The following is a 56379-nucleotide window of genomic DNA, read 5'->3' as shown; positions in this document are numbered from 1 at the left end:
ATAGATCCGGTTGCCCGCGACGCGAATTTCCGCGCGGCCCTGCTTCCACATCTCCGGCGTATCGCCCGCGATGGTTGGATCAGCGCCGCCGTTCCAGCGGCTTGCCCAGATGCCTTCAAGCGGATCGGCGCGCGAAGAAATGTCTGCCCAATGCGCCGCATTGCCGTCGGCTGCATCGCCGGAAAGCGTGGCGGCCGCGGCGTAGCTCATGACGTCAGAATCGTCCGGGCCGGGGACGTCCATCGTGCCGAAGGGATTGCGGATGACGAGGTTCGTGTTGATCTGCTGCATGACGATCTCCCGGCGTGTGTTGGCTTGATCGGCCAGCTCTATCGCCGGGGGCAAGGTGCGGCCACCCGATTCCCGCTCTCTCCTCTCGTCGTTCCGGGGCGCGACAAAGTCGCGAACCCGGAATCCATCGCGCCACCATTTTCTGCGGCCCGATGGATTCCGGGCCTGCACCGCTTCGCGGCGCATCCCGGAATGACGGATGAGAGATGTGCGCCTTACGTCAAATGCTTCGCGAAGAATTCCATGCTGCGTGGCCAGGCGATGTCGGCACTCGCCTTGTCGTAGCTGGCGCGCTCGTCGCAATGAAAGCCGTGCTGGGCGCCGGGATAGATGAAGACCTCCACGTCCGGCCGTTTCGCCTTGACGGTCTCGACGTCGGTCAGGGGAATGCCGGCATCCTTCTCGCCGAAATGCAGTTGCGTCGGCACCTTCGGCGTCTCGTCGGCAAAGCGCACGACCGCGCCGCCGTAATAGCCGATCGCGGCCTTCAGGCCCGACAGCCGCGTCGCTGCGACGAAGGCGACGCTGCCGCCGAGGCAAAAGCCGATGATGCCGACCGGGCCTACGCCCTTCACCGCATCGATCGCGGCTTGGGTGTCGCGCAGCATCGCGGCCCAGTCGGGGCTGGCGACGAACTTGCGCGCTTCGGCGATCTCGTCGGGCGTATAGCCCGACTGGAAATTGGGCGAGGTGCGGTCGAAGATCGACGGCGCGATCGCGACATAGCCTTCGCTCGCCAGCCGATCGCAGACCGAGCGGATGTGATGATTGACCCCGAATATCTCCTGGATCACCACCACCGCGCCCTTCGGGTTGCCTGCGGGATCGGCGCGATAGCTGCCCAGCTGGAAATTGTCGGAGGCCGTCAGTTTGATGTCTTGTCCCACGCGGGTTGTCCTTCTTATTGCGAACTCAGCTCTCCCCCTCATCCTGAGGAGCGCGCCCTTCGCGCGCGTCTCGAAGGATAGAGGCCGAGCTGCGAGAGGCGGGCCTGCATGGTTCGAGACGCGCGTTCCGCGCTCCTCACCATGAGGGGTTGACAGTTATTCCCACATCCAGTTCTCGCCGTAGTCCTCCTTCCATCCCGCCAGCCGTCCGTGGCGGAATTGCAGGAACAGGCGGTGGCGGTAGGGGATCAAGCCGCTGCCGCCGATGTTGCGAAGCGCGAGGTAGATCTCGTTGCCGGGACGTCCCCGTACATATTGCAGCGGCTGCCCCAGGGCTCGCGCGCTCTGCTCGGCGTCCATGCCGAAGGCGAGCGGTGTGTTGTTCGACAAGGTCGCGACGAAGGGCCGGCGCGGCGGCATGGTGCCAAACGGCTCGGCCTGCACGGGCGCCGAGAAAAGTGTCGCCACGACGCCCGCAACCAACATCGCTCGCTTCATCGCCTCAAATCCTCGTCCGGCCGGCCTATTGCGGCAAGTTCTTCAGGAAAGGCACGACCGCGTCAACAAAAGCCTTGGGCTGATCGATGTTGACGGCGTGTCCGGCGGCGGGGATCACGACCTTTTGTGCGCCGGGGATCTTGGCCGCCATGTAGTCGGATGCGGCCAGGAACGGCGTGTCGTCGGCGCCGACCACGATCAGCGACGGCGCCTTGATATCGGGAAGCAGCTCGATCACCTTCGCATCGCGCTGGGTCAGCATGCCGCGTGCGGCGAGCGCCAGCCCGCTGGCGTTGCGATGACTAGCGGAGGCGCGCTCGCGCGTCGCCGCCTTCAGCACGTCGAGACCTTCGCGCTCGAGCCTGTCGGCGGTGGCAAGCGCCCGTGCGTTCCAGGCCTCGCGCGCATCGTCCTTCTTGAAGCCCGGGCCGGTGTCGATGATCAGCAGCGCGCGGACGCGTTGCGGATAAGCGCGCGTGAAGGCGAGCGACATGTAGCCGCCGAGCGACAGCCCGCCGATGACGGCGCGCTTCGAGCCGACGGCATCGAGGATCGCCGCCATGTCGCCGACGGTGAGCGCTTCGCTATAGGCCTTGGGATCGTCGGGGTAGTCGGACTGGCCGTGGCCGCGCATGTCCCACAAGACAAGCTTGTGGTCCTTCGCCAGCGCATCGACCTGTTCATGCCACATCGCCGAGGTCGATGAGTAGCCGTGCGTGAGCAACAGCGGCGGCCCGTCGCCATGGACCTCGTAATAGATTCCGACGCCGTCCCGATCGATCTTCGGCATGTCTCCCGCCTTTATTGTTTGTTTCGTCGCGGCCATCCTAGCCGCCGGGTTACCTCGAAGAAACCGCCTGAAGGCGATGGCATGCATGCTTGACGCGAGGTCTGCCGCTTTCCTTTGCATCATGCGCGCTGCGGCGGCTCCGTTGTCGCAACGCACAACATGCAAAGGCCGAGATGACTTCGATCAATTCCAGATTGCATTTGCCTCTGCGGCGGAACGCGATCATTCTTGCGATCAAGGTTGACGCCAGCCCGGTGGGCGTCCGCCAATACAAGTTGCCGCCGTAAGCGGCTTCATGCACCGGCAGGGGAAGACGCCTATGCCAACTCTCACCATCAACGGGCGGAGTCTGTCCGTGGATGCGGCGAACGACACGCCGCTCCTCTGGGCTATCCGCGAGCAATTGCAGATGACCGGCACCAAGTTCGGCTGCGGTGCCGGCCTGTGCGGTGCCTGCACCGTGCACGTCAACGGCGAAGCCGTGCGCTCGTGCCAGACCATGGTCGGCGATGTTGCCGGCAAGAAGATCACCACCATCGAAGGCCTCTCCGCCAAGGGCGATCATCCGCTCCAGAAGGCATGGATCGCCGAGCAGGTTCCGCAATGTGGCTACTGCCAGTCCGGGCAGATCATGCAGGCAGCCTCGCTGCTCGCGAAGAATGCCAATCCGACCAAGGAAGAGGTCGTCGCACACATGGACGGCAATCTCTGCCGCTGCATGACCTATTCGCGGATCCAGAAGGCGATCATGCGTGCCGCAACCGAGATGCGCACTGCATCCGCCTCCGGCAACGAGCGGAGGTCCACATGAACAAGCACGTGAACAACGTCGCCCCCGGGACGACCGATCTCAGCCGCCGCTCCTTCCTCGTCGGCACCGCCGCGTCCGGCCTCGTGCTCGGCTATGCCGGCGTGCCCGGCATCGATCCGGCGTCGGCCGCTGCGCCCGCCAATTTCGAGCCGAGCGTCTGGTATGCGATCTCGCCTGACGGTCTCGTCACCGTGACCTGCGGCAAGGCCGACATGGGCCAGCACATCGCCTCCACCATGGCGCAGATCGTCTGCGAGGAGCTGGGCGCGAAATGGAGCGACATGCGCGTGCAGCTCGCCTCCAACGATCCGAAGTTCAACGATCCCGTTCTGGGGGCGCAGATCACCGGCGGCAGCTGGTCAACCATGATGAATTTCGAGGCGATGAGCCGGGCGGGCGCTGCCGGCCGAATTGCGTTGACGGAAGCCGCCGCAGCAGCCATGGGCCTGCCGCCCTACTTCAAGGACCAGCTGGTGGTGCGCGACTCCATGGTCTCGCATCCGAAGTCGAAGAAGCAGATGTCGTTTGCCGACATCGTCAAGAGCGGCAAGGCGACCAAGACCTTCACGCCGGACGAGCTCAAGGCGATCAAGCTGAAGACGCCGGATCAATACACCATGATCGGCGTGTCGGTGCCGCAGCTCGACATCCCCTCCAAGACCAACGGCACCGCCAAGTACGGCATCGACGTGATGCTGCCGGGCATGGTCTACGGCAAGGTGGTGACCCCGCCGGTGCGTTTCGGCGCCACGGTGAAATCGGTCGACGACAGCGAAGCGAAGAAGGTGCCCGGCTTCATCAAGGCCATCATCCTCGACGACAAGACCGGAACCACCTCCGGCTGGGTGGTCGCAGTGGCCGGCACCTATGCCAACGCGCGCAAGGCGGCGGATGCGCTGAAGATCGCCTATGACGGCGGTCCGAACGCCAAGCTGTCGAGCCAGTCGCTGCTCGACGAGGCCAAGCGGCTCCAGGGCCTCGAGGATTCCGGCCAGTTCTTCGTCAAGGACGGCGATCCCAATGCGGCCTTCGGTTCGGCGGCCAAGGTGGTGGAGGCCGAGTACACCACCAGCATCAACATCCACGCGCCGCTGGAGCCGATGAACGCCACCGCGGAGTTCAAGGGCGACATCCTGCACATCTATTCCGGCAACCAGTTCGCGACGCGCTCCGGCGCGATCGCCGCGGGCGCGGCCGGGATCGATCCGAAGTTCGTGGTGATGCACCAGCATTGGCTGGGCGGCGGCTTCGGCCGGCGTCTCGATGCCGACATGATGATTCCGGCCGTGCAGGCGGCAAAGGCGGTCGGCAAGCCGGTGAAGGTGATCTATTCGCGCGAGAACGACATGACGATGGATTTCTCGCGTCCGCTCACCTACCAGAAGGTGAAGGCCGGCGTGGACGGCGACGGCAAGCTCATCGCGCTCAGCCACGACGTCGTCTCCGCCTGGCCGACCGCGCGCTGGGGAATCCCCGATTTCCTGACGCCATCGGTCGACAAGAAGGGGCCACTCGACAGCTTCACGGTGAACGGTGCCGACTTCTTCTACACCGTGCCCAACCATTATGTGCGCGCGATCAAGAACGAGCTCGCGCACAACGCGACGCCGTCCGGGCAGCTTCGCTCGGTGGCGCCCGGCTGGACCTTCTGGGCGGTCGAAAGCATGATCGATGAGATCGCGGCTGCGACCGGCAAGGATCCCGCGCAGTTCCGCATCTCGCTGCTCGAAGGTGCCGGCAAGAACGACGGCGGGGCGCAGCGGCTGCGCAACACGCTGCTCGCCGCAATGGGACTGTCCGGCTACGGCACCAGGCAACTGCCGAAAGGCGAGGGCATGGGCGTCGCCTGCGTCTCGTCGCAGGAGCGCGCGACCGCAAGCTGGACGGCGTGCGTCGCCCATGTCGCGGTGGCGCCGTCGGGCGAGGTGACCGTGAAGAAGCTCACGGTCGCAACCGATGTCGGCACGCAGGTGCATCCCGACAACATCCGCGCCCAGGTCGAGGGTGCGGCGCTGTGGGGCCTGTCGCTGGCGATGTACGAGAAGGCGACGCTCAAGGGCGGTGGCATCGAGCAGACCAATTTCGACAGCTACACGCCCTTGCGCATGAGCCAGATGCCCGAGGTCGCGGTCACCGTGATCGCCAATGGCGAGAAGGCCACCGGCGTCGGCGAGCCGGCGGTGACGGTGATCGCCCCCGCCATCGGCAACGCCATCTTCAACGCCAGCGGCGCCCGCGTGCGGGCGCTGCCGATCACGGCCGAGGCCGTGAAGGGCGCAATGAAGGCGTAAGCCGGTCGAAGGCTGCCAGAGATCATCCGCCGGAGGGCAACCTCCGGCGGATTTTTTGTTATGCGGAACGCCGCATCCACATATTCGCTGTCATGCCCCGCGCAGGCGGGGCATCCAGTACGCCGCGGCCTTTCCGTATCCTCACGCTGCCTCTGGAATACTGGATCACCCGCCTTCGCGGGTGATGACAGTGGGACCCAAATTCCCCTTTATCTTCAATGGCCGTTCTACTGTGCATGGGGTTGTTTTCACCGTTTTGCAGTTCCCTTGCCGGTAACCGAAATCCGTAAAATTGCGCGCAATTCCGGAAGGTTCCATTGAGCACGCCTCTTAAGGGCCGGAGAACCTGATCCGGCTTAGGCTTTCGCCCGAAACACTCCCGTTCTCTTGGGGAAGCCATGAACGCCTCAGTGAAACCCGCCGCCAAACGCCGGCTTCTGCTCGCCTCCGACCGGAGCGACGAGAGCACCGAGCTTGCCAGCATCCTGAAGGCGGTCGGCGACGTCTCGACGGTGACGACCCAGGACATCCCCGAGAAGCCCTCGCGCGATCTCTCCGGCCTCGTGGTCGACATCAATCTGCGCTCGCCCGAGAGCGTGCAGCGGGTGCGCAACAAGCTGCGCGGCGATGCCTATCGTTCGATGCCGCGGCTGTTCGTGCTCGCCGATGCCCTGCATCACGGCACCATGCAGGCCTGGGCGCTGGGCGCCACCGACACGATCTCGCGGCCGCTTCAGGCCGACGCGATCCTGCAGCGCATCCGCGCCGCGTTTCCCGACACCGCCACCTATGACGCGACCGATCGCGGCAAGACGCTCAACCGCGGCGTCGAGGCGGCGCACGCGGTGCTCGCCAAGATGTTCGAGAAGCTGCCGCTCGGCGTGCCCCTGACCTTCGACGACGTCATCGCCGCCGAGAGCAAGATCCTGAAGGCGATGAAGCACTCCTCGCTGCGCGAGTGGCTCACCACGGTCGGCTGCCACCATGTCGGCAGCTATCGCCACTGCCTGTTCGTCACCGGATTTGCGGTCGCCTTCGCGCAGCATCTCGGCATGCGCGAGGACGACCAGCGCCGCCTGACCCGCGCCGCGCTGCTGCACGACGTCGGCAAGGCCTTCGTTCCTTCCGCGCTGCTCGACAAGCCCGGCAAGCTGACCGACGAGGAGATGGACGAGGTCCGCCAGCATCCGCGCCGCGGCTATGACGCGCTCGCAGCCCAGGGCGGCTTCCCGCCGGAGATGCTCGACGTCGTGCTGCATCACCACGAATTCCTCGACGGCAGCGGTTATCCCAACGGCCTGTCGTCGAACCAGATCAGCGACATCGTGCGGCTGACGACGATCGTCGACATCTACGCCGCCCTGGTGGAGAAGCGCGCCTACCGCATGCCCTTCACCCACTCCCGCGCCTTCACGATGATGGAAGGCATGGGCGGCAAGCTCGACCAGCAGCTGCTGCAGGCGTTCAGGCCCGTGGCGCTGGGGTCGTTTTGACTTCTTGACGAGTCATTCCGGGGCGCGCGCAGCGCGAACTATGGTGCGCAGTTGCGCACCTGAGAATCTCGAGGTTCCGGGTTCGGTGCTTTGCACCGCCCCGGAACGACTGTGATCACCCCACCATCTTCCTCAGCTCCGCCTTCGCCACCTTCTCCAGCGTCGAGCGCGGCATGTCGTCGACCAGCCTGATCTCGCGCGGCACCTTGAAGTCGGCGAGGCCTTTGCGGCAGGCGGCCATCACGCTGTCATGCAGGTCCGGCGCTGCGCCCGCGACGCCGCCGTGCGGGATGATGAAGACGACCGGCACCTCGTCCAGCATCGGGTGCTTCTTCGCCACCACCGCCGCCTCGCGCACGCCGGGGACGAGCGCGATCACCTGCTCGATCTCGGAGGCCGCGACGTTCTCGCCGCCGACCTTCAGCATGTCCTTGGCGCGGTCGCCGAACCTGATGAAGCCGTTCGCCAGCCGCTCGACGCGGTCGCCGGTGAGGAAGAAGCCGTGCGCGTCGAAGCTCTCGCGCGTGGCTTTCTCGTTGTGGAGATATTCGGCGAACAGCGACAGGCCGCGGATGCCCTTGATCGAGAGATTGCCGGTGTCGCCGACCTCGGTCGGCCGTCCGTCATCGTCGGTGATCCGGATCTGGTACTCAGGCGCGGCGCGGCCGATCGACATCGGGATGTTGGGCTGATCGACCTCGCCGACGATGCCGTGGGTGATGGTCTCGGTCATGCCCCACCAGCCGATGATCTTGACGCCGAACGCGGCAAAGGCCGGCGGCTCGTTGACGGCGCTGCCCCACAGGCGGAATTTGTGGTCCTTCGGGATCTCCTGCTCGAGCAGCGCCTTCATGCAGAAGGGAATGGTCGAGGTCCAGGTCGAGCCGTGCTCGCGCGCGACACCCCAGAACCGGCTCGCGGAGAAGCGCGGCTGGATCACGCAGGAGCCGCCGACCCACAGCGTCGCCAGCATGGAGTAGGCCAGCGCGTTGGTGTGAAACAGCGGCAGATAGGCCTGGTGCACGTCGCCGGCGTGCAGGTCCTCATGCGCGGCGTTGACCTTGGCGCCCCACAGCGCGTTGGCGTGGGTCCACAGCACCGCCTTCGGCCGCGACGTCGTGCCGGAGGTGTATTGCACGCTGCACGGCGCGAGCGGATCGGCCATGCGCCCGGGACGGTCGGCGCTGTCGGCGAACAGCGCCTCGAAGCTGTCGCCGTGCGCGACGGGCTGTGCCGGCGCCGCGCCCGCATCGTGCGAGGTCACCGCGATCCAGCGCAGATTGCGGCAGTGCTTTGCAAGGATCTCGGCGTAGGACGGTTGCGTGATGGCGGCAACCGCGCCGCAATGATCCGCAAAATACTCCATCTCGGCCGGCGCCGAACGCGTGTTGGTGGTCACTGCGATGGCGCCCAGCTCGACGCAGGCAAACCAGGCCAGCAGCGCCTCGATGCAATTGTCCAGGTGAATGAGGACATACTCGCCCGGCCTGACGCCGCGCTTCGCCAGCCCCGCCGCGAGCGCGCCGACCCGCTCGTGAAACTCGCCATAGCTCCAGTGCCGCGCCGGCGCGTCGAACGGCGCCCAGATCAGGAACGGATGTGAGCTGCGCACCTCGGCGCGCATCTTCAGGAGCCAGGGCACATCCAGCCCGTCAAACGGGCCCACGATTCCGGCTGCGGTCTGTTGATTGGGCATGCGTCCTCCCGTGCAGCCTGCATCTTGATGGCGGCTGCCTTTTGATTATTGCGTCTTCCTGCCACCGGACGGCGCGGGGAGCAAATCGGGGGCGGTGTGCGCTGTGCAGTGGCCGCGCGCTCGTTCTCTCATTCGTCATTCCGGGATGGTCCGAAGGACCAGACCCGGAATCTCGAGATTCCGGGTTCGATGCTTCGCATCGCCCCGGAATGACGAGTCTAGTTTTCGTACGACGAGATCTCGATCAGGCTGCCGTCCGGATCCCTGCAATAGACCGAGCGCAGCGTGCCGCGGGCGCCCTGCTTGGGAACCGGGCCTTCCTCGATCGCGACGCCATGTGCCTGCAAATGCGCCACCACCTCGTCGGGCGCGGCGGAGGTGAGGAAGCACAGATCCTCGCTGCCGGCGGTCTGGTGATCGGCGGTGAACCACTCCACCTTGTCGGCATCGCGCGGCCGGACGTTGATCTTCTGGTTACCGAATTGAAGGGAAGTCCGCGGCGCTTTGCCGCCGCCGGGGTCGAACACCTTGACTTCCATGCCGAGAATCTTGCGGTACCACTCCGCGGTCACCGCGACGTCGGCGACGTTGATCACGAGGTGATCGAGGGCCTCGACCTTGACCGGCATGCCTTATCCTTTCGTCGCCATGTGCGTTGCGCACTTTCCGCGTGCTTCCGGCTTTGTTACAACGCCGCCGACGACGCTTTCAAGATATCTGGCTTTCAAGAACAACACGTTGGGAGAACCCTTGAAATGATCACTCGCCGTACCGCGCTGGGCCTGCTTGCCGCCACTCCTCTTGCAGCCAGCCCGCTGTCGAAGGCCCTTGCCGCCGGTTATCCGGCTCGCCCGGTGAAATGGGTGGTCGGCTATCCGCCGGGCGGCGCCACCGACATCCTGGCACGGCTGATCGGCCAGCGGCTGTCGGAAAAGTTCGGCCAGCAATTCGTGATCGAGAACAAGCCGGGCGCCGGCAACAATATCGCCACCGAATCCGTGATCAATGCCGAGCCCGACGGCTACACGCTGCAGCTGGTCAATCCGGCCAACTACATCAACGCCTCGCTCTACACCAACCTGAAGTTCAACTTCGTGCGCGACATCGCGCCGGTCGCCTCGTTCCAGCGCGTGCCGAACGTGATGACCGTGAACAAGGACGTGCCGGCCAAGACCGTCGCCGAGTTCATCGAATACGTGAAGGCCAATCCCGGCAAGGTCAACATGGCCTCGTCAGGCAACGGCACCTCGGTGCACCTGTCCGGCGAGATGTTCATGGCGATGACCGGCTGCAAGATGCAGCACGTGCCCTATCGCGGCGCGGCGCCCGCGATCACCGACATGCTCGGCGGTCAGGTGCAGGTGATCTTCGACAACATGCCCTCGATCATCCAGCACATCCGTTCGGGCAGCCTGCGTGCGATCGGCGTCACCACCGCGCAGCGCTCGCCGCAACTGCCCGACGTGCCGGCGATCGGCGAGACCGTGAAGGACTACGAGGCGAGCGCGCTGTTCGGCATGGGGGCGCCGAAGAACACGCCGAAGGAGATCATCGCCAAGCTCAACGATGAGATCAACACGCTGATGAAGGAGCCCGACATGACCAAGCGTCTGGTCGAGCTCGGCGGCGAGCCGCGGGTGCAGACCCCCGAGGCGTTCGGCGAGGAGATCAAGGCCGAGACCGAGAAGTGGAAGAAGGTCGTCGAGTTCGCCGGCCTGAAGGTCGAGTAGCGATCTTGTGATGATCGGAATTGGAGCCCTGCCGTTCGGCAGGGCTTTTTTTCTTGCGCGCGTTGTCTCGTTGATCTGGAATGAAGCGGCCCGGCGAAACCTGATGATGTATGGCGCCGTATCTGGCGCCGTGAAGAGAGGAGTTGGGACATGCGCAAGACGCAACTGGTCCTGCTGACATTGGGTGCGACGGTCCTTGCCGGTGTCGTCACCGTCACGCCCGCCGCGGCGCGCGACTATCCCTGGTGCGCCCAGGGCGGCGAATATGATTATCCCGGCGAATGCGCCTACAGCACCTACGAGCAGTGTCTGGCCAGCGTGTCCGGCCGGCTATTGTACTGCGGCCCCAATCCGCTCATGGCCTATGGCCAGGTGCCGCAGCGCCAACCGCAGCCGCGCCGGCGCACGCGGCCCGTCGCGCCGTACTAGCCGCACGAAGTCATCTCGAACCCCGCAGCGGCGCATTTTCGCGTGATCGCTCCGGAATAAACTGGCTCTGCGAGCCTTTCTCTCTGTGAGGTCGCATGTCGCGCGGCGAACATGGGAGATCGGTCATGCGCAAGGCGCAATTCGTGCTGGGCACCATGGTCCTTGTGTGGCTCGCCGGCGGCAGCCCGGCGCGGGCGGACTATGCGTGGTGCATTCAGGATTCGGAATATGGCTATCCCGGCGACTGCTCCTATCAAACCCGGGAGCAGTGTCTGCTGAGCGCCTCAGGCCGCAAGGGCTTTTGCGGTCAGAATCCCGCCTTGGTCACGCGAGCGCCACCTCAGCCGGCTCCACGAGCCCGGCACGCTCCGCCATACTAGCGGCGCCTCTCATTGACGTCTGCCTGATCACCTGATCGTGCGGATCCGGGCGCGCGGGTTCCTGCTTGACGCCTTCTCGTTCACGTCTATACTAAACCACATGGTTAAGTATCAGGACGAGACGCTGGACCGGACCTTTGCGGCGCTATCCGACCCGACGCGGCGTGCGCTTCTCGCCCGCCTCGGCGAGCAGGACAGCCTGTCGGTGAGCGAGCTGGCCGCGCCGTTTCCGGTCTCGCTGCCGGCGATCATGAAGCATCTCGACGTGCTCACGGACGCAGGCCTGATCGTGCGCGAGAAAACCGGTCGCACGGTCTCGTGCCGGCTCACCGCGCAGCCGATGGAGCAGGCGATGAACTGGCTCAATCGTTACGCGCAGTTCTGGTCCGACAATCTAGATCGTCTTGCCGCCTTCGTGGAGGAAGAGACATGGCCAACACAGCCGTCAACGCCGATTCCCGCAGCGCCGAGCGCCCGGCAGAACGTCCAAGCGAACGTCCAAGCGAACGTCCAAGCCTCACGCTCACGCGCCGGCTCCGCGCGCGGCCGGAAAAAGTCTACGCCGCCTGGACGCAGGCCGCGCAGCTAGCGCAATGGTTCGGGCCGCCGAACATGAAACCGGCGACGCTGACCGCCGAGCTCGACGTTCGCACCGGCGGTCGCTACCGCATCAGCTTCGTCAGCGACGACGGCGAATATTTCGAGGCCGGCGGCACCTATCGCGAGGTCGTGCCGAACGAGCTTTTGGTCTTCACCTGGGCCTGGCACTCGACGCCCGAGCGCGAATCGCTGGTCACGATCTCGTTCAAGCCGGATAGCGCCGGCACGCTGATGATCTTTCATCACGCCCAGTTCTTCGACGAGGCCGCACGCGACAACCATCGGCGGGGCTGGAGCTCGTTCCTCGACAAGCTCGATGCCTTCGTCGCCTGATTTCTGTCAGAGGAGACCGTCATGCAACCCCATCAGATCGTATCGCGCGAGCAATGGATCGCGGCTCGCAAGACCCTTATGGCGCATGAGAAGGAGCTTACAGCGGCGCGCGAGCGCCTCGCCGAGGAGCGCCGCGCGCTGCCCTGGGTCAAGGTCGACAAGGACTACGTGTTCGACGGACCGAGCGGCAAGGTGACGCTCGGCGATCTCTTCAAGGGGCGTCCGCAGCTCGTCGTCCAGCACGTGATGTTCGCGCCCGACTGGGACGCGGCCTGCAAGAGCTGCTCGTTCTGGGCCGACGGTCTTGATCGCATGGTGCCGCATTTGGCCGCGCGCGATACCGCGACGGTCGCAATCTCGCTGGCGCCGATCGCAAAGCTCGAGGACTTCAAGACGCGGATGGGCTGGACCTTCGACTGGGTCTCGTCGGGAAGCAACGACTTCAACCGGGATTACGGCGTGACGTTCTCGCCGGACCAGATCGCCACGGGCAAGCCGATGTACAATTTCGGCACCACGAAGATCTACGGGCCGGAGCTGCCGGGCATCAGCGTGTTCTACCGCAACGAGGCCGGTGAGATCTTCCACACCTATTCCTGCTTCGCCCGCGGCCTCGACATGATGAACGCCGCTTATCAGTACCTCGACCTCACCCCGCTCGGCCGTCACGAGGAGGGGCTGCCCTATCCGATGGACTGGGTGCGCCTGCGCGACCAGTACGAGCCGCAGGCGACGAAGGGTGCGTGCTGCCACGGGTGAGGGGGCGGGTACGCCCTGCCCACATCAAAGGTGTCATCGCCCGGCTTGACCGGGCGATCCAGTACTCCGAGAGGGGAGTGATAGAGACGAGAGGCCGCAGCGTACTGGGTTCCCCGCCTTCGCGGGGAATGACAGCAGTGGTCGGCGCGGCAGCTTGCCTTGCTCGTGAGGGCTACCGCTTCGCGTCGGCCTGCTCCGTCGCGTTGCACGAGATCAGCATCGTATAGGGCCGCGCGTTGCCGGCGATGTCGGTGGTCTTGAGCTCGGCCTTAGGCTCGGCGGTCTGATAGGGCACCACGGAATTGTCGAGGAAGTCGCGCAGCACGCCGGTCTTGATGGCGAAGTTGATGTTCTCGGGAATGTTGCCGGTCGCTACGGCGATGCGGAGCGCGTCGACCTTTCCGGTAACGACGCCCACGATCTGCCCGGTGGCGTCGAACAGCGGGCCCCCGCTGTTGCCGGGCTGCACTGGCGCACTGATCTGCAGGAAGCGCGTGTCGTTGCGCATGCCGCTGAGTGAGCTCACGATGCCGGTCGTCACGGTGAAGTCCGAGGTCAGCATTCCATGGTAAGGAAAGCCGATCGCGATGACGGAATCGCCGGAGCGGATCGAGCGGTCGCGGATACGGGCAAAGTCCTTGAAAGCCGCCGTCGACGGCGCCTGCAACAAAGCGAGATCGTTGTTCGCATCGCTGGACACAACGCGCAGCGCCATCGAGGCCTCGCCGGTGAGGTTGCCCTTGATGTCGCCGACGCAGCCGTCGATCACATGGTTGTTGGTGACGACGTGGCCGTTGGCGCTGACCACGAAGCCGGTGCCGCTCTTGGTTCGAGCAGATTTGCCGCCGGTTGCCGGTGATGCCTGCTTGTCCGGCGCGGTCTGCGGCTTGGCGGCAATCTTTGTAAAATCGCCGGCCTTATCCAGGCCGTCGGTTTTGACTCTGGTCACACAATTGGTAATCGCAGCCACCAAAGGCGCAGTTGACGTCAGGCTGAACTGAAAGGGCGTACCTCTCGCCACCGCCACCATCAGGCTCGCCTTCTGGAGCGCGCGGGCGACGTTGGTGGGCAGAACCGCCGAGACCATGACCTCGGAAAACGCGGTCGCGAAGAGTCTTACCTCGGCCTGACCGTCGAAGGTTACGTCGATCGTCAGGTTCTCACCCTTTTTGAAGCGAAATGCCGGATTGGCAAAGCCGAGCAGCCAAGAGCTGTTTGCATCCTGGCCAACAAGCAAGGTGACTCCGTTGGCGTAAGGTGTGCTTGCGGCGCAGTGAGAGAACGCGCCGGTCGAATCATTGGAATAGGCGCCACCGTTCCAGTTGCCGACGCGGATCGTGCCGAAAGGCCCCGCCGCATGGGCCACCCCGGCCAGGATCATCTGTAGCACGCACGCAACAACAGTCGTCTTGAACATCTCCACGCCCCCGGAACGCTATTGGCTCATCTTATCCGGCCGGTCCCCATTGGTGCAACCGGCAGTTGTTCGGTTGGGGCGTGTTTCCTCGGGGCAGCCTTCGGGCTTGCGCTTACTTTGCAATGCTATATACTTTGCAGTACAAAGTAACGGATCCCGACAAGCGGGGTCGAGCGAGGTTCTGGCGTTGCCGATGCGCGATCTCGACAAGGCACTGGCCGACATCGTGGCGATCCGCAGCCAGATTGCGGCCGGCACGGCGTTCCGCGGCTACGGCCCGGCAACCATGGTCGCGACCGGCGGTGTCGCGCTGGTTACGGCAATCCTGCAATTCTGGCTGCTCGGCGACCCCACCGGAGAGCCGCTCGGCTTTTTCTTCGGCTGGTTCATCGCCGCCGTGGTCTCCGGCCTGACGATCGGGATCGAGATGCGCGCGCGTTCGCGCCGCCATCATTCCGGCCTTGCCGACGCCATGATCCACCAGGCGGTCGAGCAGTTCCTTCCGGCAGGCGTCGCCGGCGTGCTGCTTGCGGTGGTGATGTGGAAGTTCGCGAGTGAGACACTGTGGCTGTTGCCGGGTCTGTGGCAGATCCTGGTGTCGCTCGGCATCTTCGCCTCCATTCGCTCGCTGCCGCGCACCGTCGCGCTCGCCGGCGCCTGGTATTTCGTTTCGGGTTTCGCGGTCGTGGTGCTCGCGAGCCGAACCCACACGCTGTCGCCGTGGACCATGGGCCTGCCTTTCGTGATCGGCCAGTCGGTGATGGCGGGCATTCTGTATTTTGCGTCCGGAGATCATGATGTCGAAGACTGACAGCGCGCCTTTTTCCTATGAAGGGCTCGACCGCGTCATCCACGAGAAGGCGAGGCTCGGGCTTCTGACCTCGCTGATGGCGCATCCGAAGGGGCTGGCGTTCGCCGACCTCAAGCAGCTCTGCGGCCTTACCGACGGCAATCTCAGCCGGCATCTCGCCGTGCTGCAGGAGGCCGGCCTCGTCGAGGTAACCAAGGGCTATGAGGGCAATCGCCCGCACACCACATGCCGGCTGACCAGGGCAGGCCGCCGCCGCTTCCTCGACTATCTGGCCGTGCTCGAGCGCCTGGTGCGCGACGCCGCCAAGGCCGCCGGTCGCGAAGCGCCGCCGCTCGGCCGTCTCGGTATCATCTCGACCTGATCCTCCCCTTTGTTTGACCGGAGACTTTGCAATGCAAAGTGACATGACCTCTCGCAGCGAGAAGCTTCACGTCGGCATCATCATGGACGGCAACGGCAGATGGGCGACGCGGCGCGGCCTGTCGCGGCTGCGCGGCCACGAGGCCGGCGTCGAGACGATCCGCCGCATCGTCGAGGCGGCGCCCAAGCAGGGCATCGGCACGCTGACGCTCTATGCGTTCTCGACCGACAATTGGCGAAGGCCGAAGGCCGAGGTCGCAGCGCTGATGACCCTGCTGCGCTTCTATCTCGCCAACGAGGTGCAGAGCCTGGTGAAGAACGGGGTGCGTCTCACCGTGATCGGCCGCCGCGACCGGCTGCCTGACGGCATCGCGAATGCGATCGCGCGGGCCGAAGCGGCCACCGCCCACGGCAGCACGCTTCACCTGCGCATCGCCGTCGATTATTCCGCGCGCGATGCCATCCTCAACGCGGCGGCGAAGGCGGCGGCGCTGACCAGCCTCACCCGCGAAGCGTTCTCGCAGCTCGTCACCGGCGAGGCCGGTTTGCGCGACGTCGATCTCATCATCCGCACCTCGGGCGAGAAGCGGCTGTCGGACTTCCTGCTGTGGGAAGGCGCCTATGCCGAGCTGCACTTCACCGAGCGGATGTGGCCGGAATTCGATGCGGGCGATCTCGCCGAGGCGCTCGCCGCGTTCCACGGCCGTGAGCGGCGCTTCGGCGGCCTCCAGGCCATCATGCCCGAGGAGGTGCCGTCACTCTCGCGGGTGTGACGCCAAGGCGGGGCAGAGCAAGGGTCTCCGCAGCAGTCACGCACGAATGTCTTCGGGTTCAGTCGGGGGATTGGGCTTCTTCATAGAAGTGGGACGGACGATCACGCCAACCAAAGCGGGAGCGAAAGTCCATGCGTGTTCTTCTTGTCAACGTGCCTCATCCCTCGATCGGAAGCCGAATTCCCGATGATCATCTTCCGCCGCTGGGTCTGCTCGCGATCGGCGGACCGCTGATCGACGACGGCCATGCGGTGCGGCTGATCGACGCCGAATTCGGCCCCATGTCGATCGCCGAGGTCGTCAGCGAAGCGACGGGCTTCGCCCCGGATGCCGTGCTGTTCGGCCATTCCGGCTCGACTTCCGGACATCCCGTGATCGCGGCGGTTGCCTGTGCCCTGGTGAAGGCCATGCCGCGCGTGCTGATCGTCTATGGCGGCGTCTTCCCGACCTACCATTGGCGCGAAATCCTGCACGATGAACCCTATGTCAGCGCGATCGTGCGCGGCGAAGGTGAAGAGACCGCGCGGCGCCTGATGCGCGCGCTGGAATACGGTCGCGATCTCGCCGACATAGCCGGCATCGCGTTCCGCGATGTCTCAGGTCCCCGCGCGACGCAGCCGGCGCCGGTGATCGCAAACCTCGACGCCTGTCGCATCGGCTGGGAATTGATCGATCATGCGCGCTACAGCTATTGGGGCGGCCTGCGCGCCGTGGTCGTCCAGTTCTCGCGCGGCTGTCCGCATCTGTGCAACTATTGCGGCCAGCGCGGGTTCTGGACGCGCTGGCGTCACCGCGATCCGGTCCACTTCGCCAAGGAGCTTGCGCGCCTGCATCGCGAGCACGGGGTCAAGGTCATAAACTTCGCCGACGAAAACCCGACCGTCTCGAAGAAAGTTTGGCGCGCCTTCCTCGAAGCGCTGATCGCTGAGAACGTCGACCTCATCCTGGTTGGCTCGACTCGCGCCGACGACATCGTGCGCGACGCCGACATCCTGCATCTCTACAAGAAGGCCGGCTGGCAGCGCTTCCTGCTCGGGCTTGAAAATACCGACGAAAGGACCCTGGAGTTGATCCGCAAGGGCGCGACGACGGCCGTCGACCGTGAGGCCATCCGCCTGCTGCGGCAGCACGGCATTCTGTCGATGGCGACCTGGGTGGTCGGGTTCGAGGAGGAGACCGATCGCGATCACTGGCGCGGCTTGAAGCAGCTGCTTGCCTACGATCCCGATCAGGTTCAGCTGCTCTACGTCACGCCGCATCGCTGGACGCCTTACTTCCGTCTCGCGGCCGAGCGCCGCGTGATCCAGCCCGATCGCCGGCGATGGGACTACAAGCATCAGGTGCTCGCCACGCGCCATATGGCGCCGTGGCGCGTGCTGGCCTGGTTCAAGTTCACGGAAATGGTGTTGCAGTGTCGCCCAAAGGCGATCTGGCGGGTGCTGTTCCAGCGCGACGCAGGCCTGCGCCACGCCATGCGCTGGTACACGCAGATGGGCCGCAGGGTCTGGCCGCACGAGATTCTGGAATTCTTGCGTGCACGTCGATTGAAATGGGGGCCTTCGGTCAGGGAGTTCTGGGGTGCTCCGCAGGACGACGAGGAGCAGTCGATGACGGCCACGCGGCCGGAGCGCCGCGTCGGGAGGCGAGAGGCCGCGTGACCGCGGCCTGAAGACGATCGCGCCCGCTTCGACGCTTTCACCCTCCCGTGTGTGACGCGGGGCACAGGGAGACGAGCTGTTCGTTTTTAGCCGCATGATTGGCAGCGATGTCCAAGCGCTGCGTGCACGGCCTCGGCTAGGTGTGCGGTCCACGCAACCTGCCCAGAGCGTCACGCATGCTACAGCTGTTTCCGGGGGCCGTCGTCGCGCCGGTTGAACTGGCCGAAGCGAAGGGGACGGTCTGCATCAGGGCCGCCAGTGCGTCCGATGTGGAGGACCTGTCGGTCTATTTCACCGGCCTGTCCACGTCATCGCGCAACAAGCGTTTCATGGGGGCGCGCGCCGACCTCGCCGTGGTCGCGGCCGAATGCGTGGCGAAGGCCGACCGTCCCGGTCACTTCACCTTGCTGGCCGAGTTCAGGCAGGAGGGGCAGCGCAACATCATCGGCGAAACGCACTACGCCTACGATGCGGCCGCACGGCACGGCGAGTTTGCCATCTCGGTCGCCGACGCCTTCCAGCGCCTGGGCCTTGGCCTCCAGATGATGACGGCGATGGAGACGCGCGCGATCGATCTCGGCCACGAGATGATCGCCGGCGAGACCGCGCGAACGAATGCTGAAATGCGCGGCCTGGCGAAGAAGGCCGGGTTCAGGGATACCGGGCTCGGCGACTGGCAGTCGGTTCACCTCGCAAAGCACCTGTCGCGATAGCTCTACGCAGGTCGAATTGCCGCGTGGCACGGATCGTGCTCTAGTAATCCCGGCAATGGGTATCCCCAGCGATGGGAGCTTTCGGCGATGCGCGCAGTCCTGGATTATTGCACCGGCGGAACGGAGCGGCAGGTTGCGGCCGGTACGGTCGTCGTCACCGAGGGCGGCACCAGCGGCCATCTCTATGTGCTGATGCAGGGCAAGCTCGAGGTGCTCAAGGGTGAGATGGTGGTCGCCACCGTCACCGAGCCGGGCGCGGTGCTGGGCGAAATGTCGGTGCTGCTGGGCCAGCCGCACACCGCGACGGTCAGGGCCTGCTCCGATGCAATCGTCTACGAGTTCGAGGATGCCGCCTCGTTCCTGAAGCAGGAGCCGGGGGTGGCGCTGCTGATCGCGAAGATGCTGGCGCAGCGGCTCAACGTCGCCAACACCTATCTTGCCGATCTCAAGCGGCAATATGCCGGCCACGGCACGCATCTGGCCATGGTCGGCGAAGTGCTTCAGAGCATGATCAACCTGCCGCCGCTTGAGGTCTCGCCAGGCTCGGATCGGCAATCCGATCCAAGAATGTAAGCCAGTCCGGCGGTGCCTCGACCAAGGCCGCCGGCCGCTTCAGCGGCGCGTCGAGATCGATCCATTGCGCCTCGCCCGCCGCCAGCCAGAACGCCTTGTTGGCATCGAGATCCAGCACGATATGCGTCGGCGGCCGGCCCGGTTGCAGGCCCGCGTTGAAGACCCAGGTCTGGCCCAGCCGGTCGAACCACGAGCCATCGGTGATGAAGGGCGACTGATGCACATGTCCCGAGATCACCATCGACGGCTGATACTGCATGATCCACTGCACCACCTCGACATCGCCGAAGAAGCGCTTGCCGCCCCAGCTCGTCGGCGAATTCGCCGGCGGCGCATGATGCGCCCAGATCCAGCGCTGCGGCCGGCTCGCCGCGGCATCGCGGAGCTGTTCGGCGATGCGCTGCTTGACCAGCGGTCCATCCCACCACGGGCACACCGTGAACAGGGTGTCGCCGATGGTGAGGCTGTCGCCGTCGCAGGCGATCCCCAGCTCGCGCACCTCCGAGATCCAGCGCGAGATCTTCTCGCCTTCCGCGTTGCGCTCGTCGAGGTCGTGATTGCCGGAGCAGATGATCACGCGGGTCTTCCCGGCAAGCAGCGCGAGGTATTTCTTCACCACCACGATCTGCGCGCGAAAATCCACCATCGAGCCGATATCGAGCGCATCGCCGGCGAAGATCACCAGGTCGAATTGCGGCGCCGCGCTGACCAGCCAGTCGAACTGCGGCAGCGCGTAGTGCAGGTCAGCCACGACCAGGCAGCGCATTTGAAATCCGTTCGCGATTGAAATTGTCTGGGAATTCCAAAACGGCAAAAAGCAAGAAGCAGACCAGCACGGCCGCCCCCTCGCGTCAATCCAATGAGCCGGAGCATGCCGCGGCGTATCGCGGCATGCAGGGCATCGGGCGTCGCAGGTCTGGACCGGACCATCGAATTCTGCTGTCGTGGCATATCCTCAATCGCTCGTGTCCGCATGACCCCCTTCAAGACCATTCGTGCCCGCGCCGAGAAGCGCAAGGGCGGCCCCAAGGCGCTGGACAGGCTGATGCCCGACAAGCCCGACCTCAAGCGTCTGGCCAAGCTCGGCGACGACCGCATCCTCGCCGAGATGACCCGGCGGGTGTTTTGCGCAGGGTTTGCCTGGAGCGTGATCGATTCGAAATGGGACGGCTTTGAAGCGGCCTTCCTGCATTTCCAGCCGGCCAAGCTCACCTTCCAGCCGGAAGACTATTGGGAAGGTCTGCTGCGCGATGCGCGGATCGTGCGCAACGGCGCCAAGATCATGTCGGTGCGCGACAACGCCGCCTTCGTCCAGGCGATCGCAAAGGAGCACGGCAGCTTCGGCAAGTTTCTGGCGAAGTGGCCGTCGTCCGACGAAATCGGCCTGCTCGATCTCCTCACCAAGCGCGGCAGCCGGCTCGGCGGCAATACCGGCCAGATGCTGCTGCGCTTCGTCGGCTGGGACGGTTTCGTCACCTCCAGGGACGTCGTGGCCTGCCTGCGCGGCGCCGGCCTCGATATCGGCGAAGTGGTGAAGTCGAAGGGCGATCTCGCAAAAGTGCAGGCGCAGTTCAACGCCTGGGCCGGGGAGACCGGTCTGCCCTACACATATCTGTCACGCATCTGCGCGCTCTCGGTCGGCGAGGTCAGGAGCGAGTAACGGATCAAAAGGCATCAGGAGAAGCCTATCAGGCTGCCCATGATTTGCTCGGCGACGGCGCGGACCGCGACATCCGGATCGTCGAAGCTGCCGATTAGAGCCGCTCACAGGCAGATCGTGGACATCGTGTGGCGAACCCGTGCCGTGAGCGCGGCGGATGAAACTCGCGATCACGAAATACATTTCACCGGAACATTTGTGCGCAGCACCCGTTCGGGAATTTGAGCCAGGCGACACAGGCGCAGGGAACGCCCGTCCTAGCTCAACTCAATGAAACCCGGCACGACAGAAACGGAGCAGCTCATGAAGCTCACATCCGAACAGGTGAAGCAGACCGTCAACCAACTCGGCGCCCAGGTGCTGCCCGACGAGCATCCCGCCATGCCGCAGCTCAACAGCATGTTCGGCGAGCACACCTTCTTCGTCGACGAGACGGGCCTGAAGGTCCTCGAGCCGACCCCGTCGCTCGGCGCCGAGCGCCAGACCGGCGAAGTCGTCAGCCTCGCCGACTGGAGCGATGCCGACCTCACGCGCCTGATGGCCCACGAGCCGGAGCCGACGGGTGTGATCGTCGTGTTCGAGCATGTGAGGCATTGACCATTGCTGGTCGTGAAGGAAGATCAGATCGGCGGGGGAGACCCCCGCCGTGAAGGTGTGACGCCGTCAATTGATACGGCCGCCTTCAAGCAGCCCCGAGCTTGAGATTTTCGCGATAGCGTGGGCGCTTTTCGCCCCAGGTCGCATCAATAAACGCCGCAGCGTCTGGCAAGGGCTTTTACTGGCGGTATGGCCGACGCGTCGCCGATATAATTCGCCTCCATCCATCCATGGAGGTCGAGATGCATCGTGCCGTTCCGATGCTGGCATTGCTTGCCACATTTTTATCCGTTGTATTCTCGGGGCCGGCCCAGGCCGCCGAGGCGGATCGTTACTGCCTGCGTGGTCGCAACTGGGGCTTTCCGGGCAATTGCCAGTTCGCCACACGCCCGCAATGTCTGGCTGCCGCTTCCGGCACGAACGCATATTGCGGCATCAATCCACGCTATGCCGCTCCGCGGCGGCGCTGATCACCCTCAGAGATAAACCGTTCTGCGGTTATCTGCGCGGCAGACGCGTCCAATCAGGAAAGGCACGCTCAGATGCGAAAGCTTGCACTGTTCGTCATCCTGCTCGCGTTCGCGGGAATGTTCCCTTCCAGCGAATCGTATCCTCAGAGCGCGCTTCGGGGTGCGGTCATCGGCGGTGCCGTCGGCGGTCGTCGCGGCGCTGCGATAGGAGCTACGGCCGGAGCGATCGCCGGCGCCCACCGGCGGCATCGGCATTGGCATAGATATTATTGGCGGAACGGCAGCTGCTGGTATCGCTCGAGCAGCGGAAGGTCGCACCGCGTGTCGCATCGGTACTGCCGTTAAGTGGAGCGACGGATCGAGAACGGTAATTCAACGAGGGGATGGCAATGTTCTTCGTTCAAGAGGGGTTCACGTACCGAAATTTCCTGATGGACATGATTGCGATATTCGCATTCGTCGTCTGGTTCTGGCTGCTCATCGTCATCTATGGCGACCTGTTCAGGCGCCACGACATCTCCGGGTGGGGCAAGGCACTATGGGTGCTCGTGCTGGTTCTGACCTCCTACCTCGGCATCTTTGCATACCTCATTACGCAAGGGCGAAGCATGGCCGAACGTAACGCCGAGCAAGCTCAACGGGCGCGCGAGGAGTTGCGGCACATCGTCGGCTTCAGCGTTGCAGACGAGCTTACCAAGCTTGATCAGCTCAGAAAGGCGGGATCCGTAACGGATGACGAGTACAGGCGGCTTCGCACCAGGCTGGTTTCCTAGCCGTCGTTGCGCGCGGCACATTCGGAAGCGATGTTTGAAAAATCCCGTCACCGTCCATCCGGTTCAAATGCCGAAAGTCAGCTGCGGCTCCGGATCATCCCCGTCCTGGAGGGCAGACAGCGATACGCCCAACAGCCTGACACGCTTGGGCAGTGGCATCTCGACTTCGAGCAGGCCGCAGGTCAGCCGCTCCAGATCGTCCCGGCCTGCAACCGGTGTTGGTGCGGACCTGCTGCGTGTGATGATCTCGAAGTCAGCAAATTTGATCTTCAAGGTGACTGTGCGGCCGCGATTGCCGGTCGCCTCGCAATGGCGCCAGACCTTGTCGACGAGAGGCTTGAGCGCGGCGACCAGCGCGTCGAATTCGTCGAGGTCGGCCTGGAACGTGGTCTCCGCGCCGATCGACTTGCGGATCCGGTTGGCCCGCACCGGACGTTCGTCGACACCGCGTGAGATCCAATAGTAATAGGCACCCGCCTTGCCGAAATTCGCGTTCATGAACTCCAGCGTCTGGTTACGCATGTCGCGACCGGTAAATATGCCGAGCGCATTCATCTTTGCGCTGGTCGCCGGGCCAATCCCGTGGAATTTGCCGACAGGCAGCGCCTCGACGAAGGCGGGTCCCATCTCCGGGGAGATCACGAACTGACCGTTGGGCTTGCGATGATCGGAGGCGAGCTTGGCCAGAAACTTGTTGTAGGAGATGCCCGCCGAAGCGTTGAGCCCCGTCTCGGCCTTGATCTTCTCGCGGATCCGCAGCGCGACGTCGCGCGCCAGCGGAATGCCCTGCAGGTTTTCCGTGACGTCGAGATAGGCCTCGTCGAGCGACAACGGTTCGATGATCGGCGTGTGCTCGGCAAAGATGTCGCGGATCTGCCTGGAGATCGCCTTGTAGACCTCGAAGCGCGGCCTGACGAAGATCAGGTCGGGACATTGCCGCTTCGCAGTCACCGACGGCATGGCAGAGCGAACGCCGAACTTGCGGGCCTCGTAGCTGGCGGCCGCGACGACGCCGCGTTCGGCGGAGCCTCCGACCGCGACCGGCTTTCCGCGCAGGTCCGGATTGTCGCGCTGCTCCACGGACGCATAGAACGCATCCATGTCGATATGGATGATCTTGCGGACGGGCGAGGTTTCGCCCGTCACCGTGCCGGAATCGCTCATGGAGAGATGATACAATCGGGCAAGGAGAAGCGCGAGGCGATCGATGCTTTTCGCGCCTTACGCAGCCTGGGTCGCGTTGGCCGGCCTGCTCAATGCGGCCATCTGGCGTTTGAATTGAGGCGTTCAGTCTCGACCAGGTTCAAAGAACAGTCTCAGGCTTGTGAGTGGCAAGCAGGGGCACGCGATCTAATATGAGGGCGCGGAGGACAATCCATGCAATACAGCTCCGAGCTCATTCGCACGATGCGTCAAGCGCTGGAGACCGTGATGGCGAGCGTACCGGCCCATCAATCGGTGTTCGGTCTGAAAGCGGCTGTGGCCGAATGCATCCTGAAGGCCGCCGCACACGGCCAGACGTCCTACGACGGACTGGTCGCGTCCGCCTCGGACCAGATCCAGGCGATGATCTCGATGCTCAGCTAGGCGCTGGCGTGAAGACGGCGATAAGAATGGCGCACCCGACACGATTCGAACGTGTGACCTTTGCCTTCGGAGGGCAACGCTCTATCCAGCTGAGCTACGGGTGCAGTGGGCCTCATTTAGCCGATTGGCGAGGGGTGGGCAACCGCTTCCGCCGTGTTCGGCCACGTTGATTTGCGGGCAATGCGGCCAGGAACCGGCAGGCTGTCGCAGCCAAGCCGTATTGCCGCATAAAGCGCCTGGTCGGCCAGGCCCAGCAGCCGGTCGGGGGTGCCGTCGGCCTCGCCGGGAATGTCGCTGGCGACGCCGACGCTGAGTGTGACGTGGCCGCCGGCTTCCTGGCGCCATGGGCGATCCGCAAGGCCATGACGGCGATGCGGATCTCGCCATCTCAGGCCACCGCCGCCACCGGAACGGCGTGGCTCGGGCCGAACAGCTTTCGCACCTCGCTGGCGGGCTTCGGCGCGCTGAACAGATAGCCCTGCATCTCGGTGCAGCCGAGCGCGCGCAGCAGCTCGCGCTGGGCCTCGGTCTCGACGCCCTCGGCGACCGTGGTCATGTGGCTCGCGGCGGCGATGTTCACCACCGCCTGGACGATCACGGGCGCGCCGCTCGTCTCCGCGATGTCGGCGACGAAGCAGCGGTCGATCTTGATCTTGTCGAACGGGAAGCGCTTCAGATAGCTCAGCGACGAGTAGCCCGTGCCGAAATCGTCGAGCGCGATCCGCACGCCGATCGCGCGAAGCTGGTGCAGGATCGCGAGCGCCGCCTCGTCGTCGCGGATCAGCACGGCCTCGGTGATTTCGAGCTCGAGCCGGCGCGGATCGAGTCCGGAGGCGGCGAGCGCGCCGGCGATCCTGAGCGCCAGCGTGTCGCATTTGAGCTGCACCGGCGAGACGTTGACCGCAACCCGCACATGCGCCGGCCAGGTCGCGGCTTCGTTGCAGGCCATGCGCAGCACCCAGTCGCCGAGCTCGTTGATCAGGCCGGTATCCTCGGCGATCGGAATGAACTCCGCCGGCGAGATTCCGCCGCGTTCGGGATGGCGCCAGCGCAGCAGCGCCTCGCAGCCGGAGACCTCGCCCGAGCGCAGATCGACCAGCGGCTGATAGTGGATCTCGAAGCCGCCGTTCACCAGGGCCTGACGCAGATCCTGCTCCATGGTCAGGCGCGCCTTGGCGCACGCGTCCATTTCCGGCTCGAAGAAGCGGTGGGTGCGGCGTCCCTCGGCCTTGGCGCCGTACATCGCGAGGTCGGCGTTCTTGATGAGTTGGTCGAGATCGTTGCCGTCCTGCGGCGCCAGCGCGATGCCGATGCTGGCGTCGGTGGAGAGCTGGTGGCCGAGACAGTGATAGGGCTGCCGGATCGCCTCGTAGATCCGCGTCACGAAGGACAGCACGTCGGCACGGGACTGGATTCCGGTCTGGATCACCGCGAACTCGTCGCCGCCGAGCCGCGCGATCAGGTCGCTCTTCTTGAGGCAGCCACGGAGGCGGGTGGCGATCGCCTTCAACAGCTCGTCGCCGACGTGATGGCCGAGCGAATCGTTGATGCCCTTGAATTCGTCGACGTCGATGTAGAGCAGCGCGAACTGCCCGCCGTCGGCGACCTTCGCCAGCTCGCGTTCGATCTGCTCGCGGAACAACGTACGATTCGGCAGGTCGGTCAACGCATCGTAGTGCGCCATATGCGCGATCTTCTCGTGGGCGCGCCGCCGCTCGGTGACGTCCTCGACGACATTGATGATGTAGCGCGGCTCGCCTGACTTGTCGCGAATGCCGATCCGGGTCGAGGTGATGTAGCGCCGTCCGATGGTCGGGGTGCTCCAGATGTGCTCATCCAGAAATAGTCCGTCCGGCGATTGCAGCAGCTTGTCGTCGTCCCGGGTGATGATCTCGGCGGCGTCCGTCGGATAAAGGTCGAACGCGGTCTTGCCGACGATCGTCTCGGGGGCGGTGACGAGTTGTTCCTCGGCCACCTGGTTGGCCAGGAGGTAGCGCCGCGTGTGGGCGTCCTTCACGGTGATGCGCGAGGGAATATGGTCGATGATCTCGCGCAGGAAGGTGTGGTTGCGATCGCGCTCCTGTTCCAGGTTGCGGCGCTCGGTGATGTCTTCGATCGTGGCGACCCATCCGCCCTGCGCGAGCGGGGTGTTGATGACCTGGAAGGCGCGGCCGTTGGCGATCTGATGGGTTCTCGTGGAGACCGTGCCTTCGGCGACGGTCCTCATGACGTCGTCGCAAAATTCCTCGACGTCGCCGTCGAACGCGTCACGTTCCTTGCGATGGTACATCGCCTCGCGGATGTGACAGCCGGGCTTGATGACGTCGTGGGAGAGGCCGAACATGTCGGCGTACCGGCGGTTGTAGGTGACGATGTATCCGGCGGCGTCGTACAGGATCAGCCCTTGCGACATGTTGTTCAAGGCCGTGTCGAGCCGCAGCCGCTCCGCTTCGATTCCCTCCTGGGCTTCGCGGTTCTGCCGGTTGATCTGGCGGATGATCAGGAAGAGGATCAGCGCGATCACGACGGCCGAAAGCGCGGCCGTCGTGACCATGAAGCCGGTCTGCTGCCGCCAGTCGGCAAGCGCCGCCGCCGTGGTGTTGGTGGCAACGATGACCAGCGGGAAATGGTTCAGCGACGCGGCTGAGCCAAGCCGCTCCTCGCCGTCGACCGGGCTCCTGACGCGAAGCGTTTGATGGCCGCCCTCGGTCAGCACCTTGTGCATCAGCGGCGCGGTCTTGAAGCTCCTGCCGATCAGCTCCTCGACATGCGGATAGCGCGCCAGCATCTTGCCTTCGCGATCGAACAGCGAGATCGCCGTGCCTTCGGCGAGCGCCACGGATGCGAAATAGTTCTGGTAGCTGTCCGGATCGATCCGCCGGACCATCGCACCGACGAAGGTGCCGTCCGGCAGGCTCAGCCGGCGTGCGACGACCGTGGTCCATTTGCCGATGATGAAGCTGCGGACGGACTCCAGCAGCACCGGTTCGGCCATCGGGTCCGATTTGAAGGTCTGGAAGTAGGCGCGCGAGGAGATGTTGATCTTCGGCAACGGCTGGGCCCGCGACCAGTTGATCAGTTCGCCGTCGGCATCGTAGATCGCGATGTCTCCGAGATAGGAGACCGAGCTGACCTTGCTGCGCAGCATCTGGTTTGTGGCAGGTCCGTACATGCGCTCGCGGAACATCCCGGGCGAGGCGATGCCCGGCAGGTTCATCTGCCCGATCAGATCGGCGGCGACGACGTCGGAATCCTCGAATTGCTGATCGAAATGCCGCGCGATCAGCTGCACCGTGTTTTCCAGCTCGCGCTCGCGGTTGGTGAGGGTTCGCTCGCGGAATTCGCCGACGGCCATGGCGGTCACGGCGAAGATCCCCGCGACCAGCAACACGCCGCACAGGGTCAGCCACAGGACAGGACCACGCCGCGCCAAGGCCGCCCAGCCGTTCTTTGCGGCTAAGGACATTCCGGCTGCCACCGTGGAAAAGACCTGGCGCATTCCCCCTCCCTGGAGGAACATGAATACACCGCACAAATGGCCCAAACCTTAGGAAAGCCGGTTACCTGAGCATTAATGCGGTTGCACGGCCCGGCCGCATGCAGCTGGGCGGGAATCGCTCCGCGGTTGCGCGATGCGCGTAACAATCGCTGCGCTGCATCACTAACGGCAGCTTAATGCGAGGCGCCCGCGCTCTTGTCACCGCCGCCACTCCGCAGCCGTCCGACCACGCCGGTCGGGAAGAAATAGACGCTGGCAATGAACAGCAGCCCGAGCCACAGCAGCCAGCGGTCGGGATGCAGAAGTCCCGGCAGCAGCGGCAAGCCGGCTTCCGACGCCGCCTTGGAGGCGACGCCCATCAGCGACTGGAGATAGTTCTGCGCGAGGATGAAGATGGTGGCGCCGATGATCGCGCCGTAGATCGTGCCCATGCCGCCGATCACCACCATCAGCAGGATGTCGAGCATGATCGAGAAGCTGAGCGAGGTGTCGGGGCCGGCGTAGCGCAGCCACAATGCGTTCAGGATGCCGGCGCTGGCGGCGACGAGGGCCGCGAGGCAGTTGGCGTAGGTCAGGTGGAACACGGTGCGGAAGCCGAGCGCCTCGGCGCGAAAACGGTTCTCGCGGATCGCCTGCAGCACACGGCCGAACGGCGAGTTCACCACGCGCAGCAATGCGAGGATCATCAGGGCCGAGATGGCGAGCACGAGGTAATAGGTGAGAATGCGGCCGTTGACCTCGAAGCCGAACAGGTTTCTGGAGATCAGCACCGTGCCGGGGCGCAGCAGTTCGGGCAGCTGGAAGCTGCGGCCATCCTCGCCGCCGGTCAGCCAGGACAGCTGCGAGGCCAGCACCTGGAAGGCGGAGGCGACCGCCAGCGTGATCATGGCAAAGAAGATCGCTGCGACCCGCAGCGAAAACAGTCCGATCGCGAGCGCGAGCAGGGCCGCCAGCGGCAGGCCGACGACGATGCCGGTTGCGACCGCGGCCCAGTTCGGACCCATCCCGTACAGCGCGATCGCGATCGCGTAGCTGCCGATGCCGTAGAACATGGTGTGGGCGAACGACACCGAGCCGGTATAGCCGAGCAGCAGGTCGTAGGAGGCGACCAGCGCGGCGAAGACGCAGATCTTGGCCGCAACGTTCAGCGCCTTGGCACCGGGAAACAGGAACGGCGTCGCCGCAAGCGCCAGGATGATGAGGACGAGGACGAGCGTGAGAACGCGGCTGCGCGGCGGATCGCCTGAGAGGATCATCATCGGCTGGTCACCGCATAGAGGCCGCGCGGCCGCCACATCAGAATGGCGACCATCAGCAGGATGTTGGAGACGAGGGCGAGTTTCGGCACCAGGAAGCCGCCGTAATTGGCGACCATCGCCACCAGGATCGCGCCGATGAAGCAGCCGCCGATCGACCCGAGCCCGCCGATGATGACGACGATGAAGATCAGCACGGTGAGGTCGTCGCTCATGGAGGCGTGGACCTGCTCGCGATAGAGCGCCCACATCACTCCGCCGAGGCCTGCGAGCGCGGAGCCCGTCATGAACACGCCGAGGAACAGGCGGCGGATGCGATAGCCGAGCGCCTCGACCATCTCGCGGTTCTCGACCCCGGCGCGGATCAGCAGGCCGAGCTTGGTGCGGTTGAGCACGAGCTGGATCGCGATGAAGACGGCAAGGCCGATCAGCGTCGCCAGCACGCGGTACTTGGCGATCGCGACGTCGCCGAGGATGAAGGAGCCGCCGCAGCGAGGTGGGCAGCGGCATCGGGATGATCTGCGGCCCCCACAGCGCATAGAGCGTCTGCTCGGCGACGATCAGGCCGCCGGTCGTCATCAGGATCTGCTTCAGATGCTGGCCGTAGACCGGCAGGATCAGCACGCGCTCGACGACCAGGCCGAGCGCGCCGGACACCGCCATCGACAGCAGCGCAGCCGGCGCCAGCACCGCGAGGTTCATCCAGAGCGAATCGGCCTGAATGGACGCCGCAAACGGTGCCAGCACCAGGGTTGCGACATAGGCGCCGACGGCGATGAAGGCGCCATGACCGAAATTGAGCACGTCCATCAGGCCGAACACCAGCGTCAGCCCGGAGGCCATGATGAAGATCATCATGCCCATGGCGAGGCTCGCGGCGGTCAGCGTCAGCCAGGTGCTGGGCGAGCCGACCAGCGGGATCACCAGGAGGGCGAGCGCGATCGGCAGCAGGATCGGCGCGATGTCGCGCTTCGGCTTCGGCAGCGGATCGTTTGCGGCAAGTTCTGTCACTGATGCGCCTCCAGGCTCAGGCCGAGCAGCCGCTCCTGCAGCGGCACGTCGGCGGCGAGCGCCGCCATCTCGCCGCGATGAACGATGGTGCCGTTGTCCATGACCAGCACGTTGTCGCCGAGCTCGCGCGCGGCAAAGAAGTTCTGCTCGACCAGGAGAATGGTGGCGCCCTTGCGCTTGATCTCCTTCAGGCACTCGATCAGCGCCATGACGATGGCGGGCGCCAGCCCCTTGGTCGGCTCGTCGATCAGCAGCAGCTTGCGCGGCTCGATGATGGCGCGCGCGATCGACAACATCTGCTTCTGTCCGCCCGAGAGGCTTCCCGCGCGCGACAGCCAGAATCGGCGCAACGCCGGGAAGAAGCCGAAGATCCAGTCGAGCTGGGCGTCGTCGAGCGGCCCGTCGCGGGCCGCCAGCACGAGGTTCTCCTTCACCGTGAGATCGGAGAACACCGCCATGCTCTCGGGTACGTAGCCGACGCCGAGCCGGGCGATGTCGGGCGTGGCGCGGCTCTCGATGCGCATCCCGGCGAGGCTGATCTCGCCCTTCGAGGCCTGCCACAGGCCCATGATGGTGCGCAGCGTCGTGGTCTTGCCGGCGCCGTTGCGGCCGAGCAGCATCGTGGTCTGTCCTTGCGGGACGATGAGATCGATGCCCTGGAGGATGTGATAGCGGCCGATATGGGTGTGCACGCCGGAGAGTTTCAACAGCTCGGTCATGCGGCGCTCTTCGGTGCGATGCCGAGATAGGCCTCCTGCACGATCGGCGAGGCGATCACTTCGGCAGGTACGCCGTCGGCGACGAGCTGGCCGTTATGCAGCACGATGATGCGGTCGGCCAGCGAGCGCACCACGTCCATCTTGTGCTCGACCAGGAGAATGATCTTGCTCCTGTCCTGCTTGAGCTGCGCGATCAGGTTGAGCACGACAGGCACCTCGTCGATGCTCATGCCGGCGGTCGGCTCGTCGAACATGAACACCTTCGGCTCCAGCGCGATCATCAGCGCCACCTCCAGCTTGCGCTGGTCGCCATGCGACAGCGCGGTCGCGGCGACGCCGCGGCGGCCACCGAGCGCGACCTGGTCCAGGATGGCGTCGGCGCGCGCGATCAGGTCGCGGCGGACCATCCACGGCCGCAGCATGTCGTAATGGGTGCCGTTCGCCGCCTGTACCGCGAGGCGGACGTTCTCTTCCACGGTGAGGTTCGGAAACAGGTTGGTGAGCTGGAAGGCGCGTCCGAGGCCCGCGCGGGTGCGCAGCGGCGCGGAATGCTGGGTGATGTCGGTGCCGTCGAACAGGATGCTGCCACTCGATGCGCGTAGCTGGCCCGAGATCAGGTTGAAATAGGTGGTCTTGCCGGCGCCGTTCGGCCCGACGATGGCGGTGAGCTCGCCGGGGCGGAACGTACAGGAGACGTTGTTGACCGCGACGTGGCCGCCGAAGCGGATGGTGAGGTCGCGGGTTTCGAGAGAGAGCGTCATTCGATGTTTCGACCGAGTTTGGCGAATAAAATGGAGATGTATCCGCGATCACGCTGCGCTCCCTCCCCCGCTTGCGGGGGAGGGTTGGGGAGAGGGTGTCTCAGCAATCGAGAACCCCCGAGCGAGAAGAGCCCCCACCCGGCCTCCCCCGCAAGCGGGGGAGGTGAAGCAAGAAAGCTCAGCGCTTGTTGCGGACGGGAACGTCCATGTCCTCGATCTTCAGCTCGCGCACCGGCTCGAGCACGGCCCAGGCGACGTTCGGATCGACCTTGACCTTGAAGTGATACATGCTCTGGAGCGCCTGATGGTCGTCTTTCCGGAACACCATCTTGCCCTTCGGCGTGTCGAACTCCAGGCCTTCCATCGCGGTGATCAGCTTCTCGGTGTCGGTCGACTTCGCCTTGGTGATGGCGGCGACGACTGACATCGCGGCGGCGAAGCCGCCCGCGGTGAAGAAGTCCGGCGGCGCGTTGAAGCGCTTCTGGTGCTCGGCGACCAGCCAGTCGTTCACCGGGTTCTTCGGGATCTCGTAGAAGTAGTAGGTGGCGCCTTCCATGCCGGGCAGGCCCTTGTAGGCGGCGAGTGCCGGCAGGATGTTGCCGCCGGTGGAGAGCTCGATGCCGTAGCGCTTCGGATCCATGTCCTGGAGCTTGGCCAGCGGATTGCCGGCGCCGGCCCAGATCACCCAGATCACCTTGCGGCCCGGCTTGTCCTTCAGCGCGTCGAACAGGCGCTGGCCGACCGCGGTGAAGTCGGTGGTCGAGGTCGGGGCATATTCTTCGGCGGCGAGCGTCGCGCCGGTCTTGGCGAGTGCCTCCTTGAAGGCGGCGACGCCGTCGCGGCCGAAGGCATAGTCCTGCGCCAGCGTTGCAACGGTGACGCCCTGCTTGCCGATCGCGACCGCATTCGAGATGGCGTCCTGCGAGGAGTTGCGCGCGGTGCGGAAGATGTAGCGATTCCACTTCTCGCCGGTAATCTGGTCCGCGACCGCCGGCTCGACGATCAAGATCTTCTTGTTCTCCTCGGCGACTGGGAGAATGGCAAGCGCTGCGGCCGACGATGTCGTGCCGATCGCGATATCGGCCTTGTCGTCCTGATAGGCTTCCGCGAGCGCGGCCTTGGAGAGATCGGGCTTGCCTTGGTCGTCCTTGGTGATGACGACGATCTTGCGGCCGTCGAGCGTCATGGTGCCCTTGGTGGCGTATTCAAAACCCATCTGCAGGCCGGTCTCGGTCTGCTTGGCATAGGCTTCCAGCGGACCGGTCTTGCCGTAGATCAGCGCGACCTTGAGATCGTCGGCCCGTGCGGAGGTGCCCCCGGCGAGGGCGAGGATAGTTGTTGTTATGATGAGTGATCGACGCACGATGGTCCCTCCTGATTCAAAGTTTCTCGGTAACAGCGAGTTGCACAACGTTACGAACATTGCAATTCATCCTTCCGGCGGACTGCGCCGGCACATGAGCATGCATCATTTTTAGGCCTGCCGTGTCACGCGCGTGTCGCCTGATGCGGCGGGGCTGCCGGCAGACTCGATCTGCCGCCAGTCCGACTGCGCCTCTTCCGCGCTCTCGAAGATGTGCGGCGCGACGCCGCGCTTCTCCAGGGCTTCGCCGAGCTTGATGCGCAGGAAGCCGGACGTGGTGTAGCGCGACACGCCGGAATAGAAGCGGTCGACGAGGCTGCGCACCATGGCCGAATAGTCGTCCATCAGCTCCGGCAGGATCGAGAAGTTGTCGTAGTTGACGATGGCGTAGACCCGGCGGCCGAGCGGGGCGAGCTTCGCCTCGACGAGGGCCGCGATCGCATCGATCTCGGCCTTGCTGCGCAGCGGATAGCGTTCCAGGTTGACGAAGAACAGGTTCTGCTGCTCGTCGAGCGTGAAGCGCTGGTCGAGCGGGATGGTCAGCAGTCGCTCGCGCAGATCCATGGGGCCGTCGCGGAAGATGCGGGTGTCCATCAGGATAGGGTCGCGCGGGATCAATGGCTTGAAATCCATCAGGCGCAGGATGTCGCGCTCGATGTCGATGCCGGGCGCTATTTCCATGAGCTCGAGCCCGTCGGGCCGCAACGCGAAGACGCAGCGTTCGGTGACATAGAGCACGCGCTGCCCCCGTGTCGCGGCGAAGGGGCCGCTGAAGGTGACGTGCTCGACGCTGTTGACGAATTTGCGCGACCTCGCCTCGTCGAGGATGGCGAGCTTCCCGTCGTTCACCGCAATGCGCTGCTTGCCGGCGCCGAACGTGCCGACGAAGACGACCTCCTTGGCGTTCTGGCTGATGTTGATGAAGCCGCCGGCGCCCGCGAGCTTCGGCCCGAACTTGCTGACATTGAGGTTGCCGGCGCGGTCGACCTGGGCGAGCCCGAGGAAGGCGGCATCCAGGCCGCCGCCGTCGTAGAAGTCGAATTGATAAGGCTGGTCGATCACCGCCTGGGTGTTGATCGCCGCGCCGAAATCGATCCCGCTCGCCGGAATGCCGCCGATCACGCCGGGCTCCGCCGTCAGCGTGATGAGATCGATGATCCGCTCTTCATTTGCGACCGAAGCGATCCCTTCGGGCATGCCGATGCCGAGATTGACCACGCTGTTGGCCTTGAGCTCGAGCGCGGCGCGCCGGGCGATGATCTTGCGCTCGCTGACCGGCATCACGGGCAGGGAGGCGGCGCGGACCCGGATCTCGCTGGAGAAGGCCGCATTGTATTGCGTGCCGAAGGTCTGCCAGTGGTTCTCAGGTCTCGCCACGACGACGCAGTCGACGAGGATGCCGGGAATCTTGACCTGGCGCGGATTGAGGCTGCCGCTCTCGGCGACGCGCTCGACCTGGGCGATGACGATCCCGCCGGAATTATGCGCCGCCATGGCGATGGCGAGCGCCTCCAGCGTCAGCGCCTCCTTCTCCATGGTGAGATTGCCGTCGGGATCGCCCGTCGTGGCGCGGATGATCCCGACATCGATCGGGAACGTCTTGTAGAGCAGGCATTCTTCGCCGCCGATCTTGATCAGCTCCACCATGTCCTCGGTGGTGCGCGCATTCAGTTTGCCGCCGCCATTGCGGGGGTCGACGAACGTGCCCATGCCGACGCGGGTGATGTGGCCGGGCCGGCGCGCGGCGATGTCGCGGAACAGATGCGTGATGACGCCCTGCGGCAGGTTATAGGCCTCGATCTGATTGGCGATCGCAAGCTGCTGGAGCTTCGGGGCAAGGCCCCAATGCCCGCCGATCACGCGCCGAACCAGGCCTTCATGCGCGAAATGATTGAGGCCGCGATGCTTGCCGTCGCCCTGGCCGGCCGCATAGACGAGCGTCAGATTGCGCGGCTTACCCTGCGTGTAGGGCGCATCGCCCTCGTGTGAGAGATAGAGCTCCTCCAGTGCGATCGCGATCTCCTCGGCAAAGCCGATGCCGACGAAGCCGCCGGTCGCGACGGTGTCGCCGTCGCGGATCAGCATGACCGCTTCGGCCGCCGTGACGACCTTGCCTTTCTCGGAATTGCGCAGATAGGGCAGAGCTGGATGATGGCTCACGGCGTTCCTCCCGATCCCTGGACGGTATGCCGTCGTTGCTGTGCGTCGATCCTAGCGCGGGGAGCAGGCCCGGAACAGGCTGCTCCTCGCGACAAGAGGTATCGTCAGGACGTTCAGGACTGCACTATCTTGCGTGTTTCGGTGGCGAAATAGACCGACACGACGGTGATGATCGCCAGCGCGATCATGTAGAGCGAGATCGGCCAGGTCGCCGGCGCGTACGCCGTCATCAATCCCGTCGCGATCAGCGGCGACAATGCGCCGGCGAAGATCGAGGCGAGGTTGTAGCCGAGCGAGACGCCGCTATAGCGCACCTTGGTGCCGAACAGCTCCGACAGGAAGCTCGCCTGCGGGCCGTACATCGCGGCGTGACCGACGGCGAGGCCGAGCACGATCGCGATCCAGGCATATTGCGGGTTCTTGGTCGAAAGCAGCATGAACAGCGGGAACGACATCAGCGCCGAGAACACCGCGCCGAAGATGTAGATCGGCCGCCGCCCGAGCCGGTCGGAGAGCGCGCCGAAGGCGGGAATGGTGAAGGTCTCGATCGCCGCGCCGATCAGCACGCCGTTGAGCATGTCCTGCTTGTTCATGCCGAGCGATTGCGTCGCATAGGCGAGCACGAAGGTCGCGTAGATGTAGAAGAAGCCGTTTTCGGCGAAGCGCGCGCCCATCGCGAGCAGGATGTTCTTGGGATACATGCGGATCGCCTCGAGGATCGGCATCTTGACCTCTTGCTTGGTGTCCTTGACCTTCTGGAACTCCGGCGATTCCGCGATGGTGAAGCGAATCCACAGGCCCACGAGTACCAGCGCGATCGAGAACAGGAACGGGATGCGCCAGCCCCAGGAAAGAAGCTGTGCGTCGGTCAGCATCGCGGACACCACCGAGAACACCAGCGTGCCGAGCACGAGACCGAGCGGCGCCCCGAGTTGCGGCCAGCTGCCGTAGAATCCCTTCTTGTCCGCGGGCGCATGCTCGACCGCCATCAGCACCGCGCCGCCCCATTCGCCGCCGAGGCCAAAGCCCTGGATCAGCCGGCAGGTCACCAGCAGGACCGCGGCCCAGATGCCGGCGGTCTCGTAGGTCGGCAGGAAGCCGATCGCTGCGGTCGCCGCGCCCATGATCAGCAGGGTCAGATAGAGCATGGTCTTGCGGCCGATCTTGTCGCCGTAGTGACCGAACACGACGCCGCCGAGCGGACGCGCGATGAAGCCGAGCGCGTAGGTCGCGAACGCCAGCAGCGTTCCCATCATGGGGTCGAAGGTCGGGAAGAACAGCTTGTTGAAGATCAGCGCCGCGGCGGTGCCGTAAAGGAAGAAGTCGTACCACTCGATGGCCGTGCCGATCAGGCTCGCGGTGGCGACGGTCACGTGCGAGGGCTGTCTCGCCTCAAGCTGATGGACTGAGATCGCTTCACTCATCTTGCGTCCTCCCTGGTTGCGAATGCGCATGTGCAGCACGCGTCATTGTGCAGAGCGAAGAGCAAGCTCCGCGCCAGATGCCGCAGGTTTGCGCAAAATGGCTGAAAACCCAGCAGTTTCAGTGCCTGATCCGGGATAGAGCGGCAGCACGCCGTGTCAGGAGTCCGAGACTCCGGACACGCGATGTCTCGCAACTCAGACGGATGCGGCTCCCGAGGCGAGGCCGAACTTGGCGAGCTTCTTGTAGAAGGTCGCGCGCGAGATCTGGAGCATCTTGGCGGCCTCCGAGATCTGGCCGTTGCTGGCGGCGAGCGCCTGTTCCAGCGTGTGCTTCTCGAACTCGGCCTCGGCTTCCGCATAGGGCAGGACGAGGCCGGCCGGCCGCGATGGTGCCGTGGGCACCGTCTCCGCGCCAACGGGGAGAATGCGATCGAAGTCGTCGCTGGTGAGGCGTCCCGAATCGCTCAGGATCAGCGCGCGTTCCAGGATGTTGCGCAGTTCGCGGACGTTGCCGGGCCAGCCATAACGCGCAAGCGCAGCCAGACCGCTCGGCGTGATCCTGGCATTGAGGTAGTCGCCGGATGCGCTGATGTCTTCGAGCAGCCGTCCGCAGATCTCGGGCAGGTCGTCCAGGCAGTGGCGCAGGGGCGGCAGCTCGATCGAGAGCACGTTCAGCCGGTAGTAGAGATCCGCCCGGAATGTCCCCTCGCTGACCCGCTTGTGCAGGTCGACATTGGTGGCCGCAATCACGCGCACGTCGACCCTGGTGACCTTGTCGGAGCCGAGTGGCTCGATCTCGCGCTCCTGCAGCACGCGCAGCAGCTTGGCCTGCAATTGCAGCGGCATCTCGCCGATCTCGTCGAGAAACAGCGTGCCCCCGTCGGCGATCCGGAATTTTCCGTCGCGACCCTTGCGGTCCGCGCCGGTATAGGCGCCCGGCGCGGCGCCGAAGAACTCCGATTCGATCAGCGTATCCGGGATCGCCGCGACGTTGACGCTGACGAACGGCTTTTCGGCGCGGGCGGAGGCGTTGTGGATGGCCTGCGCCAGCATCTCCTTGCCGGTGCCGGTCTCTCCGGTGAGCAGAACGGTGACGCTCTGGCGCGCGGCGCGCGCTGCAAGCTCCTTGGCCTGTGCGATGCCGGCGGTTGCACCGACATAGTCGTCGAAAGTGAACCGGGCGGCGCGCGCATGCGACAATTGCCGCCGCGCCAGCCGCAGATCGTTTTCGAGCTGGGCGACGCGACCGAGCAGCGGCTTCAAGCCCTCGAGGCGGTCGTAAAGCACGAAGCCGATCGCGCCGATGATATTCCCCTTCTCGTCCTCGATCGGCATGCGGGTTACGACGAGTTGCTCGCCGCCGAGCTCCATGATGTCGAGGATGATCGGTTCACCCGTTTCCACGACCCTGCGCATCAGGCTGTTGGGGATGACCTCCTCGATCGGGCGGCCGAGCGCCTCGGATTCGTGCGAGAGGCCCATCGCAGTGACGTATTTTTCGTTGACATACACCACGCGTCCGCTGCGATCGATCGCGATGGCGCCCTCGCACAGATGCTCCAGCCGCTCGAACAGCGTCTCCATGGCGCGTGCGCGGATATAGGCGGGATCGCTGACGACGGAAGAGGGACCGGACATGGCGTGCCTCGCGGGAAGCCCGCCTGTTTATTACCAAAAGGGCAGCAATTTCAAAGGGGAGAATTGGCGCTGGCTTCGCGACCCATTCTCGGTCGTCGTCCTGGACAAGCGAGCAAAGCGAGCGCCGATCCAGGACCCATTACCCCAGGAAGCTGTTTGGCGAAGACTCGTGGTCACCATCCCGCGCCACGGCACCTGCCTGGGGTAATGGGTCCTGGCTTTCGCCAGGACGACGGCGGTGTTTGTTGCGCCGCTGTCGCCCTACCGCCGATACCCGCCCGCCCGCGAATAGCCGTGTCGGTTCTGCTGCATCGGGCGGCTGGCCACGCTGGCGCGGGACTCGCTGGCGACGGGTGTTGCGAGCTTCAGCTCCTCCAGGAAGATCGGCCGCGAGAAATAATAGCCCTGCGCGTAGCGGATCTTGGTCGCGGCCTGCAGGTAGGCGAGCTCCTCGTAGGATTCGAGGCCCTCGGCGATCACGGTCATGCCGAGCGCTTCGCTCAAGGATTCGATCGCGCGCAGGATGCCCTGGCTGCGCGGCCGCTTATGGATGTCGGTGATGAAGGAGCGGTCGATCTTGATCTCGTCGGCCGTGATGTCGGCGAGCGCCGAGAGCGAGGAATAACCGGTGCCGAAATCGTCGATCGAGATGCCGACGCCGAGCTTGCGGAACATCGGCAGGATTTCCGACTGGAAATGGCTTTTGGCGACGAAGGCCTCTTCCGTCAGCTCGATCATGAAGCGTTGGGGAAAGCCGGTGTTGTCCAGCGCCTGCGCGAAGCTGCGCATGAACTCGGGATTGCCGGCCTGCCTGGCGGCGACGTTGATGCTGATGGAGGCGTCCGCGCCGAACGTGTCGTTGATCAGGTCGATCGACTTGACGATCTCGGCGAGCACGAGATGGGTCAGCTCGTCGATCAGTCCGAGCTCGCCGGCAAGGTTGATGAACGAGCCCGGCGCCTGGATCACGCCTTCGTCGTCGCGCAGTCGCACCAGGGCCTCGATGCCCTTCACGGCCTGCGTGCGGATGTCGACCTTGGACTGGAACGCGCAGCAGAAGCGCTTCTCCAGGATGGCGAGCCGCAGCGACTGCTCGATCTTGGTGCGCGCCAGCGCCTCGCGCTCCATGCTGGCGTCGAAGAAGGCGGCCGATCCCTTGCCGTCGTTCTTGATGCGGTACATCGCGATGTCGGCGTTCTGACGCAGCATCTCGAAGCTGCTTCCGTGATCGGGATAGATGCTGATGCCGACCGAGGTCGAGGCGAAGACCTCCGAATGGTCGATGAAGAACGGCGCGGTCAGCCGCTCCAGCGTCGCTTGCATGAATTCGGCGACTTCCTCCTGGCCCTGGATCGGGGAGAGCAGCAGCAGGAATTCGTCGCCCGAGATGCGCGACAGCATGTCGGAATCGCGCAGGTCGCGCCCGAGCCGCTTCGCCAGCTCGATGAGCAGCGCATCGCCGACGGCGTGGCCGTAATAGTCGTTGATGTGCTTGAAATTGTCGACGTCGAGAAAGGCGAGCGCGAAGCGCTCGCCGCCGCCATCGCGCGCGAGCAGGTTGTTGGCGCGGTGCTCGATCACGCGCCGCGAGGGCAGGCCGGTCAGCTCGTCGAAATAGGCCGAGCGGAACAGCTGGTCCTCGAAATTCTTCTGCTCGGTGATGTCGGAGGAGGCGGAGATCAGGAGCTCTCGTCCGGCGAGGCGAACGGGGCGATGGGTCGTGAGCAGCACCTGGCGCGCCGCGCCGTCGTGCAGGGCTTCCTCGGTGACGACCGCCTGGCCGGCGCTCAGCGCCCGGCGGCAGGCTTCCCGGCGCGGCGTCAGATCGGGCGAGGGACGGCTGCCGTCCATGCCGAGCTGCGCCGCTGCGGCATCGTTAACCAGCAGAAGCTCGCCATGGGCGTCCTGAACGGTCAGGCCGGCCGGCAGCATTCTAACGATTTCCTTGAGGAATCCGAGTTCGGCTTCGCTCGCGCCGGAATATCTGTTGTCGTTCATAGAAGTCATGAATCTTGTTGTTTCAGCGCGCCTTTGCAATGGGCGCGATCTTGCGTGGTTCCCTCTTAAGTTCGGTTAAGGGGTCCGGAGAAATACGGTGGTGTCTTGCGGCGATGCGGCACGCGCGCCGATCGTCATTAACAGAGGGTCAATGCGCCCAGCGAAACCGCGAGCGGAGCGCGCGGGCCTGCTTCCGCTTTAGCGGCTTTCGCCTTGGGGGATGCGGCATTGCATGATGCAATGCAGCCCGGTCTTCAGATACGAGATCTCGGTCCTGCCATCGAAGGCGGAAAGCGCCGATTTCAGCAGCTTGGTGCCGAAGCCAGGCTCGGACACCTTGTCCACGGTCGGCCCCTCGGTCTCGTCCCAGGTGATGGTCAGGCGATCGTCGCTGACGGTCCACGACACCTGCAGCAGACCGCGCGGCGCAGAGAATGCGCCGTATTTGCCTGCATTGGTGGCGAGCTCGTGAAACATCAATGACAGCGTGACCGCGAGCTTCGCCGGCAGGAACAGCCGGTCGCCGTTGAGGGTGAAGCGGACGTGGCCGTAGGGGCCGAGCTCCGAGATCAGGAGATCGCGGATGTCGCAGCCGGCCTTGTCGATTCGCGAGATCAGATCGTCGGTTGCGGCCAGCGATCGCAGCCGCGGATCGACCCGGGCCCAGACCTGCGGCTGGTCATGCAGCACCTGGTGAATCACGGCGTGCACTGTCGAGAGCTTGTTCTTCAGCCGGTGCTGGAGCTCGTCGACCAGCAGCTTGCGATAGTCTTCTTCCTCGATCAGGCGCTTGGAGATCCGGCGCTGCTCCGCCAGCATGGTGCGATAGTGCTCGACGCCCCAGATGGTCAGCGCGCTCACGGCCCAGTAGAGCGCCAGCAGGGCAAAACGCGCGCGATCGGCAAGCGCATCGCTGAAATTCACGACGACGCCGAGCACGCCGCCGACGATCGCCGTCACGATGCCGATCCGGAAGCCTCCGAACGCGGCGGCAAAGAACACGGCCGGAAAGTACGGGGTGAAGTAGACGTCGGGCCGCACTTGCGCAAGGCCCCAGCGTGCCAGCGTCGCAACGAGCAGGCAGGCCACCGCAAAGGCAATGCTCAAGCCGAGCGACGGAGGTGCCGCGCCCTGCCAGCCCTTGCGGAATTCGTCGATCAGCTTCTCCATGCGCCGCCCGGTTGCGAGGTGCGTTCGTTGCGAATGTTACGCATCTCGCCAGCGCAAGCAAAGCTTGCCTTGTCGGGAGCCGGCAGGAATAGTGACCGTCGCGGTGCCGACTGTCGCGGCGCCGTCGTCGATCGGTATCCGCCATTTGGCGTCAAGAGGTTCGAAAACAGGGACATTCCATGGGCAGGCTGGACGGAAAGGTCGCGGTGATTACGGGTGCGACGAGCGGGATCGGATTACGGACCGCTGAAGTCTTCGTTGCCGAAGGTGCCAAAATTGTGATCGCGGGGCGGCGCATACCGGAAGGCGAGGCGCTGGCGAAGCAGCTCGGGTCCAATTGCATCTTCCGCCAGACCGATGTGACGGTCGAAGCGCAGATGCAGGCGCTGATCGCGCTCGCGGTAGACAAATTCGGCCGGATCGATTGCCTGTTCAACAATGCCGGCGGGCCGGCGCAGACCGGCGGCATTGAGGGCCTCGAGGTCGAGCGCTTCGACGAGGCGATGGCGACGCTGGTGCGCAGCGTCATGCTCGGCATGAAGCACGCCGCGCCCTACATGAAGAAGCAGGGGTCCGGCAGCATCATCAACAATGGCAGCATCGCTGGCCGGCTCGCCGGCTTCTCCTCGTCGGTGGTTTACGGCGCGGCCAAGGCGGCGGTGATCCATCTCACCAAATGCGTGGCGATGGAGCTCGGCGAATCCAACGTCCGCGTCAACTCGATCTCGCCCGGCGCGATCGCGACCGGCATTTTCGGCAAGGCGCTTGGGCTGGCGACCGACGCCGCGGAGAAGACGCCGGCGGTGATGCGCGAAGTCTACAAGACCGCCCAGCCGATCCCGCGCGCCGGCATTCCCGACGACATCGCCCATGCCGCGGTGTTCCTGGCGAGCGACGAATCCAGCTTCATCAACGGCCACGACCTCGTCATCGACGGCGCCATCACCGGCGGCCGCAACTGGAGCCAGCAGCAGCAGGGCTACGTGGCGCTGCGCAAGGCGTTCGATCAGGGGGCGTAAGGCGGCCCAGCTATTTGCTGTCATTCCGGGGCGCACGAAGTGCGAACCCGGAATCTCGAGATTCCGGGTTCGCACTTCGTGCGCCCCGGAATGACGGTGTTTGTCATCACACCGCCTTCACTCGCACCCGCAACCCATCCCGCGGCTTCGGGATCGGCCACATCTGCCAGTCCGGCTTGTAGCCCGGCTCCAGCGACACCTCGATGTTCTGCAGGAAGTGCCGGGCAAAGCATTTGGCCTGCATGTAGGCGAAGTGCAGGCCGAGGCACATATGCGCGCCGCCGCCGAACGGCACCCAGGCGAAGCGGTGGCGGTTGCGCTGGGCCTCCTCGGTGAAGCGCAGCGGATCGAAGCGGTCCGGCTCCGGCCAGATGTCCTTCATGTGATGCGTATAGAGCGGATTGACGCCGACGGCTGTGCCGGCGGGAATCCTGAAACCCTTGAAGGTGAAGTCGCGCATCGCGCGGCGCGGCATCGACGGCACCGGCGGCTTGATCCGCAGCGCTTCCTTGAATGCCATTTCGGACAGCGGCATCTTCTCGAGATCGTCGAAGCTGCTGGGTGCATCAGGAGCGAGCCCGAGTGCCAGAACCTCGGCGCGCAGCCTGTCCTGCCAGTCCGGGTTTGCGGCGAGCTCGCCGATGAAGGAGGTGAGCGACGAGGTCAGCGTGTCGTGCGCCGCCATCATCAAAAAGCTCATGTGGTCGATGATGTCCTGCTCCGACAGCAGCGCACCGTCCTCATGGGTGGCGCGGCAGAGCTGCGAGAACAGATCATCGCCGCCGTGATTGCCGCGGCGGAGCGGAATCTGCTGGCGGAAATAGGCGACGATGCGCTTGCGGCCCGCGACACCGCGTGCCATCTGCGTGCCGGGCAGGGGACGGCGGATCGGTGCGACGGCGGCCGCGACCATGTCGACGAAGGCGCGGTTGATCTCGTCGACCTCCGGCCCGATATCGGCGCCGAGAAAGGACGCGGCGGCGAGATCGAGCGTGAGCTGCTTCATCGCCGGATAGAGCTGCATCTCGCCGGGCTTGGCCTTCCACTGCGCGACGCGCGCGGAAATGCCGCGGTCGAGATCGCTGAGATAGGATTTCATCGGTCCGGACTTGAACGCGACCGACAGCGCCTTGCGGTGCAGCCGGTGCTCGTCGAAATCGAGCAGCATCAATCCGCGCGGAAACAGCAGGCCGAGCACCTTGTTCCAGCCGTGCGTCGACGAGAACAGTTTTTGCTGGTCGAACATCACGAGCTCGTTCGCTTCGGGTCCGAGCAGCACGACATTGGTCTCGCCGAAGACATGGGTGCGGTAGACCGGGCCGTATTTGGCGCCGTTCGCCTCGATATGCCCCTTGGGGTCGGCCAGCACCTGGAAGGTCTTGCCGATGACCGGCCAGCCCTCGTCGCCCGGGATGTGCGTCAGCTCGTTACGCCCCGGGGCGGTGAACTGAAGCGCAGGGGCGGCCACATTCTGCATCGACATGACGAGTGCTCCGGTTGGCTGACCGAACGGACATCGCGCGACCGCGACTTTATTGCGGCCTGCGCCAGCTGACCGGGGCAGCATAGCACAGGCCGATATCGCTTGCTTGAGATCGTGGTTACACGTGTAACGCCAACGAGCCCTACCGCTTCGCCGCTTCCTTCTGCAGATCCGGGGCGTTGACGGCGGGAATGGCGACGCGGCCGGGTCCGGTGACCTTCAGCGCTTCGGCAGCCTTCTCGTTCTCCATGATCTTGGCCATCACGGCCTGGCCGGCGCGTTCGAAGATCGCGCGGTTCTCGATCACGAATTTTTGCGACTTGCGGAGGCCATCGATATAGCCGTTGATCTCCGGCACGACATAGCGCGCGACCAGGTCCCAGCTCCGGCGCGTGTTCTCCGGGTTGGCCCAGTCGTGCACGAAGCCGATCACGGCGCCGACGCCGCCGGAGACCTGCATCACGTTCTTGATCATTTTCACGAGGTCGTCGGGCGTGCCGATGACGGAGGCGGCGCCTTCGACGAAGGCGGTCTTGTCCACGGCTTCGTCGGGCGAGGTGAACGCGGTGAGGCCCGGCCGCTGCAAGGTGCCGACATTATATTCGTTGTGCCAGCGCATCAGGCCGGCGCCGGCCTCGCGGCGGGCCTGCTCGCGGGTCTCGGCGACGTGCCAGGTCAGGAGCACGCGCCAGTCGGCGCGATTCACCGTCGTGCCGTGCTTCCTGGCGGCATCCTCGGCGAACTGCCATTGCTGCTGGAGCGACATCAGGCCCTGTGTCGTCATCGAGCCCAGCGAGATGATGCCGATGCCGTATTTGCCGGCGAGCGTCATGCCGGAGGGCGAGATCTGCGAGGCCACCACGAACGGCATTTCCTCCTGCAAGGGCAGGAGCTGGAGCGCGGCATCGTTCATGGTGAACCAGTCGCTCTTGGCGGTGACGCGCTCGCCGTTGAACAGGCGGCGGATCACGCCGATCGCCTCGTCCTGGCGGTCGCGCTGCGTCATTGGGTCGATGCCGAGCGTGTGCGCGTCGGAGGCGAGCGCACCGGGACCGGAGCCGAAGATGGCGCGGCCGCCGGTCATGTGATCGAGCTGCACCATGCGCTGGGCGACGTTGAAGGGATGGTGATAGGGCAGCGACACCACGCCGGTACCGAGCCTGATCCGCTTGGTGCGCTCGCCGGCTGCGGCCAAAAACATCTCGGGCGAGGCGATCATCTCCCAGCCGGAGGAATGGTGCTCGCCGCACCAGAACTCGTCATAACCGAGCGCGTCGAGCTGCTCGACCAGGTCGAGGTCGCGCCGGAACTGGAGCATCGGATGCTCCCCGATCGGGTGATGCGGGGCAAGGAAGGCTCCGAACTTCAGGCGCGCCATGGCGTTCTCTCCGGCTGGATTTTTTGTTTGTTGAGACGGTGAGGCTACGTGCCCGATGGCGCGAACGCAATCGCGCGATGTCCCGCGCGGCGGAATGCAGGCATGCGCTCATCTTCTCCCTCTCCCCGCTTGCAGGGAGAGGGTCGGGGTGAGGGGAAGTCTCCGCGGGGACGGAGGCAGTGGGGTTTCGAGATGCCCCACGCCGTCATTGCGAGCGCAGCGAAGCAATGACGCGTCGAGGGGGCGTCGTTCCAATGGACAGTCGACTCGCGGAGACTCCCCTCACCCGGAATTCAAACTGCGTTTGAATTCCGGCCTCTCCCCGCAAGCGGGGAGAGGCGAAGGAAGATCACCGCGTCATCCTGTTCCACGCATCCAGGCCGGCGATCTTGTACGCCTCCGCCAGCGTCGGGTAGTTGAACGTGTTCTGGATGAAATAGTCGATGCCGCCTTTGAGGTTGAGCACGGCCTGGCCGATATGGATCAGCTCGGTAGCGCCTTCGCCGAGGATGTGCACGCCGAGCAGGCGGCGCGTCTTGGTCGAGAAGATCATCTTCATCATGCCGCTGTTCAGCCCCATGATGTGGCCGCGCGAGGTCTCGCGGAAGCGGGCGATGCCGACCTCGTAAGGAATGCCGCGCGTGCGCACCTCTTCTTCGGTGAGGCCGGCGGTCGAGATCTCCGGCACCGAATAGATGCCGTAGGGAAAGAACTCCGGCGGCGCCAGGGGCTCCATGCCGAGCGCGTGACAGGCGGCGACGCGGCCCTGCTCCATCGAGGTCGAGGCGAGGCTCGGAAAGTCGATCACGTCACCGGCCGCGTAGATGTGCGGCACGCTGGTCTGCAATGTCACGGGATCGACCGTGATGCGCCCGCGATGATCGACGGCGATGCCGGCGGCCTCGAGGTTGATGCTCGAGAACCTCGACCTCGTGATCGAGGGTTTTCTGCAGCCGCGTCATCAAATCGCTTGCCGCGATGTCCTGCTTCACCCGGTAGGAGCGGCCGTAGAAGCCACGCTCGCGTCAGCCTGACAGATTGAGCACGGTCTCGCGCAGGGTTTTGGAGGGAATGGTGCCGGTGTGGACGGAGACGCCGCCGACCCGCCGGCCCTTCTCCACCACCAGCACGGCCTTACCGAGCTTGGCGCATTGCACCGCGGCTCGGCGCCCCGACGGGCCCGAGCCGATCACCGCCATGTCGTAGTCGTACATCGGAAGACTTCCGAACCCCGCGAGACCAGCGGGAACCGACATGCAGCAATCGGGCCAAGGCGGCAAGAAGGCGGCAAGGCCTACCTCGGAGGTAATCGCGCCGATGACGCCGATCTGCGAGCATCGCGCGCAAATAAATTCCGGAAGGGCCGCGCGCCGATGCATCAAACCGTCACAAAGCAGATCGATTCGTCGCGCCGCTGGTGGGTGCTCGGCATCGTCGTCGCCGCCCAGTTCATGTTCGGCGTCGACGCCTTCATCGTGAACGTCGCCATTCCGACCATCGCCGTCGATCTGCACGCAACGCCGGCGCAGATCGAATCCGTCATCGCGATCTATCTGATCGCCTATGCCACGCTGGTCGTCACCGGCGGCAGGCTCGGCGACATCCACGGGACCAAGAACGTATTCCTGGCCGGCGTGCTCGGCTTCACCCTGACCTCGCTGTGGTGCGGGCTGGCGCAATCAGGCGCGGAGCTGATCATCGCGCGGCTGGCGCAGGGCGCCACCGCCGCGCTGATGGTGCCGCAGGTGCTGGCGACGCTGCATCTGTTGTTCACCGACGGCCAGCGCAACCGCGCCTTTGCCGTCTACGGCATTGTGCTCGGGCTTGCGGGCGCCGCGGGCTTCCTGCTCGGCGGGCTTCTCGTCACGCTCGATCTCGCCGGCACCGGCTGGCGCTCGGTGTTCTTCGTCAACGTTCCCAGCGGCCTCGTCATCGCCGGTGCTGCCTGGCGCATCATGCCGTCGGTGCCTCGCCGGGCCGGTACGAAGCTCGACATCAAGGGCAGTGTTGTGCTGTTCGCAGGGTTGTTGTGCCTGATCGGTCCGCTGCTGTTCGGCCACGACGTCGGCTGGGCGCCGTTTCTGTGGGCGGTGATGGCGATCGGCGGTGTGATCCTCGCGCTATTCGTGAGGCTCGAGCACGCGGTCGGACGCGCCGGCGGCATGCCGCTGATCGATCTGACGCTGCTGGCGGATGTGGCGTTCCTGCGCGGCCTCGGCGCAGCCTTCTTTTTCTTCGTCGCCAATCTCTCGTTCTATCTCGTCATGACGCTGTTCATGCAGCGCGGCCTGAAGATCCCGCCGCTCGAAGCCGGCATGGCCTTCATTCCGCTCGCGTTCGCCTTCATCGTGGCCTCGCGTCACAGCGGTGTGCGGGCGCGCCATCGCGGCACCAAGGTGTTGATCGAGGGCTGCGCCCTTCAGATCGCGGGCCTCGCCGCGCTCGCGCTTGTTGTAGTCGATCTCGATGCGCCGACGCCGATCGGGCTTGCGCTCACCATGATCATCTTCGGCTACGGTCAGGGCCTGGTGATGGCGCCGCTGTCCGGCGCGGCGCTTTCCACCGTGAAGCCCGTCGCCGCAGGCTCGGCGTCCGGCATGTACGGCACCATTGCGCAGATCGGAAATGCGGCCGGAGTGGCCGCAATCGGCGCATTGTTCTTCGCGCTCGAAGCTCTGCAATCACCGCGCGCAGGATTTCTCGTCTCGCTCGCGCTGTTTGTGACATTAATAATGATCTGCGCCGCATTTCTGGCGTGGATGCGCCGCGCATCTGCACGAAGTTGAGGCATTGCGGTTAATGCGTGCGGTTTCTCCGTGAATTTCTGGTAATTGACAGCACACACACTTTTCATTTTGCAGTGCAGCAACTATCTGGTTTGGGTGGACGTTGAACGTCGCCTGCCAGGAGTTGCCGTGTCGCTTGCCAGAAATATCGATCTCTTGAGACGCCTGCCGAAGGTGGATGGTCTGCGCTTTGCCGACTTCGGCCGCAGCGCGGATGCGCCCGGTCCATTGCAAGAGGTTGCGGACTTCGGTGACAATCCCGGCAATCTTCGCATGTTCGCGTTCGCGCCGGCGCAGTTGCAGATGCCGCGCGCGCTCGTCGTCGTGCTGCATGGCTGCGGACAGACCGCAGCGGCTTACGATCTCGGCGCGGGCTGGTCGACGCTCGCACGGCACTACGGCTTCGCGCTGCTGATGCCCGAGCAGCAGCGCGCCAACAACGGCAACACCTGCTTCAACTGGTTCAATCCGGAAGACACTGCGCGCGACAGCGGCGAGGCGCGCTCGATCCGCGAGATGATCGCGCATATGGTCAAGACGCACCGCATCGATCCCAGGCGCGTCTTCATCACCGGCCTCTCCGCCGGCGGCGGCATGACGTCCGTGATGCTCGCGACCTATCCGGAAGTCTTCGCGGCCGGCGCGGTGATCGCAGGCCTGCCCTATGGCATCGCCTCGAATTTGCGCGAGGCGCTGGACGGCATGTTCCATTCGCCGGCGCGTCCCGCGCGCGAGCTCGGCGATCTCGTGCGCAACGCTTCCGATTATCGCGGCCCCTGGCCGAAGATGTCGGTGTGGCACGGCAGTGCCGACCGCACCGTCAATCCCGGCAATGCCAACGAGATCGTCAAGCAGTGGCTCGACCTGCACGACCTGCCTGACGTGCCGATGGCCGAGACCAATGTCGACGGCTATCCGCGCCAGGCCTGGTGGAACAAGGACGGTGAGACGCTGGTCGAGTCCTACGCCATCACCGACATGGCGCACGGCACGCCGCTCGGGCTAGCCGACAACGACCAGCGCTATGGCGTCGAAGGCGCGTTCCTGATCGAGGCCGGCATCTCCTCGTCCTACCACATTGCAAAGTTCTTCGGCCTGACCGGCTGGATTCCGGACGCGGCGAAGAAGAAGGTGGAGGCAAAGCCTGGAGTGCCGAAGCCGGCGCTGACGCCAGCGCCGCATCTGGCCCGCTCGATCCGCGACGCGGTCGCCGAACCGCCGGCCGAGCCGAAGCGCGAGGACGCCCGCGGCTTCGACCTCGGCCAGATCATCACGCGCGCGCTCACCGCCGCGGGGTTGATGAAGTAGCTCAGCCCTCGCGCGTCGTCCCGGATCTGCGCTTACGCTTGTCCGGGACGACAGCTCTGTTTGTGGCGACGCCGGTGCATCGCTGAATAGAGCTTACATCTCGCCGGTGATGAACGGATTGGTCATCCGCTCCTGGCCGATGCTCGAGCCGGCGCCATGGCCGCAAATGAAGCCGACATCGTCGCCGAGCGGCAACAGCTTGGTCTTGATCGAGCTGATCAGCGTGGCGTGACTGCCGCCGGGCAGGTCGGTGCGGCCGACGGAGCCTGCGAACAGGACGTCGCCGACATGGGCAAAACGTAATTCCTTGTTGAAGAACGCCACGCTGCCGGGCGAATGGCCGGGGCAGTGCAGAATGTCGAACTGCAAGCCGCCGATCGACACGGTGTCGCCCTCCTCCAACCAGCGGTCCGGTGCGAAGTTGCGCACCCCGGTCATGCCGAAGCGCGCGCCGCTCTCCACCACATTGTCGAGCAGGAACTTGTCGGCTTGATGCGGTCCCTCGATCGGCACCTTCAGCGCATCGCGCAATTCCGCCGCGCCGCCGACATGGTCGATATGGCCGTGCGTCAGCCAGATCTTCTCCACGGTGACGCCGGTCTGCTTGATCGCCTCCAAAATCTTCGGCACGTCCCCGCCGGGGTCGATCACCACGGCCTTCTTGCCGGGTTCGTCCCAGATGATGGTGCAGTTCTGCTCGAACAGCGTCACGGGGACGATGATCGCGCCGGCCTTGGCTGGCGAGGACTCTTGCGAGGATCCTTGGGTGTCATTTTGCTCGGTCATGGCGCCACAATGCCGATTTTTGCCATGCCGCCAAGCAAAAGATTCTTGAGATTCTTGGCCCGGCCCCGGAACAGCCGCCTCGGCCGTCACACGGCCGTCCCAATTGGCCTGCTGGTTTGAACCGGGGCGTTGCTTCCGCGTTCTCTCGCGCGAGGCGGATTTTCGGGTGGGTTCTCCGACATGGCACAGGGCGAGGTGAATTGGTGGCGCGACGGCATCTTCTACCAGGTCTATCCGCGCTCGTTTCAGGACAGCGACGGTGACGGCGTCGGCGATCTCGCCGGCATCTTGCTGCGGCTGCCTTATGTGAAGTCGCTCGGCGTCGACGCGATCTGGCTGTCGCCGATCTTCCCTTCGCCGATGGCCGATTTCGGCTACGACATTTCCGACCATACCGGCATCGATCCGCTGTTCGGCACGATGGCGGATTTCGACGCGCTGCTCACGGCCGCGCATGAGCATGGCCTCAAGCTGATCCTCGACCTCGTGCCCAACCACACCTCGGACCAGCATCCCTGGTTTGTCGAGAGCCGGTCCTCGCGCGACAATCCCAAGCGCGACTGGTACGTCTGGCGCGATCCGGCGCCCGATGGCGGCGTGCCGAACAACTGGCTGTCCGAGTTCGGCGGCAGCGCGTGGCAGTTCGACGAGACGACGGGTCAATATTACTATCACGCCTTCCTCGCCCAGCAGCCGGACCTCAACTGGCGCAACCCGGACGTCCGCGCGGCGATCTACGACGCGATGCGGTTCTGGCTGGACAAGGGCGTCGACGGCTTTCGCGTCGACGTGATCTGGCACCTGATCAAGGACGCCGAATTCCGCGACAATCCGCCCAATCCTCACTACGTCGAGGGCCGTCCGCCGAACGAGAAGATCCTGACGCAATATTCCACCGACCAGGCCGAGGTGCACGACGTCATCGCCGAGATGCGCCGCGTCACCGATGCCTATCGCGCCCGCGTGCTGATCGGCGAGATCTATCTGCCGCTGCACCGGCTGATGGCCTATTACGGCAACGACCTCACCGGCGCGCAGATGCCGTTCAACTTCGCGCTGCTCTCGACGTTCTGGAGCGCGCGCTCGATCGAGACGATCATCGACGACTACGAGAAGGCGCTGCCGAAAGGCGCCTGGCCGAACTGGGTGCTTGGCAATCACGACCGCCCGCGCGTCGCCAGCCGCGTCGGGCCCGAGCAGGCCCGCGTCGCCGCCATGCTGCTGCTGACGCTGCGCGGCACGCCGACGCTCTATTATGGCGACGAGATCGGCATGCATCAGCTCGCGATCGCGCCCGAGGATGTGCGCGATCCCTTCGAGAAAAACGTGCCCGGCATCGGCGTCGGCCGTGACGGTTGCCGCACGCCGATGCAGTGGGATTCCTCGAGCTTCGCCGGCTTCTCGAACGTGAGGCCGTGGCTGCCGCTGCCTGAGGATCATATCCACGAAAATGTCGTCAATCTCGAAGCCGACACGCGCTCGATCCTCAGCCTGTACAGGCGGCTCATCGTGCTGCGAAAGAGCAGCCCGCCCCTGGTGGCCGGCAACTATCATCCGATCGCGGCGCAGGGCGATCTCCTGATCTACCGCCGCGAGGCCGAGGGCAGGGCGGTGATCGTGGCCCTCAATCTCGGCCCCGACCCGATCGCCGTCACCACCAGCGCGATCCGCTTCGGCAGCGAGATCCTGCTGTCGACGTTCCTGGATCGTGAGGGTGAGAGGCTGGAAGGCGTGTTGGATTTGCGCGGGAATGAAGGGGTGATCGTGCAGCCGCCCTAAAAAGTAGGGCGAGGCGACAGCGTCATTCTCCAACGTCGTCCTGGACAAGCGAAGCGCAGATCCAGGACCCATTACCACAGGACGCAGTGTGGCGGAGGCTGGTGGTTATCAGCTCGCGCGCCAACGACCTCTTGGGGTAATGGGTCCTGGCTTTCGCCAGGACGACGGCGGAGTGTGTGGATGCACCTACCCCGGATGCTTGTTACCCGCAGTATCCCCGTCGATATCACTCCGCTTCAGTAAATAATCCAACCCGCCGACCCGATACCAGCGATAGCCATACGGCTCCAGGACGACGCGGTGCTGGCCGCGCTTGTCGGCGTGGCTGTGGTCTTCCGCGAGCAGATTGATCAGGTGCGCGCCGGCATCATCAGGCAGCCCCGTCGAGAACGCGATCTCGCGTGGCTTCTCATCGAGATTGTGCACGAACAGCACCGAATTGTTGCGCCAGTCATAGCGCATGATGAAGACGGCCGGATCACGCGTCGCAATGATCGCGAAATCGCCCCAGCCGATCTCCGGCACCTCCTTGCGCATGCGGACGATGCGTTCTGTCCAGTTCAGCATGGAATTGGCATCGCGCCGCTGCTTGGCGACGTTGACGTGCGGAAAGCCATAAGGGCCCTTGTCGATGACGGGACAGGCCGGCTTGTCGTTCTTGGTGAAGCCGCCATGCGGCTCGGTCGACCATTGCATAGGCGTGCGCGCGCAATTGCGCTCCGGCAATGAGAGATCGTCGCCCATCCCGATCTCGTCGCCATAGCGGATCACGGGCGTTCCCGGCAGTGTGCACATCAGGCTGTAGGCAAGCTCGAGCCGTCTGCGGTCGCCGCCGAGCATCGGCGCGAGGCGGCGGCGAATGCCGCGGTCGTAGAGCTGCATGTCCTTGTCGGGGCCGAAGCTCTTGAACACGGTGTCGCGCTGCGCCGGGGTCAAGCGCCCGAGATCGAGCTCGTCGTGATTGCGCAGGAACAGGCCCCATTGCGCCGAGGCCGGCCGCGGCTTGGTCGCCTTCAGCGCCTTTGACAGCGGTCGCGAGTCGGCCGACGCCAGCGCATAGAACAGATGCTGGTTGACGTGGAAGTTGAACATCATGTGCATGCGGTCGGCATCGCGGCCGAAATATTCCATGTCGGTTTCCGGCAGCACATTGGCTTCGGCGAGGATGATGGCGTCACCCTGGCGCCATTGCAGGAATTCGCGGAACGCGCGCAGCATGTCGTATTGCTCGACCGGCTTCTTCACCTTGGCGCCCTTGGTCGCGATCACGAAGGGCACGGCGTCCATGCGGAATCCGGAGACGCCGAGCTGGATCCAGAAGCCCATGATCTTCAAAATCTCGGCCTGCACGTGCGGGTTCGAGGTGTTGAGGTCGGGCTGGAAATCGTAGAAGCGATGAAAATACCAGGCGCCGGCGTCCTTGTCGCGCGTCCAGGTCGATTTCTGCACGCCGGGAAACACCATGCCCTTGTTGGCATTGGCGGGCTTCGTGTCGGACCAGACGTACCAGTCGCGATAGGGCGAGTTCTTGTCGCGCCGCGCTTCCTTGAACCAGCGATGCTGGTCCGAGGTGTGGTTGACGACGAGGTCGATGATGATGCGGATGCCGCGCTGCTTGCAGCCATGGGCGAACTCGACGAAGTCGCCGAGCGTGCCGTAGCGGGCATCGACGCTGTAATAGTCGGCGATGTCGTAGCCGTCGTCGCGGCCGGGCGAGGTCTGGAACGGCATCAGCCAGATCGTGGTGATGCCGAGGCCGTGCAGATAGTCGAGCCGCCGCAGCAGGCCCTTGAAGTCGCCGACGCCGTCGCCGTCGGCATCCATATAGGTGCCGACGGACAGGCAGTAGATCACGCCGTTCTTGTACCAGAGATCGTCGATCATGCGCGAGCGGCCTCACAGGTCCCGCCGGGGTGCGGCGGCTGCGTGATAAGTGCGAGGGCAGGGGGAGGTTCCTGCGCCACCGTCGTCCCGGGCTCGCGCCAGGTGGCGCGCCCCGGAATGACGGGTGGAATGGAATCGGCTATCCTCACCCCATGGACAGCAGCGCCCGCAACATCGCCCTCGTGCCGCCGCCGGACCGCCGCCAATCCGAGACGGCGCTGGCGATCGCGCGCGGCACGGCGCGGCTGCTGCGCTCGCTCGGATTTTCCTGCATCAGCGAACTGCCGCTGCCGTCGGGCCGGCGCGCCGATCTGGTGGCGCTGAACGAGCGCGGCGAGATCTGGATCGTCGAGATCAAGTCGTCGGTCGACGATCTGCGCGCAGATCAGAAATGGCACGAATACCGCGCCCATTGCGACCGGCTGTTCTTCGCCTTCACGCAGGACCTGCCGTGCGAGATCTTTCCGCAAGACACCGGCCTCATCATCGCCGACGCCTATGGCGCGCATCTGCATTGCGAGGCGCCCGAGCACAAGATCGCGGCCGCCACGCGCAAGCAGATGACGGTGCGTTTTGCGATGGCGGCGGCTTTGCGGATCAACCGGCTGGTCGATCCGCAGGGGCACGCGGATTTCTGGGAATGAGTCCGTAGGATGGGTAGAGCGAAGCGAAACCCATCACTTTCGGTCAGGTAAGCAAGGCGGTCAGATAAGCAGGGAAGGTGGGTTTCGCTTCGCTCTACCCACCCTACGAAACCGTTACCGCGGCGCGCGCTTGGCCAAAATGCGCTGCAACGTCCGGCGGTGCATGTTGAGCCGCCGCGCCGTTTCCGAGACGTTGCGGTTGCACATCTCGTAGATGCGCTGGATGTGTTCCCAGCGGACGCGGTCGGCGGACATCGGGTTGGTCGGCAGCTCGGATTTCTCTGCGCTGGTCGACAGCAGCGCGGCGACGACGTCGTCGGCATCGGCCGGCTTGGAGAGATAATCGATCGCGCCCATCTTCACCGCGGTCACCGCGGTGGCGATGTTGCCATAGCCGGTCAGCACGATCGCGCGTGCATCCGGGCGCTTCTTCTTCAGCGCCGAGACCACGTCGAGGCCGTTGCCGTCCCCGAGGCGCAAATCAACCACGGCGAATGCCGGCGCCGCCTTGCCGATCTGCGCGAGACCGTCCGAGACGGTGTCGCACGATGTCACCGCAAAGCCGCGCGTCTCCATCGCGCGCGACAAGCGCTCCAGAAACGGCTTGTCGTCCTCCACGATGAGAAGCGAGCGGTCGGTCTGTTCGTTCAGTTCGGCGATGGCGTTCAAGGTTTCGTCCTCTCTCTGCACATCCACATATGGCGTCGCAAACGGGCGGCGCCAAGGCCGCCAATAGTCGATCAGGCGGTCTGTGCGACGCAAGGTCGCGGCCTATCCTATTGTTTCTTCAAGCGTCTCGATAGCCTCAAAACGCTGTCGCGGCCACGTTATCTGGACCACCGCGCCGTGTTCCGGAAAGATCCGGTTGGTAAACGAGACCTTGGCGCCGGTGCGTTCGAGCAGGGTGCGCGCGATGAACACGCCAAGCCCGAGGCCGCGCCGTTCGCCGCCGGCGTCATCCGGGGTGCGCCGCCGCGACAGATAGGGCTCGCCGATCCGGTTAAGGATATCGGGCGGAATGCCGGGGCCGTCGTCGGAGATCAGGAGCTCGATCGTGTCCTTGTTCCACCACGCGTTCACCTCGACGGTGGTGTGGGCGAAATCGACTGCGTTCTCGACGATGTTGCCGACGCCGTAGAGGATCGCCGGGTTACGCGAGCCGACCGGCTCGGCGAAGGCGGCCACCGCGATCCGCACCTTGATGTCGACGCCGAAATCGCGGTGCGGGGCCACCACCTCCTCGATCAGCTCCGACAGCTTCATGCGGTCGAACGGCGCTCCGGTGGAGGAGAGCTGGGTGATCTTGCTGAGGATGTCGCGGCAACGCTGGGTCTGCTCGCGCAGGGTTTTCAAATCGGCGGCAAAGATCGGGTCCTTCACCGTCTTTTCCAGCTCGCGCGAGATCAGGAAGATCGTCGCGAGCGGCGTGCCGAGCTCGTGCGCGGCCGCGGCGGCGAGGCCGTCGAGCTGGGTCAGATGCTGCTCGCGCGTCAGCACCAGTTCGGTCGCGGCGAGCGCATCCGCAAGCTTGCGCGCCTCCTCGGTGACCTGGAACGAGTAAAGGCTGGTGACGCCGATCGCGAGCACGATCGAGAGCCAGACGCCGACGAGATAGATCGGCGGCAGCACCAGCGGATCGTCGGAATCCCAGGGCAGCGGCAGGTGGAAGAAGAACAGGACCGAGGCGCAGGCGACCGCCAGCACGCCAAGCCCGAAGGTGAAGCGGGCCGGCAGCGCGGTTGCCGAGATCAGCACCGGTGCGAGGAACAGGAACGAGAACGGGTTCTGGAGCCCGCCGGTGAAGAACAACAGGCCGGCCAGCTCCACGATGTTCAGCGCAAGCAGTCCGGCCGCCTGCATCGGCTCCAGCCGCTGCAGCGGATTGGACACGGTCTGGAGCGCCAGATTGAGCGAGGCCGACAGGGCGATGATG

The 56379-nt window shown here is 64.8% G+C and carries 49 protein-coding genes, 1 tRNA gene and 4 pseudogenes (2 of these 54 cut by a window edge); 26 read left to right on the top strand and 28 right to left on the bottom strand.

Annotation, left to right across the window (positions count from 1 at the left end; all coding sequences use genetic code 11):
* The 4 genes from ACVWW6_RS05980 to ACVWW6_RS05965 form a co-directional block, all read right to left on the bottom strand.
* Positions 1 to 291: the 5' portion of a hypothetical protein gene (locus ACVWW6_RS05980; RefSeq protein ID WP_456680346.1), read on the bottom strand. The gene continues 192 nt to the left of window position 1, outside the view; the window shows 291 of its 483 coding nt (coding positions 1-291); the start codon lies at positions 289 to 291; the stop codon falls past the left edge of the window.
* Between the two features lie 215 nt (positions 292 to 506).
* Complete coding sequence (locus ACVWW6_RS05975) at positions 507 to 1178, bottom strand: dienelactone hydrolase family protein (RefSeq protein ID WP_456680345.1); 672 nt, start codon at positions 1176 to 1178, stop codon at positions 507 to 509.
* A 156-nt stretch (positions 1179 to 1334) separates the two neighbouring features.
* Entirely contained in the window at positions 1335 to 1676 is a 342-nt protein-coding gene (locus tag ACVWW6_RS05970) for a hypothetical protein (RefSeq protein ID WP_028172557.1), read from the bottom strand.
* A gap of 25 nt (positions 1677 to 1701) precedes the next feature.
* Positions 1702 to 2466: an alpha/beta fold hydrolase gene (locus tag ACVWW6_RS05965; RefSeq protein ID WP_456680344.1), complete on the bottom strand. Its 765-nt coding sequence runs from the start codon at positions 2464 to 2466 to the stop codon at positions 1702 to 1704.
* A 319-nt stretch (positions 2467 to 2785) separates the two neighbouring features.
* On the opposite strand from ACVWW6_RS05965, the gene ACVWW6_RS05960 reads away from it, so the two are divergent.
* The 3 genes from ACVWW6_RS05960 (at position 2786) to ACVWW6_RS05950 (ending at position 7061) form a co-directional block, all read left to right on the top strand.
* Positions 2786 to 3277 carry a (2Fe-2S)-binding protein gene (locus ACVWW6_RS05960; protein WP_456680343.1) on the top strand — a complete coding sequence of 164 codons (492 nt, stop codon included), beginning with the start codon at positions 2786 to 2788 and terminating at the stop codon, positions 3275 to 3277.
* The gene (locus ACVWW6_RS05955; protein WP_456680342.1) at positions 3274 to 5568 is read left to right on the top strand and encodes a molybdopterin cofactor-binding domain-containing protein; all 2295 of its coding nucleotides are present in this window, start codon (positions 3274 to 3276) and stop codon (positions 5566 to 5568) included. Before ACVWW6_RS05960 ends, ACVWW6_RS05955 begins: the two co-directional genes overlap by 4 nt.
* 398 nt (positions 5569 to 5966) lie before the next feature.
* Positions 5967 to 7061 carry an HD-GYP domain-containing protein gene (locus ACVWW6_RS05950; RefSeq protein ID WP_011083664.1) on the top strand — a complete coding sequence of 365 codons (1095 nt, stop codon included), beginning with the start codon at positions 5967 to 5969 and terminating at the stop codon, positions 7059 to 7061.
* A 115-nt stretch (positions 7062 to 7176) separates the two neighbouring features.
* Here the strand turns inward: ACVWW6_RS05950 and ACVWW6_RS05945 are convergent, their stop codons facing one another.
* Together ACVWW6_RS05945 and ACVWW6_RS05940 are read right to left on the bottom strand one after the other, a co-directional pair.
* A complete protein-coding gene (locus ACVWW6_RS05945) occupies positions 7177 to 8757 on the bottom strand; it encodes an ATP-dependent acyl-CoA ligase (RefSeq protein WP_304550099.1) in 1581 nt (526 codons plus the stop codon).
* 218 nt (positions 8758 to 8975) lie between these two features.
* Positions 8976 to 9386 carry a VOC family protein gene (locus ACVWW6_RS05940; protein WP_011083666.1) on the bottom strand — a complete coding sequence of 137 codons (411 nt, stop codon included), beginning with the start codon at positions 9384 to 9386 and terminating at the stop codon, positions 8976 to 8978.
* Positions 9387 to 9512: 126 nt separating this feature from the next.
* Between ACVWW6_RS05940 and ACVWW6_RS05935 the strand changes: the two genes are divergently transcribed.
* The 6 genes and pseudogenes from ACVWW6_RS05935 to ACVWW6_RS05910 all read left to right on the top strand — a co-directional run bounded on the left by ACVWW6_RS05935 (position 9513) and on the right by ACVWW6_RS05910 (position 12988).
* Entirely contained in the window at positions 9513 to 10487 is a 975-nt protein-coding gene (locus ACVWW6_RS05935; RefSeq protein ID WP_456680341.1) for a Bug family tripartite tricarboxylate transporter substrate binding protein, read from the top strand.
* A 150-nt stretch (positions 10488 to 10637) separates the two neighbouring features.
* Entirely contained in the window at positions 10638 to 10916 is a 279-nt protein-coding gene (locus tag ACVWW6_RS05930; RefSeq protein WP_304550102.1) for a DUF3551 domain-containing protein, read from the top strand.
* Between the two features lie 95 nt (positions 10917 to 11011).
* Positions 11012 to 11296, top strand: coding sequence for a DUF3551 domain-containing protein (locus ACVWW6_RS05925; protein WP_342714264.1), 285 nt, complete (start codon positions 11012 to 11014; stop codon positions 11294 to 11296).
* Positions 11297 to 11333: 37 nt separating this feature from the next.
* The gene (locus ACVWW6_RS05920) at positions 11334 to 11885 is read left to right on the top strand and encodes an ArsR/SmtB family transcription factor (protein WP_456680340.1); all 552 of its coding nucleotides are present in this window, start codon (positions 11334 to 11336) and stop codon (positions 11883 to 11885) included.
* Between the two features lie 11 nt (positions 11886 to 11896).
* A pseudogene (locus ACVWW6_RS05915) lies at positions 11897 to 12229 on the top strand (SRPBCC family protein); the annotation flags it as partial.
* Between the two features lie 21 nt (positions 12230 to 12250).
* Entirely contained in the window at positions 12251 to 12988 is a 738-nt protein-coding gene (locus tag ACVWW6_RS05910) for a DUF899 domain-containing protein (RefSeq protein WP_304550104.1), read from the top strand.
* Positions 12989 to 13160: 172 nt separating this feature from the next.
* Here ACVWW6_RS05910 and ACVWW6_RS05905 read toward each other — a convergent pair whose 3' ends face one another.
* Entirely contained in the window at positions 13161 to 14405 is a 1245-nt protein-coding gene (locus ACVWW6_RS05905; protein WP_304550106.1) for a S1C family serine protease, read from the bottom strand.
* 193 nt (positions 14406 to 14598) lie between these two features.
* Here ACVWW6_RS05905 and ACVWW6_RS05900 point away from each other — a divergent pair, with 193 nt between their 5' ends.
* The 6 genes from ACVWW6_RS05900 (at position 14599) to ACVWW6_RS05875 (ending at position 19293) form a co-directional block, all read left to right on the top strand.
* The gene (locus ACVWW6_RS05900; RefSeq protein ID WP_456680339.1) at positions 14599 to 15216 is read left to right on the top strand and encodes a hypothetical protein; all 618 of its coding nucleotides are present in this window, start codon (positions 14599 to 14601) and stop codon (positions 15214 to 15216) included.
* Positions 15203 to 15577, top strand: coding sequence for a winged helix-turn-helix domain-containing protein (locus ACVWW6_RS05895; RefSeq protein WP_038965183.1), 375 nt, complete (start codon positions 15203 to 15205; stop codon positions 15575 to 15577). The genes ACVWW6_RS05900 and ACVWW6_RS05895 overlap by 14 nt, the downstream gene beginning before the upstream one ends.
* A gap of 31 nt (positions 15578 to 15608) precedes the next feature.
* Positions 15609 to 16349: a di-trans,poly-cis-decaprenylcistransferase gene (locus tag ACVWW6_RS05890; protein WP_011083674.1), complete on the top strand. Its 741-nt coding sequence runs from the start codon at positions 15609 to 15611 to the stop codon at positions 16347 to 16349.
* A gap of 131 nt (positions 16350 to 16480) precedes the next feature.
* On the top strand, positions 16481 to 18007 hold the full coding sequence (bchE, locus tag ACVWW6_RS05885) for a magnesium-protoporphyrin IX monomethyl ester anaerobic oxidative cyclase (RefSeq protein ID WP_456680338.1): 1527 nt from the start codon (positions 16481 to 16483) through the stop codon (positions 18005 to 18007).
* 176 nt (positions 18008 to 18183) lie between these two features.
* On the top strand, positions 18184 to 18720 hold the full coding sequence (locus ACVWW6_RS05880) for an N-acetyltransferase family protein (RefSeq protein WP_456680337.1): 537 nt from the start codon (positions 18184 to 18186) through the stop codon (positions 18718 to 18720).
* Positions 18721 to 18807: 87 nt separating this feature from the next.
* A complete protein-coding gene (locus ACVWW6_RS05875) occupies positions 18808 to 19293 on the top strand; it encodes a Crp/Fnr family transcriptional regulator (protein WP_011083677.1) in 486 nt (161 codons plus the stop codon).
* Here the strand turns inward: ACVWW6_RS05875 and ACVWW6_RS05870 are convergent.
* Positions 19232 to 20059 carry a metallophosphoesterase family protein gene (locus ACVWW6_RS05870; RefSeq protein WP_011083678.1) on the bottom strand — a complete coding sequence of 276 codons (828 nt, stop codon included), beginning with the start codon at positions 20057 to 20059 and terminating at the stop codon, positions 19232 to 19234. The two genes, ACVWW6_RS05875 and ACVWW6_RS05870, sit on opposite strands and share 62 nt — an antisense overlap.
* Before the next feature lie 207 nt (positions 20060 to 20266).
* On the opposite strand from ACVWW6_RS05870, the gene ACVWW6_RS05865 reads away from it, so the two are divergent.
* The 4 genes from ACVWW6_RS05865 (at position 20267) to ACVWW6_RS05850 (ending at position 22793) form a co-directional block, all read left to right on the top strand.
* The gene (locus tag ACVWW6_RS05865) at positions 20267 to 20953 is read left to right on the top strand and encodes a DNA-3-methyladenine glycosylase I (RefSeq protein WP_456680336.1); all 687 of its coding nucleotides are present in this window, start codon (positions 20267 to 20269) and stop codon (positions 20951 to 20953) included.
* A gap of 303 nt (positions 20954 to 21256) precedes the next feature.
* On the top strand, positions 21257 to 21550 hold the full coding sequence (locus tag ACVWW6_RS05860) for a hypothetical protein (RefSeq protein ID WP_028172575.1): 294 nt from the start codon (positions 21257 to 21259) through the stop codon (positions 21548 to 21550).
* Between the two features lie 242 nt (positions 21551 to 21792).
* Positions 21793 to 22020 (top strand): DUF3551 domain-containing protein, encoded by a 228-nt coding sequence (locus tag ACVWW6_RS05855; protein ID WP_028172576.1) that lies wholly within the window; start codon positions 21793 to 21795, stop codon positions 22018 to 22020.
* Between the two features lie 389 nt (positions 22021 to 22409).
* Positions 22410 to 22793, top strand: coding sequence for an SHOCT domain-containing protein (locus ACVWW6_RS05850; RefSeq protein ID WP_028172578.1), 384 nt, complete (start codon positions 22410 to 22412; stop codon positions 22791 to 22793).
* A 63-nt stretch (positions 22794 to 22856) separates the two neighbouring features.
* Here ACVWW6_RS05850 and dinB read toward each other — a convergent pair whose 3' ends face one another.
* Positions 22857 to 23957, bottom strand: coding sequence for a DNA polymerase IV (gene dinB, locus ACVWW6_RS05845; RefSeq protein ID WP_404524728.1), 1101 nt, complete (start codon positions 23955 to 23957; stop codon positions 22857 to 22859).
* A gap of 37 nt (positions 23958 to 23994) precedes the next feature.
* Here dinB and ACVWW6_RS05840 point away from each other — a divergent pair.
* Both ACVWW6_RS05840 and ACVWW6_RS05835 read left to right on the top strand, forming a co-directional pair.
* A pseudogene (locus ACVWW6_RS05840) lies at positions 23995 to 24075 on the top strand (tryptophan-rich sensory protein); the annotation flags it as partial.
* A gap of 95 nt (positions 24076 to 24170) precedes the next feature.
* Complete coding sequence (locus ACVWW6_RS05835) at positions 24171 to 24380, top strand: hypothetical protein (protein WP_060909506.1); 210 nt, start codon at positions 24171 to 24173, stop codon at positions 24378 to 24380.
* A 27-nt stretch (positions 24381 to 24407) separates the two neighbouring features.
* Here the strand turns inward: ACVWW6_RS05835 and ACVWW6_RS05830 are convergent.
* The 12 genes and pseudogenes from ACVWW6_RS05830 to ACVWW6_RS05775 form a co-directional block, all read right to left on the bottom strand.
* Positions 24408 to 24484, bottom strand: a tRNA-Arg gene (locus ACVWW6_RS05830).
* 284 nt (positions 24485 to 24768) lie between these two features.
* Positions 24769 to 27879, bottom strand: coding sequence for a bifunctional diguanylate cyclase/phosphodiesterase (locus tag ACVWW6_RS05825; RefSeq protein ID WP_456680335.1), 3111 nt, complete (start codon positions 27877 to 27879; stop codon positions 24769 to 24771).
* A gap of 173 nt (positions 27880 to 28052) precedes the next feature.
* The gene (locus tag ACVWW6_RS05820; RefSeq protein ID WP_171463731.1) at positions 28053 to 29138 is read right to left on the bottom strand and encodes a branched-chain amino acid ABC transporter permease; all 1086 of its coding nucleotides are present in this window, start codon (positions 29136 to 29138) and stop codon (positions 28053 to 28055) included.
* Positions 29135 to 30146 (bottom strand): annotated as a pseudogene (locus tag ACVWW6_RS05815) (branched-chain amino acid ABC transporter permease). Before ACVWW6_RS05815 ends, ACVWW6_RS05820 begins: the two are co-directional and overlap by 4 nt.
* Positions 30143 to 30865, bottom strand: a complete 723-nt coding sequence (locus tag ACVWW6_RS05810; RefSeq protein ID WP_456680334.1) for a branched-chain amino acid ABC transporter ATP-binding protein — start codon at positions 30863 to 30865, stop codon at positions 30143 to 30145. Before ACVWW6_RS05810 ends, ACVWW6_RS05815 begins: the two are co-directional and overlap by 4 nt.
* A complete protein-coding gene (locus tag ACVWW6_RS05805) occupies positions 30862 to 31626 on the bottom strand; it encodes an ABC transporter ATP-binding protein (RefSeq protein WP_028172583.1) in 765 nt (254 codons plus the stop codon). Before ACVWW6_RS05805 ends, ACVWW6_RS05810 begins: the two co-directional genes overlap by 4 nt.
* Before the next feature lie 178 nt (positions 31627 to 31804).
* Positions 31805 to 32989: a substrate-binding domain-containing protein gene (locus ACVWW6_RS05800; RefSeq protein ID WP_456680333.1), complete on the bottom strand. Its 1185-nt coding sequence runs from the start codon at positions 32987 to 32989 to the stop codon at positions 31805 to 31807.
* Positions 32990 to 33100: 111 nt separating this feature from the next.
* Positions 33101 to 35149, bottom strand: coding sequence for an acyl CoA:acetate/3-ketoacid CoA transferase (locus ACVWW6_RS05795; protein WP_456680332.1), 2049 nt, complete (start codon positions 35147 to 35149; stop codon positions 33101 to 33103).
* Between the two features lie 113 nt (positions 35150 to 35262).
* Positions 35263 to 36573, bottom strand: coding sequence for an MFS transporter (locus ACVWW6_RS05790; protein WP_039186767.1), 1311 nt, complete (start codon positions 36571 to 36573; stop codon positions 35263 to 35265).
* Positions 36574 to 36768: 195 nt separating this feature from the next.
* Positions 36769 to 38211: a sigma-54 interaction domain-containing protein gene (locus ACVWW6_RS05785; RefSeq protein ID WP_011083712.1), complete on the bottom strand. Its 1443-nt coding sequence runs from the start codon at positions 38209 to 38211 to the stop codon at positions 36769 to 36771.
* Positions 38212 to 38472: 261 nt separating this feature from the next.
* The gene (locus tag ACVWW6_RS05780) at positions 38473 to 40209 is read right to left on the bottom strand and encodes a putative bifunctional diguanylate cyclase/phosphodiesterase (protein ID WP_456680331.1); all 1737 of its coding nucleotides are present in this window, start codon (positions 40207 to 40209) and stop codon (positions 38473 to 38475) included.
* 198 nt (positions 40210 to 40407) lie between these two features.
* Positions 40408 to 41379, bottom strand: coding sequence for a sensor histidine kinase (locus ACVWW6_RS05775; protein ID WP_011083714.1), 972 nt, complete (start codon positions 41377 to 41379; stop codon positions 40408 to 40410).
* A gap of 179 nt (positions 41380 to 41558) precedes the next feature.
* On the opposite strand from ACVWW6_RS05775, the gene ACVWW6_RS05770 reads away from it, so the two are divergent.
* On the top strand, positions 41559 to 42398 hold the full coding sequence (locus tag ACVWW6_RS05770) for an SDR family NAD(P)-dependent oxidoreductase (protein WP_456680330.1): 840 nt from the start codon (positions 41559 to 41561) through the stop codon (positions 42396 to 42398).
* Between the two features lie 106 nt (positions 42399 to 42504).
* Here the strand turns inward: ACVWW6_RS05770 and ACVWW6_RS05765 are convergent, their stop codons facing one another.
* The 3 genes and pseudogenes from ACVWW6_RS05765 to ACVWW6_RS05755 all read right to left on the bottom strand — a co-directional run bounded on the left by ACVWW6_RS05765 (position 42505) and on the right by ACVWW6_RS05755 (position 46473).
* Entirely contained in the window at positions 42505 to 43881 is a 1377-nt protein-coding gene (locus ACVWW6_RS05765) for a cytochrome P450 (RefSeq protein ID WP_456680329.1), read from the bottom strand.
* Positions 43882 to 44023: 142 nt separating this feature from the next.
* Positions 44024 to 45259: an LLM class flavin-dependent oxidoreductase gene (locus tag ACVWW6_RS05760; protein ID WP_456680328.1), complete on the bottom strand. Its 1236-nt coding sequence runs from the start codon at positions 45257 to 45259 to the stop codon at positions 44024 to 44026.
* A 349-nt stretch (positions 45260 to 45608) separates the two neighbouring features.
* A pseudogene (locus tag ACVWW6_RS05755) lies at positions 45609 to 46473 on the bottom strand (FAD-dependent oxidoreductase).
* A gap of 159 nt (positions 46474 to 46632) precedes the next feature.
* Here ACVWW6_RS05755 and ACVWW6_RS05750 point away from each other — a divergent pair.
* Both ACVWW6_RS05750 and ACVWW6_RS05745 read left to right on the top strand, forming a co-directional pair.
* Complete coding sequence (locus ACVWW6_RS05750; protein WP_456680327.1) at positions 46633 to 48045, top strand: MFS transporter; 1413 nt, start codon at positions 46633 to 46635, stop codon at positions 48043 to 48045.
* Positions 48046 to 48174: 129 nt separating this feature from the next.
* A complete protein-coding gene (locus ACVWW6_RS05745) occupies positions 48175 to 49353 on the top strand; it encodes an extracellular catalytic domain type 1 short-chain-length polyhydroxyalkanoate depolymerase (protein WP_456680326.1) in 1179 nt (392 codons plus the stop codon).
* 93 nt (positions 49354 to 49446) lie between these two features.
* On the opposite strand, the gene ACVWW6_RS05740 is transcribed toward ACVWW6_RS05745, so the two are convergent.
* A complete protein-coding gene (locus tag ACVWW6_RS05740; protein ID WP_456680325.1) occupies positions 49447 to 50139 on the bottom strand; it encodes an MBL fold metallo-hydrolase in 693 nt (230 codons plus the stop codon).
* Between the two features lie 180 nt (positions 50140 to 50319).
* On the opposite strand from ACVWW6_RS05740, the gene ACVWW6_RS05735 reads away from it, so the two are divergent.
* Positions 50320 to 51918 (top strand): alpha-amylase family glycosyl hydrolase, encoded by a 1599-nt coding sequence (locus ACVWW6_RS05735; protein WP_456680324.1) that lies wholly within the window; start codon positions 50320 to 50322, stop codon positions 51916 to 51918.
* 186 nt (positions 51919 to 52104) lie between these two features.
* On the opposite strand, the gene ACVWW6_RS05730 is transcribed toward ACVWW6_RS05735, so the two are convergent.
* Positions 52105 to 53802 (bottom strand): alpha-amylase family protein, encoded by a 1698-nt coding sequence (locus ACVWW6_RS05730; RefSeq protein ID WP_456680323.1) that lies wholly within the window; start codon positions 53800 to 53802, stop codon positions 52105 to 52107.
* A 152-nt stretch (positions 53803 to 53954) separates the two neighbouring features.
* On the opposite strand from ACVWW6_RS05730, the gene ACVWW6_RS05725 reads away from it, so the two are divergent.
* Positions 53955 to 54446: an MmcB family DNA repair protein gene (locus ACVWW6_RS05725; RefSeq protein WP_456680322.1), complete on the top strand. Its 492-nt coding sequence runs from the start codon at positions 53955 to 53957 to the stop codon at positions 54444 to 54446.
* A 114-nt stretch (positions 54447 to 54560) separates the two neighbouring features.
* Here ACVWW6_RS05725 and ACVWW6_RS05720 read toward each other — a convergent pair whose 3' ends face one another.
* Both ACVWW6_RS05720 and ACVWW6_RS05715 read right to left on the bottom strand, forming a co-directional pair.
* Positions 54561 to 55115, bottom strand: a complete 555-nt coding sequence (locus tag ACVWW6_RS05720) for an ActR/PrrA/RegA family redox response regulator transcription factor (RefSeq protein WP_008141807.1) — start codon at positions 55113 to 55115, stop codon at positions 54561 to 54563.
* Between the two features lie 102 nt (positions 55116 to 55217).
* Positions 55218 to 56379, bottom strand: the 3' portion of a protein-coding gene (locus tag ACVWW6_RS05715; protein WP_011083727.1) for an ActS/PrrB/RegB family redox-sensitive histidine kinase. Its footprint extends 161 nt past the window's final position; only the last 1162 of its 1323 coding nucleotides appear in the window; the start codon falls outside the window, past its right edge — the gene reads right to left on this strand; it ends in the stop codon at positions 55218 to 55220.

Source organism: Bradyrhizobium sp. USDA 3311 (assembly GCF_054062495.1).
The sequence above is the reverse complement of the archived record's forward strand: the minus strand, read 5'-3'. Positions and strand labels throughout refer to the sequence as shown.

Coding starts and splice junctions, on each gene's coding strand:
- ACVWW6_RS05970 (WP_028172557.1), bottom strand. CDS start 1,676: ATGAAGCGAGCGATGTTGGTTGCGGGCGTCGTGGCGACACTTTTCTCG.
- ACVWW6_RS05965 (WP_456680344.1), bottom strand. CDS start 2,466: ATGCCGAAGATCGATCGGGACGGCGTCGGAATCTATTACGAGGTCCAT.
- ACVWW6_RS05960 (WP_456680343.1), top strand. CDS start 2,786: ATGCCAACTCTCACCATCAACGGGCGGAGTCTGTCCGTGGATGCGGCG.
- ACVWW6_RS05955 (WP_456680342.1), top strand. CDS start 3,274: ATGAACAAGCACGTGAACAACGTCGCCCCCGGGACGACCGATCTCAGC.
- ACVWW6_RS05950 (WP_011083664.1), top strand. CDS start 5,967: ATGAACGCCTCAGTGAAACCCGCCGCCAAACGCCGGCTTCTGCTCGCC.
- ACVWW6_RS05945 (WP_304550099.1), bottom strand. CDS start 8,757: ATGCCCAATCAACAGACCGCAGCCGGAATCGTGGGCCCGTTTGACGGG.
- ACVWW6_RS05940 (WP_011083666.1), bottom strand. CDS start 9,386: ATGCCGGTCAAGGTCGAGGCCCTCGATCACCTCGTGATCAACGTCGCC.
- ACVWW6_RS05935 (WP_456680341.1), top strand. CDS start 9,513: ATGATCACTCGCCGTACCGCGCTGGGCCTGCTTGCCGCCACTCCTCTT.
- ACVWW6_RS05930 (WP_304550102.1), top strand. CDS start 10,638: ATGCGCAAGACGCAACTGGTCCTGCTGACATTGGGTGCGACGGTCCTT.
- ACVWW6_RS05925 (WP_342714264.1), top strand. CDS start 11,012: ATGTCGCGCGGCGAACATGGGAGATCGGTCATGCGCAAGGCGCAATTC.
- ACVWW6_RS05910 (WP_304550104.1), top strand. CDS start 12,251: ATGCAACCCCATCAGATCGTATCGCGCGAGCAATGGATCGCGGCTCGC.
- ACVWW6_RS05905 (WP_304550106.1), bottom strand. CDS start 14,405: ATGTTCAAGACGACTGTTGTTGCGTGCGTGCTACAGATGATCCTGGCC.
- ACVWW6_RS05900 (WP_456680339.1), top strand. CDS start 14,599: ATGCGCGATCTCGACAAGGCACTGGCCGACATCGTGGCGATCCGCAGC.
- ACVWW6_RS05895 (WP_038965183.1), top strand. CDS start 15,203: ATGTCGAAGACTGACAGCGCGCCTTTTTCCTATGAAGGGCTCGACCGC.
- ACVWW6_RS05890 (WP_011083674.1), top strand. CDS start 15,609: ATGCAAAGTGACATGACCTCTCGCAGCGAGAAGCTTCACGTCGGCATC.
- bchE (WP_456680338.1), top strand. CDS start 16,481: ATGCGTGTTCTTCTTGTCAACGTGCCTCATCCCTCGATCGGAAGCCGA.
- ACVWW6_RS05880 (WP_456680337.1), top strand. CDS start 18,184: ATGCTACAGCTGTTTCCGGGGGCCGTCGTCGCGCCGGTTGAACTGGCC.
- ACVWW6_RS05875 (WP_011083677.1), top strand. CDS start 18,808: ATGCGCGCAGTCCTGGATTATTGCACCGGCGGAACGGAGCGGCAGGTT.
- ACVWW6_RS05870 (WP_011083678.1), bottom strand. CDS start 20,059: ATGCGCTGCCTGGTCGTGGCTGACCTGCACTACGCGCTGCCGCAGTTC.
- ACVWW6_RS05865 (WP_456680336.1), top strand. CDS start 20,267: ATGACCCCCTTCAAGACCATTCGTGCCCGCGCCGAGAAGCGCAAGGGC.
- ACVWW6_RS05860 (WP_028172575.1), top strand. CDS start 21,257: ATGAAGCTCACATCCGAACAGGTGAAGCAGACCGTCAACCAACTCGGC.
- ACVWW6_RS05855 (WP_028172576.1), top strand. CDS start 21,793: ATGCATCGTGCCGTTCCGATGCTGGCATTGCTTGCCACATTTTTATCC.
- ACVWW6_RS05850 (WP_028172578.1), top strand. CDS start 22,410: ATGTTCTTCGTTCAAGAGGGGTTCACGTACCGAAATTTCCTGATGGAC.
- dinB (WP_404524728.1), bottom strand. CDS start 23,957: ATGAGCGATTCCGGCACGGTGACGGGCGAAACCTCGCCCGTCCGCAAG.
- ACVWW6_RS05835 (WP_060909506.1), top strand. CDS start 24,171: ATGCAATACAGCTCCGAGCTCATTCGCACGATGCGTCAAGCGCTGGAG.
- ACVWW6_RS05825 (WP_456680335.1), bottom strand. CDS start 27,879: ATGCGCCAGGTCTTTTCCACGGTGGCAGCCGGAATGTCCTTAGCCGCA.
- ACVWW6_RS05820 (WP_171463731.1), bottom strand. CDS start 29,138: ATGATGATCCTCTCAGGCGATCCGCCGCGCAGCCGCGTTCTCACGCTC.
- ACVWW6_RS05810 (WP_456680334.1), bottom strand. CDS start 30,865: ATGACCGAGCTGTTGAAACTCTCCGGCGTGCACACCCATATCGGCCGC.
- ACVWW6_RS05805 (WP_028172583.1), bottom strand. CDS start 31,626: ATGACGCTCTCTCTCGAAACCCGCGACCTCACCATCCGCTTCGGCGGC.
- ACVWW6_RS05790 (WP_039186767.1), bottom strand. CDS start 36,573: ATGAGTGAAGCGATCTCAGTCCATCAGCTTGAGGCGAGACAGCCCTCG.
- ACVWW6_RS05785 (WP_011083712.1), bottom strand. CDS start 38,211: ATGTCCGGTCCCTCTTCCGTCGTCAGCGATCCCGCCTATATCCGCGCA.
- ACVWW6_RS05780 (WP_456680331.1), bottom strand. CDS start 40,209: ATGAACGACAACAGATATTCCGGCGCGAGCGAAGCCGAACTCGGATTC.
- ACVWW6_RS05775 (WP_011083714.1), bottom strand. CDS start 41,379: ATGGAGAAGCTGATCGACGAATTCCGCAAGGGCTGGCAGGGCGCGGCA.
- ACVWW6_RS05770 (WP_456680330.1), top strand. CDS start 41,559: ATGGGCAGGCTGGACGGAAAGGTCGCGGTGATTACGGGTGCGACGAGC.
- ACVWW6_RS05765 (WP_456680329.1), bottom strand. CDS start 43,881: ATGTCGATGCAGAATGTGGCCGCCCCTGCGCTTCAGTTCACCGCCCCG.
- ACVWW6_RS05760 (WP_456680328.1), bottom strand. CDS start 45,259: ATGGCGCGCCTGAAGTTCGGAGCCTTCCTTGCCCCGCATCACCCGATC.
- ACVWW6_RS05750 (WP_456680327.1), top strand. CDS start 46,633: ATGCATCAAACCGTCACAAAGCAGATCGATTCGTCGCGCCGCTGGTGG.
- ACVWW6_RS05740 (WP_456680325.1), bottom strand. CDS start 50,139: ATGACCGAGCAAAATGACACCCAAGGATCCTCGCAAGAGTCCTCGCCA.
- ACVWW6_RS05735 (WP_456680324.1), top strand. CDS start 50,320: ATGGCACAGGGCGAGGTGAATTGGTGGCGCGACGGCATCTTCTACCAG.
- ACVWW6_RS05730 (WP_456680323.1), bottom strand. CDS start 53,802: ATGATCGACGATCTCTGGTACAAGAACGGCGTGATCTACTGCCTGTCC.
- ACVWW6_RS05725 (WP_456680322.1), top strand. CDS start 53,955: ATGGACAGCAGCGCCCGCAACATCGCCCTCGTGCCGCCGCCGGACCGC.